General features: G+C 61.7%; 51 protein-coding genes and 1 pseudogene. 16 read left to right on the top strand and 36 right to left on the bottom strand.

Features of this window, described 5'->3' with window-relative positions; genetic code table 11:
- Nucleotides 1-471 precede the first annotated feature (471 nt).
- The 4 genes from NKH30_RS21870 to NKH30_RS21855 all read right to left on the bottom strand — a co-directional run bounded on the left by NKH30_RS21870 (nucleotide 472) and on the right by NKH30_RS21855 (nucleotide 4,666).
- The gene (locus NKH30_RS21870; protein ID WP_352613678.1) at nucleotides 472-1,509 is read right to left on the bottom strand and encodes a phosphatidylglycerol lysyltransferase domain-containing protein; all 1,038 of its coding nucleotides are present in this window, start codon (nucleotides 1,507-1,509) and stop codon (nucleotides 472-474) included.
- Between the two features lie 275 nt (nucleotides 1,510-1,784).
- A complete protein-coding gene (locus tag NKH30_RS21865) occupies nucleotides 1,785-2,507 on the bottom strand; it encodes a glycosyltransferase (RefSeq protein ID WP_352448862.1) in 723 nt (240 codons plus the stop codon).
- A 108-nt stretch (nucleotides 2,508-2,615) separates the two neighbouring features.
- Nucleotides 2,616-3,389 (bottom strand): glycosyltransferase family 2 protein, encoded by a 774-nt coding sequence (locus NKH30_RS21860; RefSeq protein WP_352997011.1) that lies wholly within the window; start codon nucleotides 3,387-3,389, stop codon nucleotides 2,616-2,618.
- A gap of 113 nt (nucleotides 3,390-3,502) precedes the next feature.
- Nucleotides 3,503-4,666, bottom strand: a complete 1,164-nt coding sequence (locus NKH30_RS21855) for a glycosyltransferase family 4 protein (protein ID WP_352997009.1) — start codon at nucleotides 4,664-4,666, stop codon at nucleotides 3,503-3,505.
- Between the two features lie 221 nt (nucleotides 4,667-4,887).
- Here NKH30_RS21855 and NKH30_RS21850 point away from each other — a divergent pair, with 221 nt between their 5' ends.
- The gene (locus NKH30_RS21850; RefSeq protein ID WP_352997007.1) at nucleotides 4,888-5,868 is read left to right on the top strand and encodes a glycosyltransferase family 2 protein; all 981 of its coding nucleotides are present in this window, start codon (nucleotides 4,888-4,890) and stop codon (nucleotides 5,866-5,868) included.
- A gap of 30 nt (nucleotides 5,869-5,898) precedes the next feature.
- On the opposite strand, the gene NKH30_RS21845 is transcribed toward NKH30_RS21850, so the two are convergent.
- From NKH30_RS21845 to NKH30_RS21795, 11 genes are all read right to left on the bottom strand, one after another.
- Entirely contained in the window at nucleotides 5,899-6,594 is a 696-nt protein-coding gene (locus tag NKH30_RS21845) for a sulfotransferase family protein (RefSeq protein ID WP_352471922.1), read from the bottom strand.
- 14 nt (nucleotides 6,595-6,608) lie between these two features.
- Nucleotides 6,609-7,388, bottom strand: a complete 780-nt coding sequence (locus NKH30_RS21840; protein ID WP_352997005.1) for a sulfotransferase domain-containing protein — start codon at nucleotides 7,386-7,388, stop codon at nucleotides 6,609-6,611.
- Nucleotides 7,389-7,689: 301 nt separating this feature from the next.
- Nucleotides 7,690-8,868 carry a glycosyltransferase family 9 protein gene (locus NKH30_RS21835; protein ID WP_352997003.1) on the bottom strand — a complete coding sequence of 393 codons (1,179 nt, stop codon included), beginning with the start codon at nucleotides 8,866-8,868 and terminating at the stop codon, nucleotides 7,690-7,692.
- The gene (locus NKH30_RS21830; protein WP_352613690.1) at nucleotides 8,858-10,042 is read right to left on the bottom strand and encodes a glycosyltransferase family 9 protein; all 1,185 of its coding nucleotides are present in this window, start codon (nucleotides 10,040-10,042) and stop codon (nucleotides 8,858-8,860) included. The genes NKH30_RS21835 and NKH30_RS21830 overlap by 11 nt, the downstream gene beginning before the upstream one ends.
- Nucleotides 10,043-10,051: 9 nt before the next feature.
- On the bottom strand, nucleotides 10,052-11,233 hold the full coding sequence (locus NKH30_RS21825) for a glycosyltransferase family 9 protein (RefSeq protein WP_352997001.1): 1,182 nt from the start codon (nucleotides 11,231-11,233) through the stop codon (nucleotides 10,052-10,054).
- Nucleotides 11,234-11,239: 6 nt separating this feature from the next.
- The gene (locus tag NKH30_RS21820; RefSeq protein WP_352471929.1) at nucleotides 11,240-13,027 is read right to left on the bottom strand and encodes an ABC transporter ATP-binding protein; all 1,788 of its coding nucleotides are present in this window, start codon (nucleotides 13,025-13,027) and stop codon (nucleotides 11,240-11,242) included.
- 237 nt (nucleotides 13,028-13,264) lie between these two features.
- Nucleotides 13,265-13,891 carry a class I SAM-dependent methyltransferase gene (locus tag NKH30_RS21815; protein WP_352815633.1) on the bottom strand — a complete coding sequence of 209 codons (627 nt, stop codon included), beginning with the start codon at nucleotides 13,889-13,891 and terminating at the stop codon, nucleotides 13,265-13,267.
- A 380-nt stretch (nucleotides 13,892-14,271) separates the two neighbouring features.
- Entirely contained in the window at nucleotides 14,272-14,526 is a 255-nt protein-coding gene (locus tag NKH30_RS33235; protein WP_352977186.1) for a DUF6894 family protein, read from the bottom strand.
- A gap of 215 nt (nucleotides 14,527-14,741) precedes the next feature.
- Nucleotides 14,742-14,966, bottom strand: a complete 225-nt coding sequence (locus tag NKH30_RS21805) for a hypothetical protein (RefSeq protein ID WP_352502409.1) — start codon at nucleotides 14,964-14,966, stop codon at nucleotides 14,742-14,744.
- 261 nt (nucleotides 14,967-15,227) lie between these two features.
- On the bottom strand, nucleotides 15,228-15,539 hold the full coding sequence (locus NKH30_RS21800; RefSeq protein WP_352502408.1) for a hypothetical protein: 312 nt from the start codon (nucleotides 15,537-15,539) through the stop codon (nucleotides 15,228-15,230).
- A gap of 239 nt (nucleotides 15,540-15,778) precedes the next feature.
- Complete coding sequence (locus NKH30_RS21795) at nucleotides 15,779-16,144, bottom strand: hypothetical protein (protein WP_352996999.1); 366 nt, start codon at nucleotides 16,142-16,144, stop codon at nucleotides 15,779-15,781.
- On the opposite strand from NKH30_RS21795, the gene NKH30_RS21790 reads away from it, so the two are divergent.
- Nucleotides 16,145-17,488, top strand: a complete 1,344-nt coding sequence (locus NKH30_RS21790) for a methyltransferase family protein (protein WP_352996997.1) — start codon at nucleotides 16,145-16,147, stop codon at nucleotides 17,486-17,488.
- A gap of 33 nt (nucleotides 17,489-17,521) precedes the next feature.
- Here the strand turns inward: NKH30_RS21790 and NKH30_RS33230 are convergent, their stop codons facing one another.
- On the bottom strand, nucleotides 17,522-18,094 hold the full coding sequence (locus NKH30_RS33230) for a DUF982 domain-containing protein (protein WP_502911498.1): 573 nt from the start codon (nucleotides 18,092-18,094) through the stop codon (nucleotides 17,522-17,524).
- On the opposite strand from NKH30_RS33230, the gene NKH30_RS21780 reads away from it, so the two are divergent.
- The 4 genes from NKH30_RS21780 to otsB all read left to right on the top strand — a co-directional run bounded on the left by NKH30_RS21780 (nucleotide 18,080) and on the right by otsB (nucleotide 24,070).
- A complete protein-coding gene (locus NKH30_RS21780) occupies nucleotides 18,080-19,141 on the top strand; it encodes a glycosyltransferase family 4 protein (protein ID WP_352996995.1) in 1,062 nt (353 codons plus the stop codon). The two genes, NKH30_RS33230 and NKH30_RS21780, sit on opposite strands and share 15 nt — an antisense overlap.
- A 47-nt stretch (nucleotides 19,142-19,188) precedes the next feature.
- The gene (locus tag NKH30_RS21775) at nucleotides 19,189-21,351 is read left to right on the top strand and encodes an amylo-alpha-1,6-glucosidase (protein WP_352540550.1); all 2,163 of its coding nucleotides are present in this window, start codon (nucleotides 19,189-19,191) and stop codon (nucleotides 21,349-21,351) included.
- A 179-nt stretch (nucleotides 21,352-21,530) separates the two neighbouring features.
- A complete protein-coding gene (locus NKH30_RS21770) occupies nucleotides 21,531-23,312 on the top strand; it encodes an alpha,alpha-trehalose-phosphate synthase (UDP-forming) (RefSeq protein ID WP_023674969.1) in 1,782 nt (593 codons plus the stop codon).
- The gene (gene otsB, locus NKH30_RS21765) at nucleotides 23,309-24,070 is read left to right on the top strand and encodes a trehalose-phosphatase (RefSeq protein ID WP_031211298.1); all 762 of its coding nucleotides are present in this window, start codon (nucleotides 23,309-23,311) and stop codon (nucleotides 24,068-24,070) included. The genes NKH30_RS21770 and otsB overlap by 4 nt, the downstream gene beginning before the upstream one ends.
- Before the next feature lie 17 nt (nucleotides 24,071-24,087).
- On the opposite strand, the pseudogene NKH30_RS21760 reads toward otsB, so the two are convergent.
- A pseudogene (locus NKH30_RS21760) lies at nucleotides 24,088-24,291 on the bottom strand (ABC transporter ATP-binding protein); the annotation flags it as partial.
- Between NKH30_RS21760 and NKH30_RS21755 the strand changes: the two are divergent.
- Together NKH30_RS21755 and NKH30_RS21750 are read left to right on the top strand one after the other, a co-directional pair.
- Nucleotides 24,287-24,679 carry an MmcQ/YjbR family DNA-binding protein gene (locus NKH30_RS21755; RefSeq protein ID WP_352474256.1) on the top strand — a complete coding sequence of 131 codons (393 nt, stop codon included), beginning with the start codon at nucleotides 24,287-24,289 and terminating at the stop codon, nucleotides 24,677-24,679. The pseudogene NKH30_RS21760 and the gene NKH30_RS21755 sit on opposite strands and share 5 nt — an antisense overlap.
- Nucleotides 24,680-24,872: 193 nt before the next feature.
- Entirely contained in the window at nucleotides 24,873-26,330 is a 1,458-nt protein-coding gene (locus NKH30_RS21750; protein ID WP_352474257.1) for an NCS1 family nucleobase:cation symporter-1, read from the top strand.
- Between the two features lie 29 nt (nucleotides 26,331-26,359).
- On the opposite strand, the gene NKH30_RS21745 is transcribed toward NKH30_RS21750, so the two are convergent.
- The 5 genes from NKH30_RS21745 to tpiA all read right to left on the bottom strand — a co-directional run bounded on the left by NKH30_RS21745 (nucleotide 26,360) and on the right by tpiA (nucleotide 31,390).
- On the bottom strand, nucleotides 26,360-26,899 hold the full coding sequence (locus NKH30_RS21745) for a DUF1697 domain-containing protein (protein ID WP_352474258.1): 540 nt from the start codon (nucleotides 26,897-26,899) through the stop codon (nucleotides 26,360-26,362).
- A gap of 10 nt (nucleotides 26,900-26,909) precedes the next feature.
- Nucleotides 26,910-28,538, bottom strand: coding sequence for a CTP synthase (gene pyrG, locus NKH30_RS21740; protein ID WP_352448839.1), 1,629 nt, complete (start codon nucleotides 28,536-28,538; stop codon nucleotides 26,910-26,912).
- 147 nt (nucleotides 28,539-28,685) lie between these two features.
- A complete protein-coding gene (locus NKH30_RS21735; protein WP_352815643.1) occupies nucleotides 28,686-29,807 on the bottom strand; it encodes a L,D-transpeptidase in 1,122 nt (373 codons plus the stop codon).
- Nucleotides 29,808-30,006: 199 nt separating this feature from the next.
- Nucleotides 30,007-30,459: a preprotein translocase subunit SecG gene (gene secG / locus NKH30_RS21730; RefSeq protein ID WP_352919642.1), complete on the bottom strand. Its 453-nt coding sequence runs from the start codon at nucleotides 30,457-30,459 to the stop codon at nucleotides 30,007-30,009.
- Nucleotides 30,460-30,622: 163 nt separating this feature from the next.
- Nucleotides 30,623-31,390, bottom strand: coding sequence for a triose-phosphate isomerase (gene tpiA / locus NKH30_RS21725; protein ID WP_352795442.1), 768 nt, complete (start codon nucleotides 31,388-31,390; stop codon nucleotides 30,623-30,625).
- Nucleotides 31,391-31,532: 142 nt separating this feature from the next.
- Here tpiA and NKH30_RS21720 point away from each other — a divergent pair, with 142 nt between their 5' ends.
- From NKH30_RS21720 to NKH30_RS21700, 5 genes are read left to right on the top strand one after another with little or no spacing between them, the layout of a single operon-like run.
- On the top strand, nucleotides 31,533-33,425 hold the full coding sequence (locus NKH30_RS21720) for a SurA N-terminal domain-containing protein (protein WP_352996993.1): 1,893 nt from the start codon (nucleotides 31,533-31,535) through the stop codon (nucleotides 33,423-33,425).
- A complete protein-coding gene (trpD, locus tag NKH30_RS21715) occupies nucleotides 33,422-34,432 on the top strand; it encodes an anthranilate phosphoribosyltransferase (protein WP_352616138.1) in 1,011 nt (336 codons plus the stop codon). Before NKH30_RS21720 ends, trpD begins: the two co-directional genes overlap by 4 nt.
- Nucleotides 34,433-34,435: 3 nt before the next feature.
- A complete protein-coding gene (trpC, locus tag NKH30_RS21710) occupies nucleotides 34,436-35,248 on the top strand; it encodes an indole-3-glycerol phosphate synthase TrpC (RefSeq protein ID WP_352996991.1) in 813 nt (270 codons plus the stop codon).
- Between the two features lie 2 nt (nucleotides 35,249-35,250).
- The gene (gene moaC, locus NKH30_RS21705; protein ID WP_352474267.1) at nucleotides 35,251-35,757 is read left to right on the top strand and encodes a cyclic pyranopterin monophosphate synthase MoaC; all 507 of its coding nucleotides are present in this window, start codon (nucleotides 35,251-35,253) and stop codon (nucleotides 35,755-35,757) included.
- Entirely contained in the window at nucleotides 35,757-36,962 is a 1,206-nt protein-coding gene (locus NKH30_RS21700) for a molybdopterin molybdotransferase MoeA (protein WP_352980046.1), read from the top strand. Before moaC ends, NKH30_RS21700 begins: the two co-directional genes overlap by 1 nt.
- A 7-nt stretch (nucleotides 36,963-36,969) precedes the next feature.
- Here NKH30_RS21700 and NKH30_RS21695 read toward each other — a convergent pair whose 3' ends face one another.
- The gene (locus NKH30_RS21695) at nucleotides 36,970-37,800 is read right to left on the bottom strand and encodes a hormone-sensitive lipase (RefSeq protein WP_352872420.1); all 831 of its coding nucleotides are present in this window, start codon (nucleotides 37,798-37,800) and stop codon (nucleotides 36,970-36,972) included.
- A gap of 95 nt (nucleotides 37,801-37,895) precedes the next feature.
- Nucleotides 37,896-39,143 (bottom strand): kynureninase, encoded by a 1,248-nt coding sequence (kynU, locus tag NKH30_RS21690; protein ID WP_352996989.1) that lies wholly within the window; start codon nucleotides 39,141-39,143, stop codon nucleotides 37,896-37,898.
- 447 nt (nucleotides 39,144-39,590) lie between these two features.
- On the opposite strand from kynU, the gene lexA reads away from it, so the two are divergent.
- Nucleotides 39,591-40,325, top strand: a complete 735-nt coding sequence (lexA, locus tag NKH30_RS21685) for a transcriptional repressor LexA (protein WP_023674949.1) — start codon at nucleotides 39,591-39,593, stop codon at nucleotides 40,323-40,325.
- Here lexA and NKH30_RS21680 read toward each other — a convergent pair.
- The gene (locus NKH30_RS21680) at nucleotides 40,319-42,772 is read right to left on the bottom strand and encodes a ComEC/Rec2 family competence protein (protein ID WP_352996987.1); all 2,454 of its coding nucleotides are present in this window, start codon (nucleotides 42,770-42,772) and stop codon (nucleotides 40,319-40,321) included. The two genes, lexA and NKH30_RS21680, sit on opposite strands and share 7 nt — an antisense overlap.
- Nucleotides 42,773-42,874: 102 nt before the next feature.
- Here NKH30_RS21680 and gltX point away from each other — a divergent pair, with 102 nt between their 5' ends.
- Both gltX and gltA read left to right on the top strand, forming a co-directional pair.
- Complete coding sequence (gene gltX / locus NKH30_RS21675; RefSeq protein WP_352815654.1) at nucleotides 42,875-44,296, top strand: glutamate--tRNA ligase; 1,422 nt, start codon at nucleotides 42,875-42,877, stop codon at nucleotides 44,294-44,296.
- Between the two features lie 179 nt (nucleotides 44,297-44,475).
- The gene (gene gltA / locus NKH30_RS21670) at nucleotides 44,476-45,804 is read left to right on the top strand and encodes a citrate synthase (protein WP_352699021.1); all 1,329 of its coding nucleotides are present in this window, start codon (nucleotides 44,476-44,478) and stop codon (nucleotides 45,802-45,804) included.
- A gap of 106 nt (nucleotides 45,805-45,910) precedes the next feature.
- Here the strand turns inward: gltA and lpxB are convergent, their stop codons facing one another.
- The 11 genes from lpxB to pyrH form a co-directional block, all read right to left on the bottom strand.
- Nucleotides 45,911-47,077 carry a lipid-A-disaccharide synthase gene (lpxB, locus tag NKH30_RS21665; RefSeq protein ID WP_352996985.1) on the bottom strand — a complete coding sequence of 389 codons (1,167 nt, stop codon included), beginning with the start codon at nucleotides 47,075-47,077 and terminating at the stop codon, nucleotides 45,911-45,913.
- Nucleotides 47,067-47,969, bottom strand: a complete 903-nt coding sequence (locus tag NKH30_RS21660) for an LpxI family protein (protein WP_352996983.1) — start codon at nucleotides 47,967-47,969, stop codon at nucleotides 47,067-47,069. The genes lpxB and NKH30_RS21660 overlap by 11 nt, the downstream gene beginning before the upstream one ends.
- Nucleotides 47,970-47,975: 6 nt before the next feature.
- Nucleotides 47,976-48,809, bottom strand: coding sequence for an acyl-ACP--UDP-N-acetylglucosamine O-acyltransferase (gene lpxA, locus NKH30_RS21655; RefSeq protein WP_352474276.1), 834 nt, complete (start codon nucleotides 48,807-48,809; stop codon nucleotides 47,976-47,978).
- 13 nt (nucleotides 48,810-48,822) lie between these two features.
- Nucleotides 48,823-49,287 (bottom strand): 3-hydroxyacyl-ACP dehydratase FabZ, encoded by a 465-nt coding sequence (gene fabZ / locus NKH30_RS21650; protein WP_023674942.1) that lies wholly within the window; start codon nucleotides 49,285-49,287, stop codon nucleotides 48,823-48,825.
- Nucleotides 49,280-50,338: a UDP-3-O-(3-hydroxymyristoyl)glucosamine N-acyltransferase gene (lpxD, locus tag NKH30_RS21645; protein ID WP_352474278.1), complete on the bottom strand. Its 1,059-nt coding sequence runs from the start codon at nucleotides 50,336-50,338 to the stop codon at nucleotides 49,280-49,282. Before lpxD ends, fabZ begins: the two co-directional genes overlap by 8 nt.
- A 179-nt stretch (nucleotides 50,339-50,517) precedes the next feature.
- Entirely contained in the window at nucleotides 50,518-52,881 is a 2,364-nt protein-coding gene (gene bamA, locus NKH30_RS21640) for an outer membrane protein assembly factor BamA (protein WP_352474279.1), read from the bottom strand.
- Between the two features lie 217 nt (nucleotides 52,882-53,098).
- Entirely contained in the window at nucleotides 53,099-54,241 is a 1,143-nt protein-coding gene (gene rseP / locus NKH30_RS21635; RefSeq protein ID WP_023674938.1) for an RIP metalloprotease RseP, read from the bottom strand.
- Between the two features lie 104 nt (nucleotides 54,242-54,345).
- Complete coding sequence (locus NKH30_RS21630) at nucleotides 54,346-55,179, bottom strand: phosphatidate cytidylyltransferase (protein WP_352996981.1); 834 nt, start codon at nucleotides 55,177-55,179, stop codon at nucleotides 54,346-54,348.
- A gap of 3 nt (nucleotides 55,180-55,182) precedes the next feature.
- Nucleotides 55,183-55,905, bottom strand: a complete 723-nt coding sequence (locus tag NKH30_RS21625) for an isoprenyl transferase (protein WP_352448819.1) — start codon at nucleotides 55,903-55,905, stop codon at nucleotides 55,183-55,185.
- 32 nt (nucleotides 55,906-55,937) lie between these two features.
- Nucleotides 55,938-56,492, bottom strand: a complete 555-nt coding sequence (gene frr / locus NKH30_RS21620; protein WP_084640965.1) for a ribosome recycling factor — start codon at nucleotides 56,490-56,492, stop codon at nucleotides 55,938-55,940.
- Between the two features lie 92 nt (nucleotides 56,493-56,584).
- Nucleotides 56,585-57,307, bottom strand: a complete 723-nt coding sequence (gene pyrH, locus NKH30_RS21615; RefSeq protein WP_023674934.1) for a UMP kinase — start codon at nucleotides 57,305-57,307, stop codon at nucleotides 56,585-56,587.
- Nucleotides 57,308-57,482 lie beyond the last annotated feature (175 nt).

The following is a 57,482-nucleotide window of genomic DNA, read 5'->3' as shown; positions in this document are numbered from 1 at the left end:
GCAGCTGATTGGATGGCGGGCGCAACTCCTGTACCCATTGACAGTCGTCATGCTCGGTTGGAAGATGAAGAAGGTCCGCGGCGATAGCCATACGGGAAGGCAATGGTCCAACCGCCAGATACCGGACACCATCCTGGCAGCGTCGTCGCGGTCATCGTCATTTGTTTGATCATCGTTGCTTTGTTCTTCATAGGCTTCAGATACTCAAGGCCAGGCCAGGGTACCCTCGTTATTCCCGGCGGTACGCTGCAGCAACCGTGAATCCGACCCCTTGGCGCTGACGCGAAGCCGTTCTCAGGCTGCCAAACGTGCCCCGGCGGGACTGGGGGACGCCGCAGAATGGGCCGACGGTTCGCAGCCGGTCTTTTGCCTCTCGCCGCGGCATTCCTTTCCCGCCTAAACTAAACAACCAAGCCTGACCGGTGTGAGGTCGACCATACCAGGAGACGACGAGCGCTCAGCCACCAGGCACTAGACGGCCCTGATCAGCCGGAGCAGAGAAAGCGCTTCGAAAAAGGTCCCCTTGCGAAAGGCAAGATAGGTCGGCTCTTCGACACCATGGAACCGGCGCTTGAAGGCCGCCTGCCCCTGCAGATTGAAGCGGGTGCGATTGACCCAGGGGGAGTCATAGGCACGCTGGAAGGCGTGCCGCCAGAAATCGCTTTCGGCAAACCCGCTAGGTCCGATTTCGACAAGCGGCGACAGGCCTAGGGTGACGACGGAAACACCTTCATCGCGAAAGCGGTCGACCGCGAATTTGGTCAGGCCGATCTCGGCATGCGCCGAGGCATCGATGTGCTTGCGCTTGAACGAGGTGGTGTAGCCGATGACCTTGCCGTCGCTGAACAGCGGATCGAAATCCAGCAAGGCCACGAGCTCCCCATCCGGACCGTGCAGGACGAAACGGCGCATATCGACGCCAAGGTGATCGGCAAACGGCCTGTTGAGAAATCTCATCTCCCAGCGCTTGACGATGCGGTCGCCCCGCCAATTCTGGGAGAGCCTGGCAATCTCGTCGAGGAAGACAGTCCCGTTGTCCTCCGCGAAGAAAAAACCCTTCTTCAAGAGCCAGCGTTCGGAATAGCGCACTGTCTCATTGCGCTTTCCGGAAAAGTCGTGTCTGGGCAGGACAAGCCTGGTGTCGACGCCGAGGCGGTTGACCTGATAGCCAAGCCCGGCAAGCACGCGCGCCGTCTGGTCGCCGATCTGCACGAACCACGGGCTGCCGGCAACCTCGATGAAACGTCTGATATAGTCGCGCCGATCGGCCGGGGCAGCCACTGGATCACCGAGCGCGAAATGATGTCGCGTTTTGCTGCCGTAAGCGATGTAGCCCTGGGCATCGCCGAAGTAGTGAAGCCCCTTCTGCACGGCGGTCGAATAGGCAAGGGAAAAATCACCATGGCGACGGACCAGCGCCAGGCGCTCGACATGGTTCAGCTGCAGCCGCGGTATTTTAGGCCCGCGGTTCTCCAGGAAACGATCGAGGCGTCTTCGCAGTGACGGCATGGTCGACTTTCGCGTGCCGGCTAGGCCGATGAAAGAGCTGACGGACCCAAAAAACCGATCATATTGCCGCGAGCTGATCCTTATCTCAGCGCGGCATGTTTACCCGGCCGGAGCCGCCAGATTCGTAGGCGCAATCTGCCCCGGTCCCGCCCCCAGGCGGCAACACGCATTGTTGTCGACGCCCCGCGCCTGACGGCTGGTTGCTGCGCCCTTGGCGACACGAAAATCAATGCCACTTTCGGAAGCGCCCAGGTCACCTGCCAAACACGATGTTCTTATCGAACGGCGCTCTGAGAAGATTCCGCTTGATCGGAAGCCAGGAACTCGTCGCGTTCTGCTATCCACAAATCGGCGTAGTCGACATTCTGCCATTCGGCAAACCACGGGCCGCCGCTGGTATAGTGGACCGCCTTAGGTGTGCCGACCGCAGGCTTTTCATTCCAACCTTCGAGCCAATTCCACTCTACCGGCAATGAGCCCAAATCTTTGTCGGCAACCCACTGCATTCGGTGAAGATAGGCGCCACTTTCCTGATTCACGACCTCTGGCGTGAGCGATCTGACCGAAGGATGCGCGCAATTGAACAGCATCAGCGACGACCAGTTTTTCCGAGGATAGGACGTCTGGACCACACCATCCATCTTGGTTGTGGCCTTCGGCGTATAGTCATGCTGGACGCAATAGACCGCCTTGTCCGAGTCCGTATATTTCAGCAGGCCTGCGACGTCACCAAGCCACAGGAAATCACAATCGCAAAACAGGGCCCAACCCGTGTAGTCGGCGAGAAAGGGCGTGAGGAAGCGCGTGTAGGTGAACTCCGTTGAGGCGAGCGGATCTTTTTCCCGCCAATAGAGCCCGCGGGCACGCATCTCGTCCTGTTTGATCGGAATGACGGAGACAGGCGCCGACGCATGTTTGAGCAGCGAGTGTCGCGCGACGTCGTACGCGATCGGCTCACGGCTGTCCCATCCGATAAATACCCTAAACGCATCAGTCATATTCACTACCCTGGCTTTCGATTTTTACGGTCGTACACTAACTAGTTGGCGATGGCTCGGCAACAATTGCGGTCAACCAAGCCGGTTTCTCACAGATTTGTCCTGGCCTCAGCCTTGCGTTTTTGGGTGGACCTGGCCTCGCATTCCCAATGCGACACGGGCCCATTTCTGATAGGTGTAGCTGGCCGAATACGCGGCCACCATCGCACCAATGGAACCGTCCAGAAACCCCAGCCGGAAAATATAGCTGCGCACATAGGCCCAGACCGAGCGCAAAACCGCCTTGCCTATCGAGCTTTTTTTGCCCTCGGCAAGCAGTTGCACGGCGGACGCTTCTGCGTACCGGCCGATCTTGTCGTGGGCATCTGCCAAGTCGGTAATGGAATCGTGCTCGATCGGCTGGGACAATCGGCTGACCTTCCCGTTCACCAATACCTTCTCGTGCACGGTGTCGTCGCTGAACCGCCCGGAGCGGCGACGGAAGAGCCTGAGCACCAGATCGGGCGACCAGCCGCTATGGCGGACAATGTGCCCGCAAAAGCGCGATCTTCTCGGTATTTCGAAGCCGTCATTGGCTTTTGGGTCGGCGATTGCGGCCCTTATTTCCGCGCCGAGCGGCGCCTCCACCCACTCATCGGCATCCAGCGAGAGGATCCAATCCCCCGTTGCCGCGGCCAGCGCACGGTTTTTTTGCGCGCCGAAACCGGGCCAATCAACGGTCATCAGGACCTTGGCCCCCAGAGCACCGGCAATCTCCCTGGTCCTGTCGCTGCTGTTGTTGTCGAGAACGACGATCTCATCGGCAAAATGGACCGACCGAAGGCATTGCGCGATGGATGCCTCCTCGTTGCGGGTGATGATAATGACCGAGAGCGCCGGCACGGTCAGAATGCTCCGGCATCAAAGCTGCCACTGTCATTCGAATGCATCTGCAGCATCGGCTCCCGGCCCGTTAGCACACTGAGGGTACTAACCTAATTCAACAAAGTCGAAAATCATTTCAGATCAAGGCTTTCATAAAGCGCCATCATTCGCTTGATCATGACATTGAAATCATAGTGTTCGGCCGCCGCTCTCACCCGGGCCGCGGTGTCAGGTCGTGACGACAACCGCAGCGCGTGCGCGAGCGCTGCAGCGAGATCGCTTTCGCTGGCCGCATCGCAAACGAGCGTCGGCTCGAACCGCTCGACAAGCTCGCGCGCTCCACAGCCGGTGCTTACCACGGCGGGCAAGCCGCTGGCCATCGCTTCGATGACCACTGTGCCGAAAGGATCATAGATGGAAGGCAGCACGGCAATATCGGCCGCGCCGTACCACGGCAGCATGTCTTTCTGCGGCCCTAGCATCTTGAGCCGTGCGCCGAGACCGAGCCTGTCACCGGCCTGCCTGAAAGCGTTGGCGCGCGAATCATGGCCGATGACCCACAATTCAGGCTCGCCATCGCGCCTGGCGGCCGCCTTCATCAGTGCAAGCAGTCCTTTTCGCGCAAAGCCCGAGCCGACAAACAGGACGACCGGCCTGTTTTCGTCGACGTCGAGCCGCGCGCGGATTGTCGCCCGATGCTGTTGGCGCAGCTGCAGGTTGAAACGGTCGAGATCCACCCCGTTGGGAATATGGTGCACATTTTCCGCCGGATAATCGTAGTGACGGACAATGTCCTCGGCGACCATCTTCGAAATCGCTATGACAGCTTTGAGCCGTGGGCTGGCATAGGTTGCGCGCTCGAGGCGCAGCGTCTGGCGGTGAAAGGGGCTCAGCGCCATTGCCGCCCTGCCAAGCCGCGTCTCGAAACGCCGCCGCTCGGCAAGATAGGCGGCATGAACGCCCTCCCCGGCCCGGAAGACATCGCAGCACGGGAGGCGATCGTTGCTCTGCACCAGCGCCGGCGGCATTTCGGCGATCTTGCGGCAGGCGGCTTGAGCAAAGGACGTCGCCCGCAGCGAACGCGGAAACCGGCGTCCGGCACAATGGATGAACTCGATGCCTTCATAACGCGGCCAGTCGCCGGACAGCACGGCCACCCGCCGCTGACGCGCGGCGAATGCGGCCATGATGTTTTCCAACATGATCTCGCCGCCACCGAAGGGCGCATAACGCTGGCGCACGAACAGGATCGGCCTGTCGAATTGAATTTCGGTGCCACGGATGCCGGCGTGCATGGGGTCTGGGCTCCGGCCTTGTTGCCATCTGACGATGTCTATAGAGGCCAGCTCGCATCGGCAACAGTTGGAAAGCTCCCCCGCCGGAACTCAGAACAGGCCTGTGTCCATTGTCCGCAACTGCTTGCGATTTGCCTAACGGTGCTGCATGTAGAAATTAACTGCAAACAGCGGATCAGCGCCAGCTCCAGCCGGTGACCGCCATGAGGGGAATCGATGGCTTGAGCAAAGCAACCTGGCCCGCCATTGTCCGCCGGACGATTACCGACACCGCCATATATCGGCTGAGACACACCTTCGGAAGACGGGCAGAAGTGTCATCGCTGCGGCCGATAACGCCCCTTAACGCGAATGACCTGCCTTTGATCCTCGTCATCCGCAACGAGGCGGACAGGCTACCCCCGTTCCTGAAGCACTATCGCGAACTCGGCGTCACCAGATTCGCCGTCCTCGATGATCGCTCGACAGACGGCACAGCTGAGCTTCTGGCCGAGCAGCCAGATGTCGATCTATTCAGCTCGCCGATCACCTATTCGCAGTCGGACCTGGGAAACCTTTGGCGGCAGCGGATTGTGCAGATCTATGGTCAGCCTCGCTGGTATCTGACCGTGGATGCGGACGAATATCTTGTCTATGACGGCATGGATCAGCATCCGCTCGGTGCGATGGCCGACTGGCTGAAGCGGCGCGGAATGACACGCCTGCTGGCGCCGATGATCGACATGTATCCGAGCGGAAGCATCTGGGACGTACCCTTCGATCCCATCGTGCCGCCATGGCAAGTTGCAGACCATTTCGACGGCAGCGGCTATGAGGTGACGAGGAGCCCCCGGCATCTCAAGATCACAGGCGGCCCGAGAACCCGGCTTTTCGCCAGGCAGCACAAGTTGACCAAGTTTCCTCTGATATATGTTGATCGCCAGACGATTTTTACGTCGATTCACTCACCGCTGCCCTACTGGCGAAACTATATAAAGGGATTGGCTGGCCTGCTTCATTTCAAGTTCTTCGCCGATTTCAACGACAAGGCGCAGGTCGCGGTGGCGGAAGGTCAGTATTGGAACGGCGCTTCCAAATATCGCCAGTATCATGAGGTATCGAGCGGTAAAGCCGCTCTCAGCGCGATGAGCGAACAGTCAATGCTGTACGAAGGAGCTCACAGCCTGTTCAAAACGGGTTTGATCGACAAAATTGATTGGTAGACGGCAGTTCAAGCAGATGCCGAGCCGAGATCATGCATAACCGAATGCTTTCATAAGCTGGGCACCTCGTCCCTGTACCAGGTCCTGTAGCTCGGCGTTTCCAAGTTCGGAGCGCCATCTTCCGCTCCCGTCATAGATCGGCTGATTGACCTGTTGGTTCCGGAGCACCGCATGTGGCGTCTCGCCGCTGGCGTCGGTCGGCTTGAACCACTGCTGCGGGTTCTTGTGATAGTCGAGGAGATCCGGCCTGAAGGTTACATCGAGAAAGCCGCATATCTGCTCGACGACTTTGGCCGGATTCTCGACCAGGTCCTCATAGCGATAGATCAGCACATCCGGCTTTCCCCGTTCCGCAAGAACCAGCGCATTGTCGTTGATCCAGCGGTCGAGAGCCTCCGTTGGGTCGCCAAGTCGTTTGATCAGGGACGCTACGACGTCGCGCCCATCTCGCACCGGCATGACGAAACGCGCGCCGGGGACGAGCCGGCGAATGCGGGCGACACGGCGGATATGCCGCGGTGTCTTTTCAAGCAGCACGTTCTTTCCAGCATCGAGCGCCGCCCGCTTCAGTTTCCAGAAGCGGAACATGGCCAGTGGCGTCCACTTGAAGAAAATGTTGGTTTCCTGGAGCGGCAGGTAGACGTCGGGATGCGACGCAAGGATCGTCGCAATCAACGTCGTCCCGCTATGGCCGCAGCCGCAAATGAATCCGGTCCGCATCACCATGTCGGCAATGCTCCCTAACCCAAGGCGACCCGGGCGCGGTTATCGACGCGAAAGTAGCACAAGCCGTTCGTGCTAAAGACCTTGTCCAGCTTCTCCCAATATTCGAACTTAGCCAACTGCTCGTCACAATAGGCCACGTCGTCCTCGGAAAGATATTCGCCGTAACCGCCTATCTTGCCCTTGCGCACCTTGAAGCTTTCGGGATCATTCGCATCGCGCGGCTGTAATATCTTGCCGTATCGATCGGACAGATCACCAGTCGATTCACTCACTTTCATCTTGTCGAACGTTCGGTTGTTCGCCACCTCGACAAGCGTCCGATCGTCAGCCTGCTGGTTCAGGAATCCAAGGATCGCGCGAAGGACACCAGCGGTATCCCGATGCATATCTTCATATTGAAGATACCGGATTTCGCGCATCCGGGGCATGGCCGCGAACCAATGCAGATTGAATCTGATGATCTTTTCAATCCCATGATTGTCGCTTCTGATAAAATCACTGAACGATCCCGCTGGAAGCATGTGGCGCTTCTGAACCTGAAAGTACCCTGAGACCACCGTATCTCTTGGATCGCGAACAAGCATTATTGTTCTTCTCTTTTTATACCGAGATTTATTCTCCTTGAGGCTCGATTTCGGTCGAAGTAACTTGTGGTCGGTTCCGTCGTGAATGTATTGAACTTCAACTCCGAGATCGTCCAGCATGACACGTAGCCACGTGCGCCCCGATTTTGGAAAGGATACGATAAGAGGAAGAGGCGGCGCTTTGGCCTGGAAAAATTTTAGAAAGGACATGGGAGAGACCTCCTTTAGATTATCAGAGCTGGCGCCCGAACCGCTGCCGGCCAGACCAACCCCATTACTGGGCGCCTAAGCCTACGGCTAATTCGAACACAAGGCAGAAATGCCAGCAAGAATTGCGATCCTCTGCGGGGCGAATTGGCCTTTACTATATCCCGGTTCGGAATGCCTTATGTTTTTTGGCCTGTTGCGACGACTGTTCGACACGGGCGCTCCATTCCGCGATCCGTCGGCCGACCCCTTAATGCGGATCGCGTCGAAGCGTCTTCAGTGACACCCTTTCGGACGACAGGCATTAGCCACTCACTTTTGTGAGCCATGGCGCCAGGATGGCCTCAGCCTCGCCCATCACCACGGACCAGGGGCGTTCCCGTTTCGAGACCAGCACGGCCGATGGATAGTAGGGCGTGCGGTCGCCCTCGACCGGCCAGGAGCGCTTGAAGCCGTCGCCCAGAATGAAAATCGAGGGGATGCCGAGCGCGCCCGCCAGATGCGCTCCGGTATTGCTGATGGTCACCACGGCGTCCATCGCGGCAACCTGCGCGGCGAAAAGGTCCATGTCGACGAGCTGATCGACCGATCTGTCATGAAGAATGCGCTCCGGCTCACCGTCGGTCAGGACCTTCAGATCGGTCTCGATCTGGCCGTACTGCAGCGAGACGAACCGGAGGTCCGGTCGGCCGATCAGGTTTCGCCAGGCGGCTAGCGGCGGCAGGTCTTTGCCGGGATTGGAGCTGCCCCATGCGATACCGACCAACGGCCGTCGTTCATGCCGGTAGCGGGCGCGAAGTTCAGCGACCCGGGCCGGATCCGGCTTAAGGGGCACGAAATGCTCGCGGATCGTCGCCTCGTCGGTCTCGAAAACGGCAGTCAGATGCTGGACGCCGGCGAAGGCCTGCGCCTCGCCATAGGCAGCCTTGCCGTCAGCGCCGACCGGCCGCACATCGGCGGTCGGAAAAGTGCGCTGAAAGAGCGGTACCAGGCGGCGCTCGACCAGGACGATCGAACGGGCGGCGCGCCCCAACGCACAGCCGACGGAACTCGCATGATGGATCGCGGTGGCCAGACCCTGCTTTTCGGTTTCCATCAGATCGACCAGCAGTGTCTGGCCCGAAATATCCTGGCCCAGCCACTCGCCATCGACGCGGCCGTTGACGATGTGGCGTCGGGCGATCCTGAGTTCGGCGGCTGCGCCATAGGCGCCCATCCGCATCAGCGCCTTGCTGAGCTCGTCGATCAGGTGGACCTCGCCCCTCGACTTCGCAATGGATCCAAGAGCCAGGGCTTTCGGCAGTGCCGCTGGCCAATCGCGGGACTCGACGCTTCGCCGATAATCCGCCATCTGATCGGCAATGTCGCCGTCGCGCCAGCGAAGGAAGAGCTGCCGCCGGTGACGTCGGAACCAGACCTTGTATCTGTAGCCTGCAAGCGCGACAGCGCGGCGCAACCGGCCGAGAAGTTGGCTACCCTCCATCGCCAGCTCCGCCGATGATTTGCATGACCCGTCCGCCTGCTTCCTGGACTGCCGACGCCCAGGCTCGGCCGCCTTTTCGGACCAGTCGAACGCTCGGATATGCGGCGACGGTCTCACCGAAAGCAGGCCAGGACAGCCGAAATCCATCGTCGAGCATGACAATCGTCGGCACGCCGAGCGCTCCGGCGAGGTTGGCGCCGGTATTGCTGATCGTGACCACCGCGTCGAGCGCCGCAATTTGGGCGGCAAAGCGGTCCATGTCCGTCAATTGGTCGACTGAAGCGTCATGGATGATGCGCCCCGGAGCGTGGCGCTCGAACTCGGAGAGGGCCGGCCCGACATCGCCATATTGCAAGCTGACCAGGCGCCCCGGCAGGCTGCTGAACAGCGTCCGCCAATCGTCCAGAGCCGGCAGATCCTTGCTCTTGTTCAGGCTTCCCCAGGCAAATCCGATCAGGGGACCTGGGCCGCCATCGAGATAGGTGCCGCGCAGCTCGGCAACCAGTCGGCGGTCCGGCTCCAGCGGAACGAAGGGCGCGCGTGCCGCCGGGTCGTCCGGCCAGAAATGCTTTGCGAGTGTCTCGAAACCGGCAACGACATCGGCGTCCACTGCCGCCATGTCCTCTTCCCCTTCAATCCTGACATCAAGCGCAGGATATGTTCTGCGATAAAGCGGTGCCAGTCGCGGCTCGACGAAGACAATGCATCGACCGGCAGCCGCGACCACTGGACCAAGCAGCGACGCGAACTGGAAAAAGATCGCCAGGTCGCCTTCGCGACGATCGACCAGAAGCGTGCGATCCGCAAGATCACTGCCATCCCAATCGGGTCTGCCGCGCTGCTTGCTCGCCGCCATCAACTGCCAGATGCGATTTCCTCCGTCGAGACGCCTCAGTCCGCGCCCCGCTTTCTTGATCAGGCCGAGATCGCCAAGCTGCTCACCAAGCGCGCCAAGCGCCAGTGCATGGTCGCGAGCAGTTTGCCAGTCACCACGCTGCACGCTTTCCTCCATCAGCCTCATATGCCTTTCGGCGCTTTCGTCGGCGTGGCGCGAGGGACGTCTAAGAAGTTCCTTTGCCCGCTCGAGAACCTTCTGCAGCCGCTTGCCGACAGCGCCTTGCGGGCGCAGATCGGCGGTTTTTGCCTTCTGAAGGATGGTTCGTCTGTTCTGCACGGCGATGTTCTATCGTCCTCGGGGGGCGTCGGAAAGCGTCGTCAGGATCGACGAGAGCCGCCGGCCGGCCTCGTCGAGCACCAGCGACCAAGGGCGTCCCTCCTTGCGAATGACAATGCCCTTCGGATACCAGGGTGTCCGGTCGCCGATCACCGGCCATGCCGTCTGAAAATTATCGTCGATGAGGAAAACACTCGGCACGCCAATGGCTCCGGCAAGATGGGCCGCCGTATTGCTGATCGTCACGACAGCATCGAGTGCGGCGACCTGTGCGGCGAAACGGTCCATGTCGACCATCTGGTCGACGCTGTCGTCAAAGATCAGACGCGCGTCGTTGCCGTTGCGAAGGCGCCGCAACGCCGGCTTGACCTGCCCGTACTGGAGCGAAACGAATGTCGCTGGCGTCTGGGCGATGAACCGTGCCCATTCAGGAAAATCAGGCACGTCCTTGGTATGGGACTTGCTGCCCCAGGAGAGACCGACCAGCGGCAGATCCGTCATCGAGCGATAGCGCTTGCGGAATGTCTCGACGAGTTCAGGATCTGCCCGCAGCGGCACGAAGTCGGCAGCAAGTTTTTCGGCATCGCGTCCGAACACCCAGGCGAGATCTTCGAAAGTCGCGTGTTTGTCGCCGACCACATCCCGCTGCGCCGGGACCACGGTCGCCTTCGGGAACGTTCGCTGCAGAATTGATACCAGGCGCGGCTCGACCCGGATTGTTGCGCTTTGCGCATAGGCAGCGGCAGCGCCGGCCAGTCGCGCGTGGCGGATAACCCGGCCAAGGCTGCGCGGGTCATCCTCCACAAGATCGATCAGCAGTGTATCCGATCCGAGATTCTCGCCGGTCCACTCGTTGGCGCCTTTCCCTTTCCGCAGCCGGCGAGCGGAAAGCCGAAGCTCAGCTGCCCGCGCAAAGTTGCCAAGGCGTTCGAACGCCTGGCCCGCCTTCTGCATCAGCTCGGGGTCGCGATTATGATCGGCCGTGACAGCCATCTCATTGGTACCGGCTTCAAGGCCTTTCCAGTCCCTGCGCACAATCAGGGCCGCAACCTTGGCCTGCAGCTCAAGAATGGAACGAGGCTGCTTGCGACCGGAAAACAACCCGCGCACCGCCTTTTTGTACCGGCGCACCTGAAGGCCCAGTCCACCAATCACATACCGGACATAGGAACCGTGATAAAAGCTGGTCATCGGCCTTCAGCGCAATACGCTCTGCCGCAGCTTTTTGCCGCTTTCGACCATCGGATCGGCCGTCTCCAGGTGGAATATCGAACGATATATCTCGCTGTGCTTGGAAAGCTGGTCATGCGTTCCAGCATCGACAAGCTGTCCGGCGTCAAACACGAGAATACGATCGGCCGCCTTGATTGTAGACAGCCTGTGCGCAATGCAGATCACTGTGCGCTGAAATGTGTTGTCGAAGGCTGCCTCCATGACTGCCCGTTCGTTTTCACCGTCAAGCGCCGATGTCGCTTCATCATAGACGATTACCGCAGCATTCTTGAGCAGGGCGCGTGCGATGGCAACGCGTTGTTTCTGCCCGCCGGACAGGTTGGTGCCGCTTGGCCCGACAAGCGTGTCGAGCCCGTTTTCGAGCGCCGAAGCAAAGCTGGTGACCCGGGCGAGGTTCGCAGCGGATTCGATTTCCTGATCCGTGGCATTCGGGCGGCCGTCGCGAATGTTGTCGCGGATCGAGCCTTCAAACAGGAAGACGTCCTGTGACACAAGTGCGATGTTATCGCGGACGTCGGCCAGGCTGATCTTCGAAATGTCCTTTCCGTCGATCAGGATCCTGCCCTTGTCCGGCTCCATCAGACGCAGGATTAGATTGACGATGGTGGTCTTGCCGGCGCCGGAGCGGCCGACGATCGCCAGCTTCTCACGAGGTCGGACATCGAAGGAAACACCCTCGAGCGCGGGGCTGTTGCCGTCATAGGAAAAGGCCACATCTTCAAAGCGGATACCACCATCGACGTCGGTCAGACGCTCGCCCGCGATCGCGAGTCGCCGCTGCTCGGGCGTGTCGATCAAATCATACATCTGCTCGACGGCGACCATTTGCTTCTGAATGTCGACATTGACCCGGGCCAACCGCTTGGCAGGCTCATAGGCAAGCAGGAACGCGGTAATGAAGGCCATGAATTCGCCGGGCGTCTTGCCGTTGCCGAGGGTCTGCCAGCTGGCGTACATAACGAAAAGCCCGATGATCACGCCGCCGCCGGTCTCCATCAATGGGCTCATCAATGCTGACGTCCGGTTGATCTGGATGCCACGTCTTTCCATCTTGCGGACGGCCTTTGCAAAGCTGGCGACGGCCTTGTCCTCGAGCTGGAAGGACTTGATGGTGCGGATGCCTTCGACGGCTTCCGTGCCGATCGACTGGACCTGCGCGGCCAATTCCGTCTCGCCCCTCGCCAGCGCCTTGAGCTTCCTGGTTATCGCGCCGACTGACAGGAACAGCATCGGCAGAACCGCCACGGATATCAGCGACATCACCGGGTCCTGCTTGACCATGACGCTGGCCAAGGCAATCAGGGTCAGCAGATCAGAGACGGCGCTGCTCGTGAGGGTGAGAATAACGGTCGCCCCGGCGCGCGCGTTGAACATGATTTTGGAGATGAATTTTGCCGGATGCTGGTTCGCGAAACGGCTGATGTCGAAACGCACCATTCGAGAAAATTGCCGGTTTTGCAGGTCCGAAACGATAGCCCGGCGAATCTTTCCCGTTGTGACGGTCTGGCAGTAGGCAGCTATGCCCTTGACCAGGAAAATGCCGATGATGACGACGCTGATACCCGATACAGCGGCAGCATCTCGCTCGACATAGATGGTGTTGATCATGACTTTCATGATCCAGGCCGTCGCGCCGACCGCGGCAGCAGCAGCGATCGAGCACAGCAAACCTGTCACATACAGCATCTTGTGCGGCGGCAGATTTTCGCCAATCAGACGCTTGATCAGCGGATATGCCGGGACCGTTGACACTCGTTTCTTTGCAATCATCTTGTCGCCGCCCGTTGCGATCCCGTCCGGTCTTCGTGTTGTCTTGAAGCACGAGACGGTTTCGATCACCTGTCTGTGGCTTCGTTCCCGACCGCAGTCAATGCCGAACCGGATCCTTGCACGTCATCGGCTTATGACTGTCGGTTCCTCGCATCCGAGCATAGCGGATCCCAGCCACGCGGCTCTTGCGCCATTCGCCGTCGGCCGCGCTATGCCCGGTCAGTGTTTCGCGAGGACCATGAGATGGCTTCCAAGAGGCGATGTGTGATTGCTTTTGATTGAAAAGCCCACATCCGAAAGCACCGCGATCATCTCCTTATCCTTGCCAGGAGGGACGCGGGCAACGATCGTTTGAGCACGCCCGGCGATATCGCACAGCACGCGTCGCGCCTTGTCCGCGCCGAGGCTCCACTGCATGTGATGGTAGACCGCCAGCAGCATGACGATGTCGTACTGCGGTTTGAGAACATTTTGCAGCTTCCGGCTGCCGAGATCGAGACAATCGAACTGGCTTTGGACCGGACAACCCAGGAAGATCATCCTGGCCGTCTCGATATGCGGCTTGAGAATGTCGATCCCATGGATCGAACTCGGTCCTAGCTTGGATATCTCATAGGCGACAATACCCATGTTGCAGCCAACATCGAGAATGGATTTCCCGGCGTAGTCGACCTCTGCTGAGAATAGGCCGTCCAGTCGGTCGTCCCACGTTCCCTTGAATCTCTTTTGCTTATTTGACCACCACAAATCATTGTTCTCCAAAAACGGCGCCGGATTGGTTTCCTTGACGGAGGGGGACTGTGCGCCCGGCCTAACTCGGTCCAGTTGCCGGCGCGCAAACGACACTGTCCTGAGCGTCCTGTAAACGCAACCGCGGGAGAAAGGAACTCCTGATCACAGCATCCTGCGAAGACGTTTCGGTAAGTTGACGAACACCCGGCCCGACAAATCGACATACTGGTTGGAAATGGCAACGTCGCTTGGCGCCCCCTACCCGTGCCTGCCCTCGAGTTCCTGAAACGCACGATAGCCCGGGCCGGCACACGCAGGGACATAAGTAATGCCCCGTAGGCAAGGCAAGCCATATTTGTTCTTGCTTTGTGCCGGCAGCTATGCTACTAATTTGGCTATGGTGCTGATTTGCACCCACGACCGTCTTGCCGCGACATGCGGTTTTTCAGCCAGGCTCGATCAAAGCTCGCCCGCATCGCGGGGCTTTTGGCCAATCACGGCCGAGTGCCGGCCTTTTCGGCAGCTTCCGAGAATGGAAATCGGAAAAGCAGCTTCCGGTTCTCGTCGCAGATTTCGAAGGAAAGACCTGTCAGGACCGGGCTGCCGCTGAGCAGGCCCTCGGCCAGGATTTCCTTGGCCGAGGCCATTGCGTTATCCTGAGCCGCGGACAAACCGTCCAACTCCTGACCCTCGAAATCTTCCGTCAAGCGGCCCTCATTGTTTCGGAAATGGAAAAAATATCTCGGCATGGCTGCTCCGGTCGGTCGGTTTCTCTAATGCATGTCGCGCAAAACTGTGCAGCGGTTTTGCGGCAACGACATGCACAAAAACAGGCACTTACAGCGCATCGCATGAGGCCGATCGACGCGATGCGCTTTAGTGGCGAGCGCCTCAGGAACAGCGTCGGATTTGTGCACGACAGCACCGTGCGATTTTGGCGTTGGGATTCATGGCGTTTAGGCCTTCATGCGTCAGGTCGATCGAACAGCACCCCCAGCCCGTGTTCGAACGCACATGCCGCAATCATGTCGTCCAGGACTTTTCCGGAGGCCGGGCAATTCGGCATGACAGCCCTGATCGCGATCTCAGCCGCTGCGGTGGAAACCGCATCGTGGCGCCTCTTCCTGGTCTCCATGTATTGCTCGAGCAGAATTTTCAGGCGCCGCGCGGCAATCTCGTCAACGACCATCGTTCTCCCTCGATTCGGCACAATCCGTCTTCCGGGTCTGTCCTCCGGATGAAGGTCCGCTGCCATTGGGTAGCAGCGGACCACTCGGCTGGGTGAGCCAATGACCCGAGGCGGGGGTGTCTCGGACCGACACCACAATAGCTTCGGCAGGCCACTCGTTCCACAGACCGCTGTCGTTGGTAATTTTCGTACACTGAGCATTGCCGCAGACAGTCTGCGACGGTGGGATTTTTGCGTTATGCCCGTAGCCTGATAACCGGATCAGCTTCGGCTTCGATCGACATAGCTGTAGATGCCCGCGCCGATCGCGACCGCTCCTACAGTGATCAGAATCGATGGCACACCCAACAACGTGGCGATGATCCCCCAGACAATGGCGACGGCAATTGCGCCGGCCGTTCCCAGCACCAGTCTAAGCCGTTTCGACATTTTCCGTTTCCCCCAAAGTGCATCTTCCTTTTTCTGGTCGAAATACCGCAATGCGGCAGCATTGTCTGCGCTTTGTTCAACTTTTTTCGCCGCCCTGAGCCCGACTGCTGAGGCGTAAGCGATCCGTATGCGGCCTTGTTGCAAATACCCACTCGACAATCAGGAAGCTTGGGCGCGAGCCCGAGAAGCGAGGCGTCAGAAAGCGAGGTATCTATGCAAAATTTTCGGAATTTACTCCGGTTCTCGATCGTGGCCATGGCGGCCACGACAACCGCAATAGTGATCACCGGCCTTACCCCCGAGACAACCGAAGCGAATTTGATTTGCCATAGGTTGGTCTGCAAGAAGGCGAGCAATGAACACAGTGCTTTCGGCACCAAATATCAGCGCAAATGCACCTGCGAAAATATACACGAGGGCGCGAACAACCATCGCTCCCCACACAACCTCAACAACAGGCCCATCGGCGGCTCAAGCAGCAGCAGTGGTTCGAGCGGCACCAGCAGTTCGAGCGGCAGCAGCGGATCCAGCGGCAGCAGCGGCTCGAGCGGCAGCAGCGGTTCCAGCGGCACCAGCGGTTCGAGCGGTAGCAGCGGTTCGAGTGGCACCAGCAGTTCAAGCGGCGGCAATGACGGAACAAGCAGCGGCGGCTCAAGCGGATCGAGCAGTAGCTGCGGATCCAGCGGCGGCAACGACGGGACAAGCAGCAGCGGATCCAACGGCAGCGGTGGAGTGTAGCAGCTGCTCAAGTGGCACCGCGGCGGCGGGTGGGCACACTACGTGACCCGTGGCGGCCGCCGACGACGATCAACCCTCATGACAACGGGAGTAGCAGCTTGACGCTCCAACCGAAATCCGCGACCGCGCCCCTAACCGGCCTTGCAGGACTGTTTGGTCTTGCGCTGGCCGTCGGAGTGCTCGTCAACAGAAGCTGGCCTGTGCATTTGCAGGCCATGACTGTCATTGCAGCTACCGCGGCAGCGATGATCGCGGTCGACACGGCCTATTTCCAGACGTTCCGGAGGCGTTCGACGGGATTGCAGGCGAAGCCGATGCGAGCGCTTGAAGTCGAGCGCGTCGTGCGCAAGCTCATCGGCTTCATCGTCACGCTCACGACCATTGCCGCAGTCTACTGGATAGTGCCGGAATACCGGCGTGGGTTTTACGCCCCCTACTGGGCAGCGCTTTACGACACCTTGCCGGCGCTGCTCGTCGCCGCGCCGTTTTATGTTGCCTATGTCGACCGCCGGCAGACCGATCCGGAAGATTCATATGCCGAAATCGGTGCATTCGTCCTCAGCGGCGCCGTGCCGCAAAGGACCGAGCAGATACGCCAGCACGTGCGGAGCTGGATCGTCAAAGGCTTCTTCCTGCCGCTGATGTTCGTCTATCTGTGCTCCACACTGGGTTCGATCCTTGCCGGGCTGGAACAACCGTATCGATTCGACATCATGCGCTGGCACGCTTTTGCAATCGATCTCCTGTTCATGGTGGATGTTCTTGTCGCGGTCGTCGGCTACGTCTTCACGCTGCGCGTCCTCGACAATCATATCCGCACCGTCGAGCCCACCGTATTCGGCTGGCTGGTCTGTCTTGCCTGTTATGAACCCATCAACGCCGCCACCCGTGCCTACCTGAACTACGAAACGGGCGCCAACTGGACGGCGGTGATGCCCTCACCGGCGCTCCAGGTTTTCTGGGGATCGGCGATCCTCTTCTGCATCTTGATTTTTGTCTGGTCCACCGTGAGCTTTGGCCTGAGATTTTCCAATCTCACCAATCGCGGAATCATCACCTGCGGACCGTATCGCTGGATCAAGCATCCGGCCTATGTTTCGAAAAACCTGTCGTGGTGGCTGGTCTCCCTACCTTTCCTCACCGCCGCAGGACCCGCTGAAGCGCTGCGGCACTCCGCCATCCTGCTCGCGCTCAATGCCATCTACGCACTCCGCGCCATCACCGAGGAATGCCATCTGTCACGCGACCCCGATTACGTCGCCTATCGCGATTACATCAGCGAAAACGGCGCCGTTGCTCAGCTCAAACGACTGTTCGCGAAAGCGAGTCGGTCGCCGATCAGGCGCTCAGGCTGAATGCCCTTGCTCGGACCATCTGCGGCAGCTTGCCTATCGCCTCAAGGCGTGATCGCGATGCCGATCCTCGCCGCTCATCGGCAACGGCCGATCGCCCTCGAGCAGGCGGGTGATCCGGGCGAAGCCGGCAAAAGCCTTTCTCGCTTCCTCGGCCGACATCCGGCCGGCCATGGCCGCAGCGCAGCAATTCACGGCGCACTGGTAAACCGGCCCGCGCCGCCCGGCCGGCCATTTTCGCAAGAATGCCATCGCTTCGGCAACGCTGTCGATCTCCTCCACGGGCTGTCCCTGTCCGCGCAAAATCCGCACGGGCGAAAAGAATTGCAAGCGGTCCATCATTTCCTCCCCGTCGACCGGATGCGTGCGATCGAACCCCACTAAACTCGCGAACCCGACTTTGGTTCCCGGCAAAACATGGCTTGGCCTGAAAAATGTTTGCTGGACGAGACGAGCAACGGTCGACGCGCCCGGCAGCTCCAATTGGGTGACATCTTGCCCCAATTGGGTGGCATCTTGCCATTGTACGGGAACGTTAGCGCGGCTGATGCATTTCGATGCCACGAACAGTCTTTTTGAGGGAAATGCCAAAACATGAGAATAGCCCATGTGGCGCCGCTCCATGAATCCGTGCCACCCCGGTTCTATGGAGGGACGGAGCGCATCGTCTCCTATCTGACCGAAGGATTGGTCGAGCTTGGCCATGACGTGACCCTGTTCGCCAGCGGCGATACCAAGACGTCGGCGAAATTGGTGGCGTGTCGCGAGCGCGCGCTCCGTCTCGATCCGCGCCCGCACAAATCCGAAACCGCGGCGCATCTCTCGATGCTCGCCGAGGTGAGGAGCCGTGCGCAACAGTTCGACATCATCCATTTCCATCTCAGCCACTTCCTGCATTTTCCTTTCTTCGAATACATGCCCGACCGGACGGTGACGACACCGCATGGCAGGCTCGACTATGTCGACCTGGCCCCGGCCTACGATCATTTTCCGCGCTTTCCGATGATCTCGATTTCGCGCAGCCAGAGAACCGGGCTACCCAGGGCAAATTGGCTGGCGACCATCCATCACGGGCTACCGATCAATATGTACGAGCCGACTTTCGAGACGGAGGTGGACGAGCCGTATCTGGCCTTTCTGGGCCGGCTGTCGCGCGACAAGCGCCCGGACCGTGCCATTGAGATCGCCTTGCGCTCCGGGCTGAAACTGAAGCTTGCGGCAAAGATCGGCGACGACGACCGCCCTTTTTTCCACGACACGATCGAGCCGCTGATCGACGGCGACCGTGTCGACTATATCGGCGAGATCGAAGAGGACAGAAAAGCGGAATTCCTCGGCAAGGCGGCCGGCCTGCTGTTTCCGATCGATTGGCCGGAGCCGTTCGGTCTTGCCGCGATAGAGGCTATGGCCTGTGGCACGCCGGTGATCGCCTGGAAATGCGGTGCCCTGCCGGAGATCATCGACCACGGCGTGACCGGTTTCCTTGTCGATACGGTCAATGCTGCGGTCGCCTCGATACCGGAATTGCTGCGCCTCGACAGGCGACAGGTGAGAGCCGTGTTCGAAAACCGTTTTTCTGCCACGAGAATGGCCCACGACTATGTGGCTGCCTATGTGCGCCTGATCGGTACTCCCGGTGAAGCGAGAGCGTCCTGATCGGCGTCATTGTGGACGTTGGAACGAAACGACAGAGCTTGTGACGTATGAATCAACTCGACGAGCGTAAGCTTGATCCCGCCGTAGCCCTTGCCTCCCTCGACGAGGTTGCGCCCCGGGAGCCGCACCGGCTGTTCGCCCTCAAGCAAGCCGACTGCTTCGCGGTGGCCGACGCCTATGGCGACATCCGCGGCGCCGGCGATGGCTTTTTCCGAGACGACACGCGTGTGCTTTCGGAATTCCGGCTGACGGTCGGTGGCCGGCAAATGTCGTTGCTCGGCGCCTCGCTCAGCCAGGACAATGTGCTTTTCACCTCGAACCTGACCAATCTGCCGATCCAGAGTGTCGGTGGTCGCGACATTCCGCAGGGCGCGATCCACATAGAACGCGTCAGGCTGCTTTGGCAGGACCGGCTGTTCGAGCGCATCACCCTTTCCAACTACAGCCAGGAATCGTCGGCCATTCGGGTTTCCTTGCATTTCGCAGCAGATTTCCGCGACATGTTCGAGGTGCGCGGTTCGACCCGGCTCAAGCGCGGAATAGCCCACGCCGCCGAGACCAGTCCGACATCCGTGGTGCTTCGATATGACGGGCTGGACCAACTCGTGCGCCTGTCGGCGATCTCGTTCTCGCAGGCGCCGGACAATTTGACCGCCAGCCGCGCGGATTTCCTGGTTGCGGTGACGAAGCGCAGCAGCGAGGTCCTCTATATCGAGGTCGGCCCGGAAGTGGCGGAGACACCCGACCGCGACCGTTTTCGGGCTGCAGCCGCCCGCGCTCGCTTCGGCATGCGCGCCAAACGCCGCCACGGCGCGACGGTGCACAGTTCTGGCCGCGTCTTCAACGACTGGATCGAACGCGCGCGCGCGGACGTGGCGCTGCTGACCACCGAGCTTGCAACCGGACCTTACCCCTATGCCGGCATACCCTGGTTCTCGACGGCATTTGGCCGTGACGGGGTGATTTCCGCATTGCAGATGCTGTGGTTGAATCCTGGGCTGGCGCGCGGCGTACTCGCCTTTCTCGCCCAGCATCAGGCGACCGAAACGTCGCCGTTCAGCGATTCGCAGCCCGGCAAGATCATGCACGAGACCCGCAAGGGCGAGATGGCGGCACTGCGGGAGCTCCCGTTCGGCCGCTATTACGGCGGCGTCGATACCACGCCGCTCTATATTCATCTCGCTTGCGCCTATGCGGATCGTACCGGCGACATGGCGTTCGTCGACAGCCTGTGGCCATCGCTCTGTGCAGCGGCCGAATGGACGGAGGAGACAAGCCGCGCGACCGGCTTCGTTACCTACCAGCGCGGCGCCGAGACCGGCCTTGCCAACCAGGGCTGGAAGGACAGTTTCGATTCCGTCTTCCATGCCGATGGCCGCATGCCCAAGGGGCCGATCGCCCTGGTCGAGGTGCAAGGCTACGTCTTTGCCGCGTTCCGTGGGCTGGCGGCGCTCGCCCGCCGCCGCGGCGAGGACGACAAGGCCGATCATTGGGAGGAACGCGCCGAAACCATGCGCGCCGCGGTGGAACGCCATTTCTGGATGGACGATCTCAATTTCTATGCACTGGCGATCGATGGTGCAGGCGAGCTCTGCAAGGTACGGACGTCGAATGCCGGCCATCTTCTCTTTGTCGGGCTGCCCGAGCCGGAACGGGCGCAGATGGTCGCCGATCAGCTGCTCTCCGCGTCGTTCCACTCTGGTTGGGGCGTGAGGACGCTGGCCGACGATGCGATATTCTTCAATCCGATGTCCTACCACAATGGTTCGATCTGGCCGCACGACACCGCCATGTGCGGTGCAGGCCTGGCACGTTATGGCGTGCGCGACAGCGTGGTTCGGCTGATGAGCGGCACGTTCGAATCGGCTGTCCATTTCAACATGCGGCTGCCGGAACTGTTCTGCGGCTTTACCCGGTCGCCGGGCGAAGCGCCCATCGCCTATCCCGTCGCGTGCCTGCCGCAAGCCTGGTCAGCGGGATCGGCCTTCATGCTGATGCAGGCCTGCCTTGGGCTCGAAATCGACGGCTGGAACAGCGAAATCCGGGTCACCCGCCCAAGGCTGCCGATCGGCATCGACACGCTGACATTGCGGCATCTGGGTGTCGGCTCGACAGTGGTCGACCTCACATTCCAGCGTGTCGGCGACCGGGTCGTCGCCTTTCTTGCCGACCGGTATGAGGGGATGGTGCCGCTCATCGTGCGCACTTGATGCCGCCGCGCTGCGGCGCATCGAAAATGACGCGCGCGTTGCAATCGTCCGGAACCGATAGCCTCTTTGTGCGTTGCAAAAATGGGCGGGGTGGGGACGCTGTCGTTGTCATACGGCGGCGAACCAGAAAACAAATAAAAAAAACGGCTATCGGCCGGCCGGAGGCGAGATCACATTCCATGTCAGATTATACTGTAAACCTGCTCTGGGTTTTGCTGATTGCAAGTTTTGGCTTTTCCGCTTTTGCCATTCTCCTGTCGATATCCCGCCAGCGCCGCGGTCGCGCAACGGCCGCCGCATACACGCCGAGCGAGGATGTCGCCTCGGAAGCGGCACGCAAGGTGCTGCGCGAGTTCGAAAAGAACGGCCAGTCCGCCGATGCGGCACTGGTCACGTGGTCGCCCGACACGTTGCGCAAGATCCTGGCCGACGACCTGCCGGACGCACAGGTCATCGTGGTGTCCAACCGCGAACCCTACATCCACAACATCAAGGACGACGGGGTCCAACTTTTGGTGCCGGCCAGCGGCCTGGTTTCGGCACTCGAGCCCATCACCCGCGCCTGTGCCGGCACCTGGATCGCCTATGGCGGCGGCACGGCAGACCGTCTCACCGTCGACAAGGACGACCGGGTGCAGGTGCCGCCAGGCAATCCGTCCTACACGCTGCGCAGGGTCTGGCTGACGGAGGAGGAATATCAGGGCTACTATCTGGGCTTCGCTAATGAGGGCCTATGGCCGCTTTGCCATATCGCCTTCACCCGCCCCGTGTTTCGCGCCTCGGACTGGGACGCCTACGAGGCCGTCAACCGCAAATTCGCCGATACGGTGGTTGCCGAAGCCCGCAACGAACGGCCGATCGTGCTGGTGCAGGACTATCATTTCGCGCTGCTGCCGCGCATGATCCGCCAGCGCCTGCCGGACGCGATAGTCATCACCTTCTGGCATATCCCGTGGCCTAATTCGGAAGTATTCAGCATCTGTCCGTGGCGTGAGCGGATCCTGGAAGGACTGCTCGGCAGTTCGATCATCGGCTTTCATACCCAATTCCATGCCAACAACTTCACCGAAAGTGTCGACCGCTTTCTGGAGAGCCGGATCGAACGGGCAGACGCGGCAATCTCCTATGGTGGGCAGACCACATTGGTCCACGCCTATCCCATTTCCATAGAATGGCCGGCCCAATTGCTGGCAAAACTGCCGTCTGTGGAGGAGTGCCGCGCCAGCGTGCGCGACAGATTCGGCCTGTCTGCGGATACCAAACTATGCGTTGGCGTCGAGCGCCTCGACTACACGAAAGGCATTCTCGATCGCTTCCATGCCTTGGACGAATTGTTCACGAGATATCCCGAATGGATAGGCAAGGTGGTTTTCCTGCAGATCGCCGCGCCGAGCCGGGGGACATTGCCCGCCTACCAGCAACTCCACGACGAATGCCGCCGCTGTGCCGAGGAGCTCAACCGGCGCTATGGCAGCGAGACATACAGCCCTATCCTGATGGTCGCCGAACATCATCGGCAGGAGCAGGTCTACGAGGTCTATCGTGCCGCCGACATCTGTATGGTCACCAGTCTGCATGACGGCATGAACCTTGTCGCCAAGGAATTCGTCGCAGCGCGCGACGACGAACAGGGCGTGCTTTTGCTCAGCACCTTCGCCGGTGCCTCGCGCGAATTGCTGGAAGCACTGATCGTCAACCCCTACGATGCGGCCATGATGAGCGAGGCGCTGTTGCAGGCGCTGACGATGACGCCGGAAGAGCAGCGCGAACGTTTGCGGCCGATGCGCGAGATGGTCCGCGACAACAATGTCTACCGCTGGGCCGGCAGCATGCTGCTGGACGCCGCGCGCCTGCGCAAACGCGGCGATCTCGACAGGGTGACCGGAACCGGCGAGCGCCCGCCATCGAACACCAACAACGTCATCTCGATGTTCGAGCGGGCTCGGAAGGCAGCGTCGTGAAAAGCTTTGAACAACCACCGGCGTTGAACCTGTCGGAAGGGCAATGGGCGCTCTTCCTCGACATCGACGGAACCCTGCTGGAACACGCTGCCCATCCCGACGCGGTGTTCGTCGGCGAGGAATTGCGCAATCTGCTCGAACGCATCGAGCGGCGGCTGGATGGTGCGGTCGCCTTCATCACCGGCCGATCGATTCCCGCCGTGGACAAGCTGTTCCACCCGCTGAAGCTGCGGATTGCCGGACTGTATGGGCTGGAGCACCGGCTGACGCCGAGCGGTCCGATCGATGCCGCCGACGCGCCGGCCGACATCGCCGCCCTTGCGGACGAGATCGAGGCCGAACTGGGCAGCGGCAAGGTCTATGTCGAGCGCAAGGGGCCGGTCCTTGCCGTTCATACAAGAGCAGCACCGCAACTGCTTGCACCCGCAATCCAGCTCGTCGAACAGGCATTGGCCCGGCTTCCGAAGGGTTATCGGGTGCTTCCGGGAAACGCCGGCGTCGAGCTCATGCCTTTGGAAGCCGTCAAAGGTGCTGCCATCCGGCGTTTCATGGACATTCCGCCCTTTGTTGGCCGGCGGCCGATATTCCTCGGAGACGATACATCGGACGAACACGGTTTCGAGGCGATCAATGAAATTGGCGGCATCTCCATCCGCGTGAAGCCGAACGGACCGACGGCCGCAACCTATGTCCTCGACGACGTGACGGGCGCAATAGCCTGGCTCGAGGCCAGTTTCGAGACGTCGGCGGTGGCCTGATCGCGCCGTGGCCCGGTTCAGCTGATCTTCCCGTCCACTATGTGAATGCGGCGATCCATGCGTGCGGCCATGTCGAGGTCATGCGTGACTGCCACGACCGTCTTGCCGCGTTCGCGCACCTGCAGGATTGTGAACACCTGCTCCGAGCTCTTGCTGTCGAGGCTCCCCGTCGGCTCGTCTGCCAGGATAGCCACCGACAGCGATGGAGGAGAGTTGATGAGTAGGAAATCGCGCGCTTCGACCGATGCCGTTCTCAAGGAACTACGCGCCTTCGGCCTCACCTATCCAGGCGCCGAGACAAAGAGTCCGTGGCCTGGTCACGACGATCTCGCGGTGAAAGGCAAGACCTTTGCTTATTTGAGCCTTGAAGGCGAACCGTTCAGCATCTCCCTCAAACTCCCCTACAGCGGCGACGAGGCGAGAAAGCTCCACTATGCGTCGCCGACGGAGTACGGCCTTGGCAAGAGCGGATGGGTGACGTTCGAACCAGCACCGGACGAACTGCCACCGATGGGACAACTGAAGTCATGGCTCGATGAGAGTTATCGCGCACAAGCGCCCAAAAAGCTTGCCGCCCTGATCACGCACAAGGTGGACTCTGGAGCTTAGGTCGAGCGATTGGTGTCACCCCACGAATCGCCGGCGCTAGAAGCTCAACGACGCCACGCCGATAAGCGCGTTTCTCATTGAATGACTTTAAGCCCAAAGCCGGCAAATCGTCTGCTTGCCGGTTCCCCTGCGTCAGGCTTAACCTGCGTGCCATGCGTGGAGGCGCGTGCGGTTGCAAGGGGAGGACATAGCAATGACAATACAAGGCGCATCACCGGACCTGTACAATGAGGATCTCGCTCCGGCGAAGGTTCGAAACTGGGGACCGTTCTCGATCTTCAACGTCTGGACGTCGGACGTCCACAGCCTGTGGGGCTACTATCTCGCTGCCAGCCTGTTCCTGTTCTGCGGCGGCTTCGTCAACTTCATCATCGCCATCGGTATCGGTTCGCTGATCATCTATGCGTTGATGAACATGGTCGGCTATGCCGGCGTGAAGACCGGGGTGCCCTACCCGGTCCTGGCGCGTGCCTCCTTCGGCATCTGGGGCGCCAACATACCGGCGCTGGTGCGCGCCATCGTCGCCTGCTTCTGGTACGGCGCGCAGACGGCGGCCGCCTCCGGGGCGATCGTAGCCCTGCTGATCCGCTCGCAATGGTTCGCCGACTTCAACCAGAGCACACATTTCCTCGGCCATTCCGGGCTCGAGGTGATCTGCTTCGCCGTCATCTGGGCGCTGCAACTCCTGATCATCCAGAAAGGCATGGAAACGGTGCGCCGCTTCCAGGATTGGGCCGGACCGGCGGTGTGGGTGATGATGCTGATCCTGGCGATCTATCTTTGCATCAAGGCAGGCACCTTCGCTTTCACCAGCGACATCCCGATGGATGTGCTGCTGGAAAAGACAAAGGACGCGGGCGTGCCGGGCACGCCGGGCTCCTGGACCTCGCTGTTTGCGGTGGCCGCGATCTGGGTGACCTATTTCTCCGCGCTCTATCTCAACTTCTGCGATTTCGCGCGCTACGCCCCCGACAAGGCATCGCTGCGCAAGGGCAACATCTGGGGCCTGCCGGTCAATCTTATCCTGTTCTCGCTGGTCGCCGGCGTTACGACGATCGCCGCCTTCGACGTCTATGGCGAGGTGCTGCTGCATCCCGACCAGATTTCGGCGAAATTCGACAGCTGGTTCCTGGCGGCGCTCGCAGCCCTGACCTTTGCGGTGGCGACGCTCGGCATCAATGTGGTGGCGAACTTCGTGTCGCCGGCCTTCGACTTCTCCAATGTCTTTCCACGCCAGATCGACTTCAAGAAGGGCGGCTACATCGCGGCGCTGATCGCGCTGGTGCTCTATCCATTCGCGCCCTGGGAAGGCAGTGCCGCCTCCTTCGTCAACATCATTGGCGCAACGATGGGGCCGATCTTCGGCGTGATGATGGTCGACTACTATCTGATCCGGAAGGGCGAGGTCGACGTCGAGGCGCTCTACAGGGAGAATGGCGAATTCCGCTTTCAGGGCGGCTGGCATGTCAATGCCTTCATCGCCGCCGGTATCGGCGCGGTCTTCTCCTCGATCCTGCCCAACTTCACCAGCCTGCTGCCGTCATGGTGGGGCGTCTATGGCTGGTTCTTCGGCGTGGCAATTGCCGGCGTCATCTACTACGTGCTGCGCACCATGGCACTCGGTGCCGGAGCCAGGATAGCCAAGGCCTGAGCGATTTGGGGCGGCGCGAGCCGCCCCGTTTATTCTGCGACCATCTCGGCCAGGCGGCGCACCGTATTCCAGTTGCGCGAGGTGCCGATGCCGAGACGTTTGTGACTGACCGCCGCAAGCAGCCGCGAACTCGGCGTCTCGCGGGAAAAGACGATCCAGATGTCGCCGCCGACAATCCGCAGCTTCTCGTCCTTGCCGGCATACGCCTCAAGCGCCGCGGCGGTCTCGGCGGGAACGGGCGCCCGCATCACGCGCACCGCCACCTGGTCCGCGGCCTCAGCCGATTCGGCTGGGAACGGATTGCTGGCCGCCATCCTCAGCCAGCCGTCGGCGCGGCGCACGATGATGTCGACGTGGCGGCCGAAAGTCTTTGCGAACGTCACCTCCAGCCGCTGCTCCAACGCCGCAAGTTCTGTTTCTTGCGCCTCGAAAACCAGATTGCCGGTCGCCACCAGCGTGCGCGGGTTATTCAGACCCAGGCCTTCGGCCATCGCCTTCAGATCGGACATGACGACCCGCCGCCCCTCGCCCAGGACAATGCTGTAGAGCAGCGCGACGTAAGTTTGCATGGGCGGCTAGTTAGACCAGCCGCGACTGCTCTACCGCCGCCTCGATGAAGCTGGCAAACAGCGGGTGCGGATCGAGCGGCCGGCTTTTCAACTCGGGATGGTACTGCACGCCGATGAACCAGGGGTGGTCGGGATATTCGACCGTTTCCGGTAGCACGCCGTCCGGCGACATGCCGGCAAACACCAGGCCGCAATCCTCGAGCCGCTCCTTATAGTCGACATTGACCTCGTAGCGGTGGCGATGGCGTTCGGAAATCTGGGTATCGCCATAGATCTCGGCGATCTTCGATCCCTTGGCGAGGTCGGCCTGGTAGGCACCGAGCCGCATGGTACCACCAAGGTCGCCGGTTTCCCTGCGCTTTTCCAGCATGTTGCCCTTCAGCCATTCGGTCATCAAGCCGACAACCGGCTCCTCGGTTGGACCAAACTCGGTCGATGATGCGTGCTCGACGCCGGCCAGCGAACGCGCCGCCTCGATGCAGGCCATCTGCATGCCGAAGCAGATGCCGAAATACGGCACCTTGCGTTCGCGCGCGAACTTCGCCGCCAGGATCTTGCCCTCCGAGCCGCGCTCGCCAAAACCGCCGGGGACGAGAATGCCATGGACCTTCTCCAGCCACGGCGCCGGGTCTTCCTTCTCGAATATCTCGCTTTCGATCCAGTCGAGCTTGACCTTGACCCGGTTGGCGAGGCCGCCATGCGACAGCGCCTCGATCAGCGATTTGTAGGCGTCCTTGAGGCCGGTATATTTGCCGACGACGGCAATGGTCACTTCGCCTTCCGGATTGTGGATGCGGTTGGACACCGCTTGCCACCGTTCCATGCGCGGCTTCGGCGCCGGATCGATGCCGAAGGCCGCCAGCACTTCCGAATCCAGCCCTTCATTGTGATAGGCCATCGGCACGTCGTAGATATGCGGGACGTCGAGCGCCTGGATGACGGCGCTTTCGCGGACATTGCAGAACAGCGACAGCTTTCTGCGCTCTTCCTTGGGGATCGGCCGGTCGGCGCGGACCAGCAGTATGTCGGGTGCGATGCCGATGCCGCGCAACTCCTTGACCGAATGCTGCGTCGGCTTGGTCTTCAGTTCGCCTGCCGTCGGAATGTAAGGCATCAAGGTCAGGTGGACGTAGACGGCGTTGTTGCGCGGCAGGTCGTTGCCGAGCTGGCGGATCGCCTCCAGGAACGGCATCGCTTCGATGTCGCCGACGGTGCCGCCGATCTCGCACAGCACGAAATCGTAGTCGTCATTGCCGTTGAGGACGAAATTCTTGATCTCGTCGGTGACGTGCGGAATGACCTGCACGGTAGCGCCGAGATAGTCGCCGCGCCGCTCGCGCTCGATGATGTTCTTATAGATGCGGCCGGTGGTGATGTTGTCCTGCTGGTTGGCCGAGCGGCCGGTGAAGCGCTCATAATGGCCAAGATCGAGATCGGTCTCGGCCCCGTCATCGGTCACGAAGACTTCGCCGTGCTGATAGGGCGACATCGTGCCGGGATCGACATTGAGATAGGGATCGAGCTTTTTGATGCGTGCGCGATAGCCCCGCGCCTGCAAGAGAGCCCCAAGGGCCGCTGCAGCAATGCCTTTTCCAAGTGAGGAAACCACGCCGCCTGTGATGAATACATATCGCGCCATGGGAGTCATCGCTTAACGCGGCCGAATTGATTCCGCCAGAGAAAAAACCGCCGCGAAGGCTTTTTCCCAAGAAGGCGCTCTGGTCGTTGGCGTATCAAAACAAAAGGGCCGGCGAGGCCGGCCCTTTTGGCACGATCTGTCAAAGCGTCAGATGATGACGACTTTGGTGCCTACTTTCACCCGGCGGTAAAGGTCCATGACGTGCTCGTTGATCATACGGAAGCAGCCATTGGAGGCGCTGGTTCCGATTGACTGCGGCGCGATGGTGCCGTGAATGCGCAGGTGGGTATCTTTCTTGCCGTCGTAAAGATAGATGGCGCGCGCACCGAGCGGATTGTCGCCGCCGCCGGGCATGCCGTCCTTGTACTGGCCATAGTGCTTGGGTTCGCGCTTTTGCATATCCAGCGTCGGAATCCAGCGCGGCCATTCCTGCTTGTCGCCGACGGCAACCGTACCCTTGAACTGCAGGCCTTCCCGGCCGACCGCGATGGCATAACGGCGGGCGGTTGACGATGATTCGACGAGGTAGAGACGACGGGCGCTGGTATCGATGACGATGGTGCCGGGGTTGTAGCCGGTGAATTCGACCTCCTGCGGCACGAATTCCGGCTTGACCTTGAACTGCCGCTTGGCCTGCTTCCTTTCGAGCGCGGCGTCGAGCGCGCGTGTTTCCGGAAGCAGCGACATCGACGAAGAGGATGTGCCGCCGAACAGTCCCGCGAACAGCCCGACGCTCTGCGGCTTCTGCCCGACCGGTTCGCTGCGCAACTCGCCATTGTTGCCGGTCAGCGCAACGTTCATGGCCTCGGCCGGGATCGGCTCGGCCGACTGGATCGGCGCAATGGGCGTAATCGGTTCGATGATGTTGACGGTCTTCTTCTTGGCCGGCGTGGCGTCAGCCACCTTGGCCGTTGCGAGCGGCTGGCTCTTCTTGGCAAGGAACGCCTGCCGTTCCGCATCGGCTTTGGCTTTCGCCGCCTCGCGCATCGCCAGCTTCCTGGCTTCGAGTGCCTTGGCGCGAGCGGCGTCCTTGTCGGCTGCGATCTTGGCTTCGATCTTGCGGATCTGCGCAAGGTCGTCCGGCGTCGGATCTTTCTTCTTCTTGAGAAGCTTCAATTGCGCTGCATCGCTTTTGGCAGCGACCTTGACGACGTCGGTTGTTGTTGCGGCTTTGTGGGCCGAGTTTGCCGTCGGCATGGCCGCGTAAGCGGGCGCACCTAGGCTGAGCACGGCACAAAGGCCGGCAAAAATGAAGCTGCGAAGCTGCATGGGGAAGATCCGATCGTTCAATGCTTGTTGCCCACGGCGTCGCCCGGCGCCCCCCAAGGACGCCGAGAATGCCGCGTGCAACGTATAATCGATTAGCCGGAAGCGCCTCAAGCGTGAGGCGCAGTCGAATCTTCATGATCGTGCGGCATTTGCCGCGACTGTGTTCAAACGACAACAGATCGCGGCATAAGTTGCCCTATTACTGGTTGGGGACCTGCGGCGTAGCCGGCGCGGTGGCGCCGTTTGTCGCTGGCGGCGTCGCCGGAGCGGTTGCCGGCGGCGTTGCTGCCGCGCCATTGCCGGACGGCGGGGTCGGCGCCGTGGTGCCTGAAGGCGGCGTCGGCGTCGTGGTTCCAGGCAATTGGTTGAGTACGCCCTTGCCTGCTCCGTCCGAGGTCGCCGGCACGCGATCGAGAATGTCGATCGGCTTCTCGCCATAGCGCGCAACGATCGACAGTGTCAGCGAGGTGACGAAGAAAGCGGCAGCCAGGATCGCCGTCGCCCGCGTCAGCGCATTGGCGGCGCCACGCGCGGTCATGAAGCCCGATCCGCCGCCGATGCCGAGGCCGCCGCCTTCGGAGCGCTGCAGCAGCACCACGCCGACAAGCGCGAGCACGACCATGAGGTGGACGACGATCAGTACGGTTTCCATAATTTACCCTGGCAAGGCCTTGTGCGGCCGCTGATTTGGAGGCGGCTCAATACAATGCTTTGACGGCATTTCCAAGCCCGTGGCCGGAATATGGGAAGCAATGCGTCCTTTGCAACGATTTCGACGTCGGCCGTCCGCTCAAATGCAGCAACCAGCCCTTGTATCAAGCGATGTTTCGATAGGCTTCCGCGATGCCGAGGAAGTCCGCCGCCTTTAGGCTGGCGCCGCCGACCAGCGCGCCATCGACATTCCTGACGCCGAGCAACTCGATGGCGTTGGACGGCTTGACCGAGCCGCCGTAGAGAATGCGCATCTTGGCCGCCGTATTGCCGAGCTTCCGTGCCAGTTCTTCGCGGATATGCGCATGTGCCTCGGCGACGTCGGCGGCGGTCGGGGTCAAGCCGGTCCCAATCGCCCATATTGGCTCATAGGCAATGACGGTGTTGGAAGCCGTGGCGTTTGGCGGGACCGAGCCAGCGACCTGGCGCGACAGCACGTCGAGCGTGGCTCCTGCTTCTCGTTCGGCTCTTGTCTCACCAATGCAGATGATGGCCACCAGCCCGGCGCGCCATGCGGCGGAGGCCTTGGCCTGGACCAAGGCATCGTCCTCCTTGCGATCGGCGCGGCATTCGGAATGGCCGACGATGACATGGCTGGCACCTGCATCTTTCAGCATCTCGGCCGAAATGCAGCCGGTATAGGCGCCGCTTTCCTTGGTGTGGCAATCCTCTCCGCCGGCCCGCACCGGCGTGCGCGACAGAATCTCGGCGGCGTGCGCAAGCAAGGTCGCCGGCACGCAGACCACCGCTTCGGTCTCGGCGTCGAGCCCACTCATGAAGCCGTTGCCGATCATCCTGAGCTCGTTGAGCGAGGCGCTGGTGCCGTTCATTTTCCAGTTGCCGGCGACGAGCGGGCGGATTCCAGTGGTCATGGGATTTGTTTCTCCGGGCAATTTCCAGCTGGCCCTCACTATCAAAATCAGGCCACAAAGCAATCGACAGTGGGCAGGAAGGGCGCTATTGCGCTTGTTTCAGACTCGGCGCATGCGAAATGCGCAAAAATCGGAAGTACTCATGCTTGGTATGTTGAGAAGCGCGGCGGGGACCTGGGTCGCGAAACTGCTGCTGTCATTGTTGGTGTTGAGCTTCGCCATCTGGGGCATCTCGGGGCGGCTGATGGGCGGTCTTGCCGGCCATGACGCCGTGATTACGGCCGGAGGCACCAAGGTCTCGATCAACGAATACCGCCTCGCCTACGATCGCCAGCTCAGCGTCATGTCGCAGCAATTCGGCCAGCGCATCAGCCGTGAGCAAGCGACGGCGCTCGGCATCGACAACCAGGTGCTGGCGCAACTCGTGTCGGGTGCCGTCCTCGACGAGCAGGCCCGCAAGCTCGGCCTCGGCCTGTCCAAGGACCGGCTCGCCGAACTGACGCGTGAAGACCCGGCGTTCAAAGGGCCTGCCGGAACCTTCGACAGGAGAACCTTCGAGTACCTGCTTCGGCAGGTCGGCATGCGGCCGGAAGACTATTTGAAGAACCGCGCCCAGGTCGCGGTCCGCCAGCAGATCGTCGAGGCGGTTTCGGACGGCCTCAAGGCCCCGGATACATTCTTCAAGGCGGTCGCGCTCTATCGCGGCGAAGATCGCACCATCGACTACCTGACCTTGCCGAAATCGCTGGTCGAACCGATAGAAGCGCCGTCCGACAGCGCGCTTTCGGCCTATTTCGAGGAAAACAAGAAAACCTACGCCGCTCCCGAATACCGTAAGTTCTCCTATGTCAGGCTCGAACCGGAAGACATCATGGATTTGAGCGCGGTGACCGACCAACAGGTCAGCGACGACTACAATAAGAACAAGGCGCGCTACACCACGCCGGAGATGCGCACCATCGAGCAGCTTGTGTTCAAGACACCTGATGCCGCAAAGGCGGCGCTCGATTCGCTCAGGACCGGCGCGACCTTCGACAAGATCGTCGCTGCCGAAGGCAAGACGCCGGCAGACACGCTGCTCGGCACGCTGGCCAAGGACAAGATCGCCGACAAGGCGGTCGCCGATGCTGCCTTCAAACTAAACGTCAATGAGGTCAGCCCGGTCGTACAGGGCGCCTTTGGTCCCGTTCTGCTGCGCGTCACCGAGATCAAGCCCGAAGTGGTGAAGCCGCTGGCCGAAGTGTCCGAGCAGATCCGCAAGGACCTGGCACTGGGCGAGGCAAGCCGCATCTTGCTGGACGTGCACGACAATTACGAGGATACGCGCGCCTCGGGCAGTTCGCTCGCCGAGGCTGCCGCCAAATTGAAGCTGAAGGTCGTCACCATCGATGCCATCGACCGCACCGGCCAACGGCCGGATGGAAGCATCGTCAAAGACCTGCCGGAATCGCCGGCACTGATCAAGGCGGTGTTCGAATCCGAACCCGGAACCGACAATGAAGGCCTCACCACCGCCGATAACGGCTTCGTCTTCTACGACGTGAGCGCGATCACGCCTGCCCGCGACCGCACATTGGACGAAGTCCGCCAGAAGGTCGTGGCCGACTGGACCGCGGCGGAGACCACCAAACGGCTCACCGCAAAAGCACAGGAGCTCGAGAAGCGTCTCAAGGCTGGCGTCACGCTCGAGGTGATCGCCGGTGAGCTCAAGCTCGAAAAGCAGACCAAGCGCGGCGTCAAGCGCGATGCGGACGACGTCGATTTCGGCAAGGAAGGCGCCGCCGCGATGTTCGGCGTCGGCGAAGGCGGCACCGGGCTGATCCCCTCGCCCGCGGGCGACGGACAGATCCTGTTCAAGGTTGCCGAGGTGTTCGAGCCTGCCGGGGCCGATGCCAGCTCAGTGCCCCAGGACGCACAGAAGTCCTTCACCTCCGGCATGTCCGACGACCTGCTCGACCAGTTGGTGGCGCAGTTGCAGACGCAATATGACGTCCGCATCGATCAGGCGGCCGTAACCCAAGCCCTGGCCAGATGAGCGCGCTGAAGATCCACATCGCCAAGGTCGCCGCCGGCAGCGCTCTTTCCTTCGAGGAGGCACGCGAGGCCTTCGACATCATCATGTCCGGCGATGCTACCCCCGGCCAGATCGGCGGCTTCCTGATGGCATTGCGCGTGCGCGGTGAGACCGTCAGCGAGATCGCCGGCGCCGTCGCCACCATGCGCGCCAAGATGCTGCGTGTCGAAGCTCCCGAGGGTGCCATCGACATTGTCGGCACCGGCGGCGACAATTCGCACAGCGTCAACATTTCGACCGCATCCGCTTTCGTCATCGCCGGCAGCGGCGTGCCCGTCGCCAAGCACGGCAATCGCGGACTGTCCTCGCTGACCGGCGCCGCCGATGTGCTAATCGCATTGGGCGTCAAGATCGACATCCCTCCGGAGACGATCGGCCGCTGCATCCACGAGGCCGGCGTTGGCTTCATGTTCGCGCCGGCGCATCACCCGGCGATGAAGCATGTCGGCCCGACCCGGGTCGAGCTCGGAACCCGCACCATCTTCAACCTGCTGGGCCCGCTTTCCAATCCGGCGAGTGTCAGACGGCAGATGGTCGGCGTGTTCCTGCCCGAATGGATCATGCCGGTGGCAGAAACGTTGAAGGAACTTGGTGCCGACCATGCCTGGATCGTCCATGGCGACGGCTATGACGAGATCACCACCACCGGCGAGACACTTGTCGCCGAACTGGCCGGCGGCGAGATCCGCAGCTTTACGCTGACCCCGGAAGCCGTCGGACTGAAGCGGCACACCAAGGACGAGTTGCGCGGCGGCGACGCCGCCCACAACGCCCAGGCACTGCGCGACATGCTGGGCGGCGCCGCCGGCGCCTTTCGCGATACGGTGCTGATGAATGCCGGCGCCGGGCTGGTGGTGGCCGGCAAAGCGACGACCCTCGCCGACGGCATGGTAACGGCGGCGCAGGCCATCGACAGCGGCCGCGCGCTGAAAGTGCTCGACAGGCTGATCGAGATTTCGAACGGTTAAACCATGTCCGACATCCTGCGCAAGATCGAGGCTTACAAGCGCGACGAGATCACGGCGGCCAAGGCACGCGTGTCATTGGCCGAGATCAAGGCACGGGCGACGGATGCCGACGCGCCGCGCGGCTTTCTTTCCGCCCTTGAAGCAAAGCGCAAATCCGACAGGTTCGCGCTGATTGCCGAAATCAAGAAGGCTAGCCCATCCAAAGGCCTGATCCGCGCCGATTTTGATCCGCCGGCGCTGGCCAGGGCCTATGCGAAGGGCGGTGCCGCCTGCCTTTCGGTGCTGACCGACGCACCCTCCTTCCAAGGCGCGCCCGAATTCCTCACCACTGCGCGCGCTGCCGTCGAACTGCCTGCCTTGCGCAAGGATTTCCTGTTCGACCCCTACCAGGTCTACGAGGCCCGGGCATGGGGCGCCGATGCCATCCTGATCATCATGGCCAGCGTCGACGACGCGTTGGCAAGAGAACTCGAAGCGACAGCGTTCGGGCTCGGCATGGACGCGCTGGTCGAAGTGCATGACGAGGCTGAAATGGAACGCGCGCTGCAGCTGTCGTCGCGGCTGATCGGAATCAACAACCGCAATCTCCGGACCTTCGAAACCAGCCTGCAGACCTCGGAGCGGCTGGCAGCGATGGTGCCGGCCGACCGCCATCTGGTCAGCGAGAGCGGTATCTTTTCGCACGACGATTGCCGCCGGCTGGAGCAGAGCGGCATTGCGACTTTCCTGGTCGGCGAGAGCCTGATGCGCCAGCAGGACGTGGCCGCGGCAACGCGCCTGCTGTTGACGGGCAAGGCGCCGGCAGAGGCCGTTTGAGGATGGCGGCCACCCTCACCCATCTTGGCGCGCAGGGCGAAGCCAACATGGTCGATGTCGGCGACAAGGCTGTGACGGTGCGCACGGCAGTCGCAGAAGGCTTTGTCGCGATGCGGCCCGAGACGCTGGACATGATCCTCGCCGGCGACGCCAAGAAGGGCGACGTGCTGGGCACCGCGCGCATTGCCGGCATCATGGCGGCCAAGAAGACGCATGAACTGATCCCGCTTTGCCATCCGCTGCTGCTGACCAGGATATCTGTCGATATCGAGGCGGACGCCGCGCTGCCCGGCCTGAAGGTGACAGCATTGACCCGCGTCACCGGCAAGACCGGCGTTGAGATGGAGGCTCTGAGTGCCGTCTCGGTCGCTTGCCTGACCATCTACGACATGGCCAAGGCGGTCGACCGCGCCATGGTCATCTCCGGCATAAGGCTGGTTGAAAAGACCGGCGGCAAATCCGGCGACTACAAGATCACCGGAGACGGGGCCACCGAGGCAGGCCGATAATGGTGCTGGTCCCAGTTGCCGAGGCGCTCGAGCGCCTGCTGGACGGCGCAGCAGCGCTGCCGGGCGAACGCGTCGCACTGCTGGATGCCGCCGACCGCGTGCTGGCGGAGCCGGTTGTGGCGCTCCGCACCCAGCCGCCGTTCAACGCCTCCGCCATGGACGGCTATGCCGTGCGGGCGGCCGATATCGCGTCCGTACCGGCAAGGCTTTCGGTGGTCGGCATGGCGCCGGCCGGACGCGGCTTTGCCGGAACGGTGCAGCAGCGGCAGGCCGTGCGCATCTTTACCGGCGCGCCGCTTCCCGAAGGCGCCGACACTATCGTCATCCAGGAGAACGTCCGCGATCTCGGTGGCGGCAGCGTCGAAGTGACGGAACGGACGGTGCAGGGGCGCAACATCCGCCGCCTCGGGCTCGATTTCGCCAAGGGCGATGTCCTGCTGCCCAAAGGCCGCCTGCTCGACCCGGCGGCCTTGTCGCTGGCGGCATCGGCCAATCACCCCGAGGTGCGCGTGGTCAAACGGCCGCTGGTCGCCATCATCGCCACCGGCGACGAATTACTGCCGCCGGGCAGCGATCTTGGCCCCGACCAGATCATCTCCTCCAACGCCTATGGTGTCGCCGCTGCCGCACAGTCGGTCGGTGCGCGCGCGCTCGACCTTGGCATCGCGCCGGACCGCAGGGAGGCGATCGCTGCGCTGGTTGAAAAGGCCGTGAAGGCTGGCGCGAACGTCATCGTCACGCTGGGCGGTGCCTCGGTCGGTGACCACGACTTCGTCCATGACGTGCTGACCGGGCAAGGCATGACGCTCGATTTCTGGAAGATCGCCATGCGGCCGGGCAAGCCACTGATGTTCGGGCGGCTGGGAGACATTCGCTGCATCGGCCTGCCCGGCAATCCGGTGGCAAGCCTGGTCTGCACTCAGCTCTTCCTGAAGCCGCTGCTGGCGCGGCTCGGCGGCCGCGCCTTTCAGCAGGATATACGTCGGGCACGGCTCGGTGCCGCCATGCCGGCCAACGATCTCAGGCAAGATTATCTGCGGGCTGTTGTCATAGATGACGCCGGTACGCTCGTGGCGACGCCGTTCGGCATCCAGGACTCCTCGATGCTGAAAATGCTGGCCGATGCCGACGGGCTGATCGTTCGCGCGCCGTTCGCGCCTGCCGCGGCGGCGGGCTCCCCCTGCGACGTACTGATGCTACGCTGAACCTGCCTCACTCCGAAATCAAGGTCCGGGTCAGCGGATGGTCTGGATCGGCCAAACCGTCGATGATGTTGAAATGATGCCGGTCAGGCTCGACCACCGAGCTGGTCGCGGTACCCAGGCCGATCCAGATGTTGGCCAGCAACGCGCTCTGACGCAGGAATTCGGCGCGCTCGCCGCCGCCGGCCCAGCAGGTCAGGCGGGCCTTGTCCATCGGGCGCAGCAGCACCGGACTTTCGGCCTGCGCCTCGGCCTCATCGATCGCCAGCGTCTCGTTCATGCCGGTGCGCATGATCGGGCGCAAATCGTGCACCCCCGAGATCGACACCACATGACGAACGCGCCGGACCACTTCGGTCGCCAGCGGCGTCGTCGCCGTAACCATCCGGCTAACAAGATGGCCGCCGGCCGAGTGCCCGGTCAGCATCAGCGGCCCTGCAACCATCGCCGCCGCCTTGCCGATCGCCGCGCCGACTTCCTTGACGATGCCGCCAATGCGTATCTGCGGACAGAGCGTGTAGGACGGCATCGCCACCGCATAGCCGCGATCAACAGGGCCAGCGGCAAGATGCGACCAGAAATTCTTGTCGAATTCCATCCAGTAGCCGCCATGAACGAACACCACGAGTCCCTTGGGCTTGATGGCCGGCAGGAAAAGATCGAGCCGGTTGCGTGGGTTGTCGCCATAGGCCATGTCGAGCCGCGCCCTGCCCTCGGTCGAAAGCACGTCGCGGAAAACCCGCGCGGGCTCGATCCAGGCCGCCGGCCAGCGATCGCTGCCGGCTATGTTGGCGCCGTTGGCATAGGCGTTGTCCCAATCGGCAATGTGACGTTCGAACACCCTGCGCCCTCCCTGGCATATGGCCTTGCAACGTAGCCGTAAGCATCGCGCGGCGCGTCGTCGCCAGCCTCACGATTCCAGCTCTCGCATCAATCTCAAGTGACAGCTGCTTTGATGGCGAAGCGCGCATCCTTCCACGCACCGGTGTGCAGGATGTCCTCAAGCACTTTGACGGCCTGCCAGACATCGGCATAGCCGATATAGAGCGGGGTGAAGCCGAAGCGCATGGTCGATGGCGCGCGAAAATCGCCGATCACGCCACGTTCGATCAGCGCGCGCATGACCTGGTAGCCATGCTCATGCATGAATGAAATCTGGCTGCCGCGTTTTTCCCCATCGCGCGTGCTTTCGAGCGTGAGCCCGTACGTGCCGCACTTTGCCTCGACAAGCTCGATGAACAGATCCGCCAGCGCGATGCTCTTCTTGCGCACCGCCGTCATGTCGACATCGTTCCAGATGTCGAGCGCGCCCTTCAGCGTGCGCATCGACAAGACCGGCTGCGTGCCGCACAGAAACCGGCGGATGCCGGTGCCGGCCGCATAGCCTGGCTCGAATGCGAAGGGCCGTGCATGGCCCCACCAGCCGGTGAGCGGCTGCTGGATGTCGGAAAGATGCCGCTCAGCCGCATAGATGAAGGCAGGCGCGCCCGGGCCGCCATTCAGATATTTGTAGGTGCAGCCAACGGCAAAATCGGCGTTTGCCTTGTCGAGTTCGACTGGCATCGCGCCGGCGGTGTGGCAGAGATCCCAGACGATCATCGCCCCGGCTTCCTGAGCCCTGCGCGTCAGCGCCGGCATGTCGCGCAGTTCGCCCGACTTATAGTTGACGTGGTTGACCAGCACCACAGCGGTGCGTTCGTCGATCAGCTCTTCGATGGTCGGCGCGTCGACTCCCGAGAGGCGCAGCAGCGTATCTTTTCGCGTCGAAACCACACCCTCGGCCATGTAGAGGTCCGTCGGAAAACTATCGCCCTCGGCGACGATGACCTGCCGCTCCGGTCGCATGGCCATGGCGGCGTGCAGCAGCTTGTAGATATTGACCGATGTCGTGTCGCAGACCACTGTCTGGCCGGCCGCGGCCCCGATCAGGCGCCCGAGCTGGTCGCCAAGTTCAAGCGGCATGTTGAACCAGCCGGCCGTGTTCCATGCGCGGATGAGATCATGCGACCATTCTTCGGTCGCGGCTTTGTGCAGTTCATCGAAAGCGGCACGTGAAGCAGCTCCTAGCGAATTGCCGTCGAGATAGATCACTCCTTGCGGCAACACAAAGCGGTCGCGCATCGCGCGCAGCGGATCCGCGGCATCCATCGCCTTTATGGCCACGAGATCGGGAATTCCTGTCATGATTTGTCTGCTCCCCCAAGATCCAACGCAACGCCGGACACGCATCGACTGTTCTTCCATTACCTGGTTGCGCGCAGCAAGGCTCCACCGGCGAGAAGCAGCCTGACCAGGCGGTGGAAACCGGGACTTAACCCGAGGTTGGCGTTTTGAGTTCGTTTCGTTCACGGTGCATTGACCAAACCGCACAGTCGATACGGGTTCAATTCCGTGCCTTTTGCCGACCGACGGCCGATGCCAGTGCCGCCTTCTAGGAGGCCAGAAGGGCGCAAACGAAAGCAGAATCAAGGCGATGAGGCTCGCGGCGGTGAAAATGCGGTACGCCGGTAGGGGACGTCGTTTGTTTCCCGAGCCTTAACGCATTCATTAAACTTTAAACAGTTGCGGAACACAACTGGAACAGATAGTGTTTGTTCTGGGTTTGTTTTTCTGATTCTGTTGGGGGTCGCTATGCTGACACGCAAACAACACGAACTGCTTATGTTCATCCACGAAAGGTTGAAGGAAAGCGGTATCCCGCCTTCATTCGACGAGATGAAGGAAGCGCTCGACCTGGCTTCCAAATCCGGAATCCACCGGCTGATTACGGCGCTGGAGGAGCGCGGCTTCATTCGCCGTTTGCCCAACCGGGCCCGTGCGCTGGAGGTGCTACGCCTGCCTGACTCGATCGCCCCCGGCCTCAATGCGGCACGCAAGTTCTCGCCGAGTGTCATCCAGGGCAGTCTTGGGCAAGGCGCCCCTCGGCAAGGCAAGCCGACATCGTCGCGCGTGCCCGCAGCCGGAAATGACGACGATGTCGTCGCCGCCGTTTCGATCCCGGTGATGGGCCGCATCGCTGCCGGTGTGCCGATCGACGCCATCCAGCACCAGACGCATTCGATTTCGGTGCCGCCGGATATGATCATGGGCGGCGAGCATTATGCGCTTGAGGTCAAAGGCGATTCGATGATCGAGGCCGGCATTTTCGACGGCGACACGGTGATCATCCGCAATGCCGATACGGCGAGCCCCGGTGAGATCGTGGTGGCACTGGTCGACGAGGAGGAAGCGACGCTGAAGCGGTTCCGCCGCAAGGGCGCCTCGATCGCCCTGGAAGCCGCCAATCCGGCCTACGAGACGCGCATCTTCGGACCAGACAGGGTCAAGGTGCAGGGCAAGCTCGTCGGACTGATCCGCCGCTACTGAGCTCCGCCCTTGGCGCCGGCTTTGGGGTTGTCGGCCCGGCGGTATGGCGGCAGGCCCCGTGCCGCGCGTGAAAATTTCCGCTGCACGTGCCAGGGCCGGTATGATTTTTCGACGGCGAAGCGGATCTCGGCGCGTGTTGCCGCTTGTGGATCGAAATAGACGGCGGCACTTCCCGCGCGCGCCAGTTGCCGTTTGGTGACGACGAGGACCAGCCGGTCGTAGTAGCAGGGGTTATGGGCGGTGGCGTCGTCGATGACGATCAAGCTGGCAAAGGCGCAGGCTGGCCGCGCAGTATCGCGGTCCTTGGCTTGCGCGATGATCGCGCCGGATGGATGCCTGGCAAGGCAGAGGCCGTCCGTGCAAATGAACGGCATGCCCGGCGGTAGGTCGGCCGGATCGGCAATGTCGAATTGCGGGTCGTTCTTTCCAGGTGTTTCCGGCGCGACGATAGCCTCTGATGTGAGCGCGCGTTTCCAGTTGTCGATGGTGAACTCATTCGGGCGTGCCCGGTTGACCGCGAGTTCACCGCTGCCGATCGGCAGCGCGACCAGCCGTGCGTCCTCCGAGACCAATACGTCGGGTATGCGTGTCTGCGTTGTCGTCAGCAAGCCGGCGAGCGCAAAAGGAAGTGCCGCCAGCCGCAACCACGTCGTCGCCATGCTGGCAATGACGAGGGCGATCGTCACCAGAAGGACGGATCTCAGCGAAATCAGCCCGACCGCATCGATCGGCGAGCGCTCCGAGATCCACCCGGACAGGGCGATCATCGCCGTCAGCCCCTTGCCCATGACATAGAGAAAAGGGCCATCCGCACCGAACGGCATCGCCAGCGCGCTGAGAACGGCGAAGGGCATGACGACCAGTGACACGATGGGCATGATGGCCAGATTGGCGAACAGGCTGAGCGGCGCCACGCGCTGGAAATGCCATATGGCGAAAAGCGCCGTGGCGCTCCCTGCAATGATCGAGGTCATCGCCAGACCGCACATGCCCAGCAGGACCTTTCGAGTGGCAAAGCGTAGCGGCGACTGCCGCGGCGGCGGCGTGGTGGCCCTGCCGGCGCGGTAATCGGACCAGCCTGCGTAGGCGCCGACAAGGGCCGCCGTCGCGGCGAAGGACATCTGGAAACTCGGACCGACCACCTCGTGCGGCGACACCAGGATGACCGCGATGGCCGAGATCGCCAGGTTGCGCATGGTGAGCGCGGCCCGGTCGAACAGCACGGCGATAAGCATCACCGCCAGCATGATGCGTTCGGCCGCCACGACAATGCCGGAAAAGACGAGGTAGGCCGTAATCGAGAAAAGCGCAGCGGCCGCGGCATACTTCTTGACCGGCCGTCGCGATGAGAAATCGGGAAACAGCGCAAAGGCACCCCGCAGCAGCGCCATGATGGTGCCGGCGACCAACGCCATATGCAGCCCCGAGATAGAGATGATGTGGTAGATGCCGGTGCGCCGCATCGCTTCGTTGATCTCCTCGGGAATGCCGGCGCGCACGCCGACGATCAGCGCAGCAGCAATCTCGCCCTCGGCACCGCCGATGCGGCTGCGGATATGGTCGGCGATGGATTCGCGCGCGTCTTCGATCGCGGAAGAAAGCTGCGCGGCAAGCGGCATGCTGCCCGACGACACGACTTTCGGATTGCCGAGAAAAAAGCCGCTGCCGCCGATACCGGCGAAATAGCTGTCGAACGAGAAATCATAGCTGTCGGGCCGCACCGGGCCGGTCGGCGGCAGCAGCCGCACATAGCCGGTGATCTCGGAACCGGCGGTCAGCTCAGCCGGTATCTTCATCGCCGAAACGCGGACCCGTTCCGGCATGTAGCGCAGTGTCGGCCTGGCCGTTGAGATCACATCGATTGTCAGCCTGATGCGGCCGCTCGCCATGGGCTCGTACGATACGACGCGACCCGTCAGCCGCGTCGAGATTTCGGAGCCGAGCATATGCGTTCCGACACGCCATGTTTCGAACTTGGCGGCAAGTACGCCAAGCGCGCAGAGCAGCGCCACCATGAAGCACAGGCGCGCCCTGGGCCATGACCGCGAGACGACGGCACAAAGGGTCGCGAGGAGCGCGATTGCGATCGGCTGTGGAAAGGCCGGCTCCACCGACAGCCCGAAATAAACGACCACCCCGCATGCGAGGAACACCGGCACCAGCAGGAAGGCGATGCCGCGGTCGAGTTCCAGACCGGCCGCTGTGGTTACGCTGTTGCGGATACGGGACGGTGACGGGAGGCGGAAACGCCTGCGCAGGCGTACGATAGGCTCGCCCGCGGGCACGAGAACCGTTGCTGGGTCGCTGGCCGGCAGCGACGGAGCATCGAAGCGCGGAGCAGGTAGCAATGCCGGTGCCGGCAGGACAGGCGGGGGAGCGGCAAACAGCAAGCGTTCGCTGACGTCGCTGCCAACGTCCTCGCCCTCGCCCGCACCACGGCCTCGCACAGCCGTCGGGTCTGCCCCTTGCGCCCTCGACCTCCTATGCTACATGAACGCGCAACGCGCGAAAGTCCGCAAACCCACTTCCTTCGCCCGCCTGAGAGTTCCATGCCCGATAAGGTCGTCACCCGTTTTGCCCCCTCGCCCACCGGCTATCTGCACATTGGCGGCGCGCGCACGGCGCTGTTCAACTGGCTGTACGCCAAGCACACGGGCGGCACGATGCTGCTGCGTATAGAGGATACCGACCGTGAGCGGTCGACGGATGCGGCGACGGCAGCCATTCTCGACGGGCTTTCCTGGCTCGGACTCACCTGGGACGGCGCGCCTGTCTCGCAGTTCGAGCGCGCGCCGCGCCATCGCGAGGTGGCCGAGGAGCTGGTGCGCGTGGGCAAGGCCTATTACTGCTACGCGACGCCGGCGGAGCTGGAGGCGATGCGCGAGGCAGCGCGAGCCAAGGGGCTTCCGCCCCGCTATGATGGGCGCTGGCGCGACCGCGACCCGTCGGAGGCGCCGCCCGGCGCCAAGGGGGCGATCCGCATCAAGGCGCCGACAGACGGCGAGACGGTGGTGCATGACCGCGTCCAGGGCGACGTGCGCTTTCCCAACAAGGATCTCGACGATTTCATTATTCTGCGCTCGGACGGCAATCCCACCTACATGCATGCCGTCGTCGTCGACGATCACGACATGGGCATCACCCACATCATCCGCGGCGACGATCATTTGACCAACGCCGCACGCCAGACCGTAATCTATCACGCCATGGGCTGGGAGGTGCCGTCGATGTCGCATATCCCGTTGATCCACGGTGCCGACGGCGCCAAGCTGTCGAAGCGGCACGGTGCGCTTGGCGTCGAAGCCTATCGCGCCATGGGCTACCTGCCGGAGGCGCTGCTCAACTATCTGGCGAGGCTTGGCTGGAGCCACGGCGACGATGAGATCATGTCGATCGCCGACATGATTACATGGTTCGACATTGGCGACGTCAACAAGGGCGCCGCCCGTTTCGACTTCGCCAAGCTCGAGGCGCTTAACGGCGTGCATATGCGCCGGATGAACGACGCGGCGCTGCTCGACATCTTCATCGCCACTCTGCCCTATCTAGAAGGCGGCCCGGCAATCGCCGCTCGCCTCGACGACAGACGCAGGGCGCAACTGCTTGCCGCGTTGCCGGGCCTGAAGGAGCGCGCCAAAACGCTGGTCGAACTTGTCGAAGGGGCTGCATTCCTTTTCGTCGAACGGCCGCTGCCGGTCGACGAGAAGGCGGCGGCGCTGCTCAGCGGTGAGGCACGCGCGATCCTGCGGGGCGCTCATGCGGCACTAGCCACGGTTTCGGGGTGGTCTGCCGCCTCAGCCGAAGCCGCGATCCGCGACTATGCGCAGGCCGCCGGCTACAAACTCGGCGCCGTGGCCCAACCTTTGCGCGCCGCGCTCACCGGCAAAAGTACCTCGCCAGGTGTCTTTGATGTGCTTGCCGTGCTTGGCCGCGAGGAAAGCCTGGCGCGGATCGCTGATCAAATCGATTAGCAAACTGGCCCAAGAAGATTGGCATTGAAAGGTGTGTTTCGCAGTGCAACATTGGGTCTTGGCCTAATCTGCCGCGCAGATTCAATTGCGGGCGCAAATGTGCGTATTCCGATGCTTTTGACGTGTTGGGTTCAGATATTTTGCCTTTGCCGGCCTGAGGAAACAAAAAGGAGTTTGCTATGACCGAACCTGCGACAAAAATGGAATTTGGCGGCAAAACCCAGGCATCGACGGCCAAGCTGGAATTCGGCGGCAAAACCCATGAATTCAAGATACGAAGTGGTTCGGTAGGACCTGACGTCATCGACATCGGTTCGCTCTACAACACCGCCGGCGTCTTTACCTACGATCCCGGTTTTACGTCGACGGCGAGCTGCGAATCGGAAATCACCTTCATCGATGGCGATGCCGGCATTCTTTTGCACCGCGGCTACCCGATCGACCAATTGGCCGAGCACGGCGACTTCCTCGAAGTCTGCTATCTCTTGCTCTATGGTGAACTCCCGACCAAGGCGCAGAAGGACGATTTCGACTACCGGGTGACGCGCCACACCATGGTGCATGAGCAGATGTCGCGCTTTTTCACCGGCTTCCGCCGTGATGCGCATCCGATGGCGGTGATGTGCGGCGTGGTCGGCGCGCTGTCGGCCTTCTATCACGATTCCACCGATATCTCGGACCCCTATCAACGCATGGTCGCGTCAATGCGGCTGATCGCCAAGATGCCGACGATCGCGGCGATGGCCTATAAATACCACATCGGCCAGCCATTCATTTACCCGAAGAACGAGCTGAATTTCGCAGCCAATTTCCTGCATATGTGCTTCGCCGTGCCTTGCGAGGAATACAAGATCAATCCGGTGCTGGCCCGCGCGATGGAGCGCATCTTCATCCTGCACGCCGATCACGAACAGAACGCCTCGACTTCGACCGTCCGCCTGGCCGGCTCGTCGGGCGCCAATCCTTTTGCCTGTATCGCTGCCGGCATCGCCTGCCTGTGGGGTCCCGCACATGGCGGCGCCAACGAGGCAGCCCTGAACATGCTGGGCGAGATCGGGCATGTCGATCACATCCCGGAATTCATTGCGCGCGCCAAGGATAAGAACGATCCGTTCCGATTGATGGGATTTGGCCACCGCGTTTACAAGAATTACGACCCGCGCGCCAAGATCATGCAGAAGACCGCGCACGAGGTCCTGGGCGAGCTCGGCATCAAGGACGATCCACTGCTCGACATCGCCATGGAGCTGGAAAGGATCGCACTGACCGATTCCTATTTCATCGAGAAGAAGCTCTATCCGAACGTCGATTTCTATTCCGGCATCACGCTGAAGGCGCTGGGCTTTCCCACCACCATGTTCACCGTGCTGTTCGCGGTCGCCCGCACCGTCGGCTGGATCGCGCAGTGGAAGGAGATGATCGAGGACCCGCACCAGAAGATCGGTCGCCCGCGCCAGCTCTATACCGGCGCGCCGGAACGGGACTACGTGCCAATCGCGAAGCGGTGAAGGTGGTGAATGGTGAATGGTGAATGGTGAATGGTGAATGGGAGTAGCGAAGCGTCGCTCCCTGTCCACAGAAACCACTATTCACAATTCACTATTCACAATTCACTCACTTCCTCACCATCCCCATCACCACACCCGCGGCAATCTCGCCTGACGGCTTGGCGGTTGCCATACGCCCGGCAATGTCGGCAAAACCGTGCTTCTGCCAGGTGCGGTAGGCGGTATCGGAGAACAGCGCTTCCAACTGCCGCGCCAGATAATGCGGCCGCACATATTGATTGTAGTGTTCCGGCACAACCGGCCGGTCGGCAATGAGATTGGGCAAGGCTGCGCTCCATACTTTGATCAGCGGCTGCGCCATGCGCATGACCGGATCGAGCCGGTAGCAGGAGATCATCGGCACACTCGCCAGTGCCAGTTCCAGCGATACTGTCCCCGATGCGATCAGCGCCGCATCGGCCTTGCCGAAGGCCTGCCATTTGCGTTCGGCATCAAGTATGATCTCCGGCTTCTCGTCCCAGCTCGCGACCGAGGTCCTGACCAGGTCGGCGACGTGCGGCACCGTCGGCAACAGCAGGCGCAAGCGGTGCCCGCGCGCCCGCAGGATCGACACCGTCTCGCCGAACGGCCCGACCATGCGTCGCACCTCACCACGACGCGAACCAGGCAGTACAAGCAACGTTTTGACGTGATCTGCGGACAGGTCACGCGGCTGCGCCTGCGCCCTGGCGGCACTGATTATGCCCGGATCGTGTGCAAGGCGATGCCCGACATAGGTGCCGGGCGGCCCGCCCAGGCGAGCGAGTTCCTTCACCTCGAACGGCAGGATGCAAAGAATGTGATCGACATATGGCTTCATCGCCGCCGCCCTGCCCGGCCGCCAAGCCCACACGCTCGGGCAGACATAGTGGACGATCGGGATAGTCGGATCGGCGGCACGCACCTTCTTGGCGACGCGCAGCGAGAAATCCGGACTGTCGATGGTGATAAGGCAATCGGGCTTTTCACCGGCAATCGCGTTTTCCGTCTGGCCGATCCGCCGCATCAGGCGCGGCAGGTCGCGCAGGATGGCGCTAAGCCCCATCAGTGCGATCTCGCTGCCGTCGAACAATGGCGCCAGGTCGAGCGCCTGCAAATGGCGGCCGCCGATGCCGACAAGCCGAACTTCGCGCCCGGTCATGCGCTTGAGCGCCTGCACAAGGTCGGCGCCAAGCAGGTCGCCGGACTCCTCGCCGGCGACGACGGCTATCTTCAACGGCCGCTCATTCGCCATGCGCCGGCTCCGCAGCAGGCAGGCCGATTACGAACAGGCCGAGCGCATTGGCACGTCCGATGGTGGCGGGACCTTCGAGCACTAGCGAGCGACCGGCTTCGACGGCAATGCCGGCCAGTCCGGCGGCATGCGCCGCCTCGACGGTCAGCGGGCCGATGGAGGGCAGATCGGCACGCAGTTCCTGACCGGGCTTGGCGCATTTGACCAGAACACCGCGGCTCCCGCCGGCCAGCCTGCCGTGCCCGCGCAACTCCCTTGTCCGCTCGAGCAGCCCGTCGGTGCCTTCGACGCCTTCCAACGCAATGGCGCGGCCGCCGACCGCAACAGCCGCTTGGCCGATATCCAGCGCGCCGATGGCTTTTGCCGCCGCGTGCGCCGCCTCGATGTCGCGCCAGTCGGATTTGCGTGGCGCCGCCTTGGTCAGCAGGCCTTCGGCGGCGACCAGCTCCGGCACGATCTCGTGAGCGCCGACGACCTTGATGCCGCTGCTCTCGATCCTGCGCACGAACAGTTTCAGCACCGTATCGTCCCCCCGGGTTACACCGACGAAGAGGCTGGGTAGCCACGCGAGCAGGCCCAAATTGAGGCGCATGGCGCTCAACCTGGGGCGGCGCGTGATATGACCCGCGGTTACGAGATGCGTAACGTGATGCCGCTTAAGGATCGGCAGCAGCGAGCCGACGTCTTCCAGCCTCAAGGTTGTCTGCTCATAGGGCTCGAAATCGGCTATGCGATCGACCTCGCCGGCCGCCATCACGACGAAGGGCAATTTGCCTTGCCGGGCGAGCGCTCGGGCAATTTCGACCGGGAGACTGCCGCCGCCGGCGATGATGCCGACCTTGGCATCTGGCGCGAGATCAAGGCCCTTTCCGGCAGCCTCAATCTTCGTCATCTGCCCTCAGTCTTCATCATCGGTATCGTCGCCGTCGCTACCCTTGAGCGACGGCACGGCGTAGTGCCGCTTGCCGCGACCAGCGATGAAGTCGACGATTTTCATGGCAGTCGGCGACGAGGCGAATTCCGCCTTGGCGAATTCGATGTTCTCGCCGACGGTCCGGGAGCGATCGAAGATCGTCTTGTAGGCTTTGCGCAGCAAGTGGATCTCCGAACGCGGCAGGCCGGCGCGCTTCAGGCCAATGATGTTGAGGCCGCGAAGGCTGGCACGGTTGCCAACGGCGATGGCGTAAGGAATGACGTCGCCGACGATCGCCGAGCAACCGCCGAGAAAGGCGTTATCGCCGATGCGGACAAACTGATGAACCGCGGTAAGGCCGCCGATGTAGACATTGTCACCGACTTCGCAATGCCCGCCTAACGTCGCTTGATTGGCGAAGGTGGCGTTCTTGCCGACCACGCAGTCATGGGCAATATGGGCATAGGCAAGGAAATTGCCGTTGTCGCCGATCGTCGTCTCGCCGCGGCTGGAATCGGTGCCGACATGCATGGTGACACCTTCGCGGATCGTGCAGTTCTCGCCGATCACCAGCGTGGTACGGCCGCCCTTGTGCTTGGTGTTCTGCGGCGGCCCGCCCAGTATCGCCATCGGATAGACCTTGGTCGATGCACCGATGGTGGTCGCGCCAATCACCGAGACATGGCTGACCAGTTCGACGCGGTCGCCGATCACGGCGTCGGGGCCGACGTGACAGAAGGGCCCGATGCGGGCGCCTTCGCCGATTTGGGCGCCTGCCTCGATGACCGACGATGGATGGATGACTGTCTGGATTTTCATTAGCATTCGTTTGTCAGCCGCTTGCGACCATCATCGCCGAGATCTCGGCTTCCGCCGCCTTGGCGCCATCGACGAGGGCCTCGCAAGCGAATTTGAGAAGATTGCCGCGTTTCTTGATTTTCTTCACATGAATTTTCAGCTGGTCGCCTGGAACGACCGGCTTGCGGAACTTGGCATTGTCGATGGTCAGGAAATAAACCAGCGACGGCTTTTCCGTACCAAGGCTGCGGATGCAGATGGCGCCGGCCGTCTGCGCCATCGCCTCGATGATCAGCACGCCGGGCATGACCGGCTGGTCGGGGAAATGACCTTGGAAATGCGGCTCGTTTATGGTGACGTTCTTGATGCCGATGGCGGATTCGTCGCCATCTATGTCGACAATACGGTCGATCATCAAGAACGGATAGCGGTGCGGCAGGAGCTTCATCAGCCGCATTATGTCAACCGCTTCGAGCGTCGCCGCTGCGATGTCAGCCATTTCCCCCCTCACCCTGTTTGCGCGTCCGTGCAAGTCTGCGCAAGGCCGCTATCTCGCGCATGGCTTCCGCCATCGGCTGCGCCGGATATCCTCCCCAAATCTCACCGGCAGGCACATTGCTCATAAACCCGCTTCTTGCCGCAAGCTTGGCCCCGGACCCGATGGTCAAATGATCCGCAAGGCCGACACCGCCACCCATGGTGACGTTGTCGCCTACCGTCACGGAACCGGAAATACCCGAAAGCCCGGCTATAATGCAATTGCGGCCGATGCGAACGTTGTGCGCGATCTGCACCAGATTGTCGATCTTGGTGCCCTGGCCGATGATCGTGTCGGACATGGCGCCGCGATCGACGGTCGTATTCGACCCGATCTCGACGTCGTCCTGGATGATGACGCGGCCGATCTGCGGAACCCGCTCCGGACCCTTGGCGCCGGCCACGAAACCGAAGCCATCCTGGCCGATCCTGGCACCGCCATGGATGATGACGCGATTGCCAATCAACGCATATTGCACGCTGGCACCTGGACCGACATAGCCGTCACGGCCAATCTGCGAGGACGGACCGATGACCGCATGCGGGGCAATGACGGTCCCGCTGCCGATGGCAGCGCGAGGTCCGATGATCGCACCCGCTTCGATGATCGCACCGGCCTCGACATGGGCGGTCGCATCGATATGGGCGTGCGGCGAGATACCGGTTTCGCCGGTCATCGGTCCAGGCGTTGCAGCGGCCGGAAAAAGCAGACGCCCGACCATTGCGAAGGCCTGCTGCGGGCGCGGATGCACCAGCACCGCGATGCCCGCCGGCGCCTTGCCGGCAAATTCGGCAGGGCAGAGAACCGCCGCCGCCCGCAGTGACTGCATCAGGGCGAAATTGCGCCTGCCATCGACGAAGACAAGGGCGTTCTCGCCGCCTTCGTTGGCGGGCGCCAGAGCCTCGATCGATACATCGAAGAGACCGGAATCAACAAGCGTCGAGCCGGTCAGATTCGCGACTTCGCCGGCCGTATACCGGCGTGAGGGCGCGAAGAACACCGGATCGGTCATTCCAGAAGCAATATCCAGCTAGCGCATGACCCCGAAATCGGAAATCGACCCTCGGAAAGGATCATGCGCAAATCAAAATGCTACAACGTCCTTTGCGCGTCCGATAGGACGCGCTGCGCTGTAGTGTCGGATCACTGCCATCCGGATCCAAACGAGCCGGAAGCATCATTGCCCGCACATCAGAAGCGGGTCGATATGCCGAAGTTGAATTCCTGCACGTCGTCGGTCTTTTCCTTCTTGACCGGGATCGCATAGTCGATGCGGATCGGGCCGAAAGGCGATGCCCACATCAAACCGACACCGACGGAAGCGCGCCATTCCATGCCGGTTGTCGAAGAATTGACAAGGCCACTTGCGATTTTGCTGCCGTAGAGCGTTGCCGCATCGGCGAACACAGCGCCACGCAAACCGAAGCTTTCGGGGATGACCGGCAGCGGGAACTGAGCTTCCGCCGAGGCATTGAAGTAGGTGGTGCCGCCGAGATGGTCATTGCTGTTGTCCGAAGCAACCGGGCCGATGCCGCCGTATTCGAAACCGCGGATCATACGGTCGCTGCTCTGGAAATGGTCGAAGACGCGCAGATCGCCGTTGCCATAGCCTTGGACATGGCCGGCGCCGCCCGAAATGAGGCCCACCAGGTCCAATTGTTCGGACAGCGTCTGATAAATGCTGCCGCGCGCCGTGACCTTGATGAACTTGGCATCGCCGCCGACGCCAGCCACTTCGGTGCCGACATTGGCATAAATACCGTCATGCGGGTTCTTCATGTCGTCGATGGTATTGTAGATCAGGCCGAGGCTGACCGAGGACTTGAGCCATGGGCTCTCTTCAACGCCGTTTACGATCGCCTGGGAGACGTCGCAGGTGCCACCATTGATAACGGGAACGCAGCCCTCGTCGAACTCGTACTTCTCTTGCGCAATATTATAAGCCAGCTGCGTTGAGATATTGTCGGTGATCGGCAGACCGAAGCGGACGGTCGCGCCTGTCGTGTCGCTGTCGTAATGGTCGTAGTTTCGGCTCTGCTTGTAGATGTCGAAGCCGGCCGCGATCCGGCGGCCGAGGAAATAGGGTTCGGTGAAAGAGAAGCTGTAGTCGCGCGAGTTCTTGCCACCGCCCGCCGCCACCTTGATGAATTGGCCGCGACCGAGGAAGTTGCGCTCACTGACGGAACCTTCGACGGACGGACCTGACGTTTCACCGCCGCTCGAATAACCGGCGCCGACCGTGAACTCACCGGTCGATTTCTCGACCACATCTACCACCAGCACAACCTGGTCCGGCTCAGAACCCGGAACGGTGGAAATTTCGACTTTTTCAAAATAATCGAGCGCTTCCAGCCGCCTCTTCGCGCGCTGGATGAGCACCTGATTGAAAGCATCGCCTTCGCTGACATCGAACTCGCGGCGAATGACGTAGTCGCGCGTCCGATCGTTGCCGCGAATCTCGATGCGCTCGATATAGGCCTTGGTCCCCTGATCGACCGTATAGACGACCGAGATCGTGTGGTTCTCGAAGTTGCGGTCGCCGCGCGGCGTCACCTGGGCGAAGGCATAGCCGGATCCAGCGACCTTTTCGGTCAAGGCGATGATCGTGTCCTCGACGTTCTTGGCGTTGTAGACATCGCCCTTGTGGGTCTCGACCACCGATTCAAGTGACTTGGCGTCGACCTCGGGGATCGTGCTTTCGACGCTGACATCCCCGAACGTATAACGCTCGCCCTCCTGTACCGTGATGGTGACGGTGTATTTGTTGGTGGTGTCGTCGAGTTCGCCGACAGCCGAGACGACCTGGAAGTCGGCATAGCCGTGATTATAATAGAAGCGGCGCAGCAGCTCCTGGTCGGCGCGCAGCTTGTCCTCGTCATAAACGTCGTCGCGCAGCACGAACGACAGGAAGGACGAACGCTTGGTGGAGATGATGTCCGACAGCCGGCGGCTCGAATAGGCGCTGTTGCCGACGAAATTGATCGCTGCGATCTGGGTGCGGCCGCCTTCGTTGATGTTGAAGACCACGTTTACCCGGTTGTCGCCGAGATCCATGATCTGGGTGGTCACGGCGGCATCGTCGCGGCCGATACGCCGGTATGCGGCCTTGACCGCCTCGACATCGGCATCGAGCTGCTGTTGCGAGAAGGTGCCGCGCGGCTTCAATTGCACCGCAGCCTCAAGCGCGTTGTCCTTGAGCTTCTTGTTGCCCTGGAACAGCACCTGGTTGACGACCTGGTATTCGGACACCTTGATGACCAGCGTCGATCCGACCTGGTTGATCTGCACATCCGAAAACAGCCCGGTGCCAAACAGCGCCTTGACCGCATCGTCGATATCCGAACTGGAAAACGCCTTGCCGGGCTTGATCGTCACGTAATTGCGGATGGTGTCCGCGTCGACACGCTGATTGCCGGTGACTTCGACTCTGGAGACGACAGCCGCCTCGGCGGCCGATGTGGCAACGAACTGCACTGCGAGCGCGCCTGGTACAACCAGAGCGGCGGACATAGCCACCGCGGACGCGGCGCTCAGAAACTTGGATGCTGCCTTCATCGGGCTTTTGTACCTTTTCTCGAAGTCCCCACGGCGAGAAAACCGGACGTGCGGTAATTTCCCCTACCGTATTAACCGGATTTTCCCTACACGCAAGGCTTCTGGTTAATTTGTATTTACTTAACCCTGCGGCGTGGCTTTCGCGTCACGCATATCCCCACGCATGGTAAACGGCGTCTCAACATTGCTCGTGCCGAAGCCAAATTCCTTCATGATTTCAGCACCCAAACAGATCGTTCCAGAAAACAAAGCCCATGAACCCGAGCACCAATATGAGGCCGCTTCGGTAAGCCATTTCCATCATGCGTTCGGACACCGGCCGCCGGATGACAGCCTCCACGCCGTAGAACAGAAGATGCCCTCCGTCGAGGGGGGGAATCGGCAAAAGGTTGAGAATCCCTATCCCGACTGACAGGAATGCAACAAGCTGCACGAGCCATTCAAAGCCGAGCTTTGCCGCCTGACCCGACATCTTGGCGATCTTGATGGGGCCGCCCAGCTGGCACTTGTCCTCGCGACCGACAACGAAACGTTGCAGGAACTGGCCGGTACGCTGGATGACGTGTCCGGTTTCCTGGACCGCTGCCCCGACCGCCCCGGCCGGACTATAGGTGATCAGCCGCGGCTGGCCGAGTTCCTTGTTGTTGACGACGCCGATCACGGCCACCTGGACCTTGTTGCCCAGTGCGTCTTGTTGTTCCATCAAGCGCGGCGTCGCCGTGACGGTAATTTCCTTGCCGGCGCGTAGCATGACGAAGGTGATGCTGTCGCCGGCGCGGCCAGAGACCAGACGCTGGACGTCGGCGAAGGTCTCGACCTTGCTGCCGTCGACGCTGACGAATCGGTCGCCGGGCATGATGCCGGCCGCGGCGGCCGGACTGCCGACAGTGACCTCAGCCACCATCGGCTCCAGCACGGGCCGGCCATGGACGGAAAACAGCACGGCAAAGACGGCGATCGTCAGCAGGAAGTTGAACAGCGGCCCCGCCACGACGGTCGCCGCCCGCTTCCAGATCGGCTGCGTGTGGAAGGCGACCTTGCGTTCCTCGTCGCTCAGCGCCTCGATCTCCTCGGAGCTGGGCTGGCTCGACGTCGCGTTCATGTCGCCGACGAACTTGACGTAGCCCCCGAGCGGTATGGCGCAAAGCTTCCAGCGCGTGCCGCGGCTATCGTTGAAGCCGATGATCTCTGGGCCGAAACCGATCGAAAAGGCTTTTGCGCCGATACCGCACCAGCGCCCGACGAGGTAATGGCCCATTTCGTGGACAAAAACGACCACGGTCAGCACGAACAGGAAAGGCACCAGCGTGCCGAGGACAAAGCCCTCTGTGCTGAAAACCGCGTGAAAAATCTCGTTCAATTCATGCCCTCAAATTCATCCACGGCACAGATCACGCCGCGACTGTGACATCAATCCAGGCGAATCCATGACGCAGCCCCGCGCCGGCCCACCGACGATGCCGTTCAAACCGGAAACAGACCCTGTGCCGGATGGTCGGCGGTCGCGGAAATCCAGCCGATGACGTATAGGGCGAAAGCCGCCGCGACAAGCCCATCTACCCGATCCATGATGCCGCCATGGCCGGGTATCAGCGTGCCGGAATCTTTACGGCCGTGGCGTCGCTTGACCCATGATTCGAACAGGTCGCCGGCCTGCGCGACAATCGAAAGCACCAGTGCGACCACGCCAAGCACGACGAGGTTGCCCGTTCCGGCCACGGCGGCCAGAAGCAGCCCGGCCACTACGCCGCCGACCACCCCACCGAGCGCCCCGCTCCGCGTCTTGCCCGGCGAGATCGACGGCGCCAGCCTTGGACCACCGATGGAGCGGCCGACGAAATAGGCAAAGATATCGGTCGCCCAAACCACGGCGAATAGGAACAGAATGGCCAGCAGCCCTGAATGGTCGCCGTCACGCAGGAAGGCCAGCGACAAGCCGGACACGGCCGCATAGGCAAGGCCGGATGCTTCCCACGGTCCTGCCCTGCGCATGGAAGAAGCGACCGCAGTGACAGTAATCAGGGCCGCGACGAGCGGCAGCAGCAAAGACGCAGGCAGGCCGGCGACGAGGGCACCAATAAAGACCCCGATCAGCGCCTCGGGCAGAAAGCCGAGACCTGCCGTAGCACCAGCACCTGCCGGGGCAACGGGGCGGCTCATCCGCGTCCATTCGTAGAAGATCACCGCCGCCATGGCAGCGCAAAGCAACCGGAAGGACAGTCCGCCGAGCCAGGTCAGGGCAAGCGTGACGATGGCAAGCACGACGGCCGAAATGACCCGGAGTTGGAGGTTGCTCATTCCTCAGCCTGAGGCGACATCTTGGGCGGCAAGTCCGCCGAAGCGGCGCTCGCGGCCGGCGAAATCGCGCAGTGCATCGGACAGGTGCTCGCGACTGAAGTCGGGCCAGTAGCAAGGCAGGAAAACGAGTTCGCTATAGGCGGCCTGCCATAACAGGAAGTTGGACAGCCGAAGCTCGCCGCTGGTGCGGATGACCAGTTCCGGGTCCGGAATGCCCTCTGTATCGAGCGAGCTGGCAAAGGAATCGGCCGTGATCGCCTCGCTCTCGATCTCACCGCGCGCCACCGCCGCTGCGAGCTTGCGCGCGGTGCGCACGATCTCGTCGCGCCCGCCGTAATTGAAGGCAATGACCAGTGTCAGCGCCTCGTTGCCGAGAGTGAGCGTTTCGGCTTCCTCGAGCAGCCCCCTTATGTCGGGCTGCAGCCCTGCCCTGTCACCGATGACCCTGATCCGCACCCCACTCTGGTGCAGCTCGGCGAGGTCACGTCGGATGAAAAGCTTAAGCAGGCCCATGAGGTCGCTGACTTCGGATTTCGGCCGTGACCAGTTTTCCGACGAAAAAGCGTAGACGGTCAGGAAGGAGATGCCGAGGCCGGGGGCGGCGCGCACTGTCTTGCGCAGCGCCTCGACGCCGGCGCGGTGACCAGCCAGCCGCGGCAAGCCGCGCGCCTTGGCCCAGCGTCCGTTTCCGTCCATGATGATCGCGACATGCGCGGGCGTTGCCATATTCTCGCTTCCGGGCCAGGCGTGGCCAGACCCTAGACCTGCATGATTTCCGCTTCCTTGTCGGAAAGCAGGTGGTCGATGGTGCTGATTGTCTCGTCGGTCAGTTTCTGAACCTGGTCGGCCCGTTTGCGGTGGTCGTCCTCACTGATGTCGCCGTCCTTTTCCGCCTTTTTCAGAAAGTCCATGCCGTCCCGGCGAACGTGGCGTGCGGCGACGCGGGCATTCTCGGCATAACCGTGCGAGATCTTGACCAGCTCCTTGCGGCGCTGTTCGTTGAGCTCGGGCAGCGGAATCCTGAGATTGGTACCGTCGACGATAGGATTGAAGCCGAGATTGGCTTCACGGATGGCGCGGTCCACTGCGCTGACCATCGACTTGTCCCAGACCGAAACCGAAATCATGCGCGGTTCCGGCACCGACACTGTTGCCACCTGGTTGATCGGCATGGTGGTGCCATAGGCCTGCACCTGGACGGCATCGAGCAGGTTGCTCGACGCGCGGCCGGTGCGCAGCGAAGCCAGATCATGCTTGAACGCGGCGATCGCCCCGTCCATGCGCCGTTTGAGATCGTCGTACTCGCCACTCATCATCGTCTCCTCGACCCGTTAACCCGGGTTCACTGCTTAGGCCCCTGTTCGAGCCTCATCCGCAACCGGTCCCTTTCGGGTTCATGGTCCGGTCAATCGTCTGCGACAACCGTGCAACGGCCGCCGCCCCTCAGGATATCGCCGAAGCCACCCTTCTCGTGGATCGAATAGACGATTATCGGAATGTTGTTTTCGCGCGCAAGTGCAATCGCCGCCGTATCCATGATCGAAAGCCCGCGTTTGATGACTTCGTCATGGCTGATCCGCTCGAAACGTGTCGCATGCGGGTCCTTCTTGGGATCAGCCGAATAGACACCATCGACCTGGGTGCCCTTGAACAGAGCATCGGCGCCGATCTCGGCGGCGCGAAGGGCTGCAGCCGAATCGGTGGTGAAGAACGGATTGCCGGTGCCGCCGGCGAAGATGACGACCTTGCCCTGGTTCATGTAGGCGGTCGCCTGACGCTGCGAAAAACTTTCGCAAAGCTCGGGCATGGCGATCGCCGACAGCACCACGGCGTCGACGCCGATCTTGTTGAGCGAGGTGCGCAGCGCCAGCGAATTGATAACCGTGGCAAGCATGCCCATATGGTCGCCGGTGACGCGGTCTCCGCCTTTTGACGCAACCGCGACGCCACGGAAGATGTTGCCGCCGCCTATGACGACACCGACTTCGATGCCCAATGCGCGGGCCTCGGCGATGTCGGCGGCGATGCGGTCGACCACCGATACGTCGATGCCGAAATGCTGCTCGCCCATCAACGCTTCGCCCGACGCTTTCAGCAAGACACGTCGGTAGAGGGGCTTCACCGTCATCTGGTCCTCGTCATCGTGCGTGTGACGCGTTTCGGTGCGCCCCGAAACACTGGGCGTTCCGATACACGAAGGGCGCCCCGCTGTAACCCGGGGCCCGGGCCGGAAAATTGGGATCGGGGGCCGGGGTAGCCGGCAGCTCACGCCGGCAAAAGTTGCTCGCATGTGCCCATCCGGC

Source organism: Mesorhizobium sp. M1273 (assembly GCF_040318195.1).
GTDB lineage: Bacteria > Pseudomonadota > Alphaproteobacteria > Rhizobiales > Rhizobiaceae > Mesorhizobium.
Note: the sequence above shows the minus strand (reverse complement) of the source record. Positions and strands in the feature narration are given on the sequence as shown.

What these genes read in the sequence shown, in the direction of transcription:
- NKH30_RS21855 (WP_352997009.1), bottom strand. Translation starts at nt 4,666, where the DNA reads ATGCACGCCGGCATCCGTGGCACCGAAATTCAATTCGACAGGCCGATC.
- NKH30_RS21755 (WP_352474256.1), top strand. Translation starts at nt 24,287, where the DNA reads ATGAGTAGGAAATCGCGCGCTTCGACCGATGCCGTTCTCAAGGAACTA.
- gltA (WP_352699021.1), top strand. Translation starts at nt 44,476, where the DNA reads ATGACCGAACCTGCGACAAAAATGGAATTTGGCGGCAAAACCCAGGCA.
- NKH30_RS33230 (WP_502911498.1), bottom strand. Translation starts at nt 18,094, where the DNA reads ATGGGCTATTCTCATGTTTTGGCATTTCCCTCAAAAAGACTGTTCGTG.
- lexA (WP_023674949.1), top strand. Translation starts at nt 39,591, where the DNA reads ATGCTGACACGCAAACAACACGAACTGCTTATGTTCATCCACGAAAGG.
- NKH30_RS21660 (WP_352996983.1), bottom strand. Translation starts at nt 47,969, where the DNA reads ATGACGAAGATTGAGGCTGCCGGAAAGGGCCTTGATCTCGCGCCAGAT.
- trpD (WP_352616138.1), top strand. Translation starts at nt 33,422, where the DNA reads ATGAGCGCGCTGAAGATCCACATCGCCAAGGTCGCCGCCGGCAGCGCT.
- lpxA (WP_352474276.1), bottom strand. Translation starts at nt 48,809, where the DNA reads ATGAAAATCCAGACAGTCATCCATCCATCGTCGGTCATCGAGGCAGGC.
- bamA (WP_352474279.1), bottom strand. Translation starts at nt 52,881, where the DNA reads ATGAAGGCAGCATCCAAGTTTCTGAGCGCCGCGTCCGCGGTGGCTATG.
- NKH30_RS21720 (WP_352996993.1), top strand. Translation starts at nt 31,533, where the DNA reads ATGCTTGGTATGTTGAGAAGCGCGGCGGGGACCTGGGTCGCGAAACTG.
- NKH30_RS21865 (WP_352448862.1), bottom strand. Translation starts at nt 2,507, where the DNA reads ATGACTGATGCGTTTAGGGTATTTATCGGATGGGACAGCCGTGAGCCG.
- moaC (WP_352474267.1), top strand. Translation starts at nt 35,251, where the DNA reads ATGGCGGCCACCCTCACCCATCTTGGCGCGCAGGGCGAAGCCAACATG.
- pyrH (WP_023674934.1), bottom strand. Translation starts at nt 57,307, where the DNA reads ATGACGGTGAAGCCCCTCTACCGACGTGTCTTGCTGAAAGCGTCGGGC.
- NKH30_RS21630 (WP_352996981.1), bottom strand. Translation starts at nt 55,179, where the DNA reads ATGAGCAACCTCCAACTCCGGGTCATTTCGGCCGTCGTGCTTGCCATC.
- NKH30_RS33235 (WP_352977186.1), bottom strand. Translation starts at nt 14,526, where the DNA reads ATGCCGAGATATTTTTTCCATTTCCGAAACAATGAGGGCCGCTTGACG.
- NKH30_RS21845 (WP_352471922.1), bottom strand. Translation starts at nt 6,594, where the DNA reads ATGGTGATGCGGACCGGATTCATTTGCGGCTGCGGCCATAGCGGGACG.
- NKH30_RS21735 (WP_352815643.1), bottom strand. Translation starts at nt 29,807, where the DNA reads ATGCAGCTTCGCAGCTTCATTTTTGCCGGCCTTTGTGCCGTGCTCAGC.
- pyrG (WP_352448839.1), bottom strand. Translation starts at nt 28,538, where the DNA reads ATGGCGCGATATGTATTCATCACAGGCGGCGTGGTTTCCTCACTTGGA.
- NKH30_RS21825 (WP_352997001.1), bottom strand. Translation starts at nt 11,233, where the DNA reads ATGACCAGCTTTTATCACGGTTCCTATGTCCGGTATGTGATTGGTGGA.
- secG (WP_352919642.1), bottom strand. Translation starts at nt 30,459, where the DNA reads ATGGAAACCGTACTGATCGTCGTCCACCTCATGGTCGTGCTCGCGCTT.
- NKH30_RS21780 (WP_352996995.1), top strand. Translation starts at nt 18,080, where the DNA reads ATGAGAATAGCCCATGTGGCGCCGCTCCATGAATCCGTGCCACCCCGG.
- gltX (WP_352815654.1), top strand. Translation starts at nt 42,875, where the DNA reads ATGCCCGATAAGGTCGTCACCCGTTTTGCCCCCTCGCCCACCGGCTAT.
- frr (WP_084640965.1), bottom strand. Translation starts at nt 56,492, where the DNA reads ATGAGTGGCGAGTACGACGATCTCAAACGGCGCATGGACGGGGCGATC.
- NKH30_RS21775 (WP_352540550.1), top strand. Translation starts at nt 19,189, where the DNA reads ATGAATCAACTCGACGAGCGTAAGCTTGATCCCGCCGTAGCCCTTGCC.
- NKH30_RS21745 (WP_352474258.1), bottom strand. Translation starts at nt 26,899, where the DNA reads ATGCAAACTTACGTCGCGCTGCTCTACAGCATTGTCCTGGGCGAGGGG.
- NKH30_RS21835 (WP_352997003.1), bottom strand. Translation starts at nt 8,868, where the DNA reads ATGGAGGGTAGCCAACTTCTCGGCCGGTTGCGCCGCGCTGTCGCGCTT.
- NKH30_RS21840 (WP_352997005.1), bottom strand. Translation starts at nt 7,388, where the DNA reads ATGTCCTTTCTAAAATTTTTCCAGGCCAAAGCGCCGCCTCTTCCTCTT.
- NKH30_RS21750 (WP_352474257.1), top strand. Translation starts at nt 24,873, where the DNA reads ATGACAATACAAGGCGCATCACCGGACCTGTACAATGAGGATCTCGCT.
- NKH30_RS21870 (WP_352613678.1), bottom strand. Translation starts at nt 1,509, where the DNA reads ATGCCGTCACTGCGAAGACGCCTCGATCGTTTCCTGGAGAACCGCGGG.
- NKH30_RS21805 (WP_352502409.1), bottom strand. Translation starts at nt 14,966, where the DNA reads ATGGTCGTTGACGAGATTGCCGCGCGGCGCCTGAAAATTCTGCTCGAG.
- fabZ (WP_023674942.1), bottom strand. Translation starts at nt 49,287, where the DNA reads ATGGCTGACATCGCAGCGGCGACGCTCGAAGCGGTTGACATAATGCGG.
- trpC (WP_352996991.1), top strand. Translation starts at nt 34,436, where the DNA reads ATGTCCGACATCCTGCGCAAGATCGAGGCTTACAAGCGCGACGAGATC.
- tpiA (WP_352795442.1), bottom strand. Translation starts at nt 31,390, where the DNA reads ATGACCACTGGAATCCGCCCGCTCGTCGCCGGCAACTGGAAAATGAAC.
- NKH30_RS21700 (WP_352980046.1), top strand. Translation starts at nt 35,757, where the DNA reads ATGGTGCTGGTCCCAGTTGCCGAGGCGCTCGAGCGCCTGCTGGACGGC.
- NKH30_RS21770 (WP_023674969.1), top strand. Translation starts at nt 21,531, where the DNA reads ATGTCAGATTATACTGTAAACCTGCTCTGGGTTTTGCTGATTGCAAGT.
- NKH30_RS21625 (WP_352448819.1), bottom strand. Translation starts at nt 55,905, where the DNA reads ATGGCAACGCCCGCGCATGTCGCGATCATCATGGACGGAAACGGACGC.
- lpxD (WP_352474278.1), bottom strand. Translation starts at nt 50,338, where the DNA reads ATGACCGATCCGGTGTTCTTCGCGCCCTCACGCCGGTATACGGCCGGC.
- kynU (WP_352996989.1), bottom strand. Translation starts at nt 39,143, where the DNA reads ATGACAGGAATTCCCGATCTCGTGGCCATAAAGGCGATGGATGCCGCG.
- lpxB (WP_352996985.1), bottom strand. Translation starts at nt 47,077, where the DNA reads ATGGCGAATGAGCGGCCGTTGAAGATAGCCGTCGTCGCCGGCGAGGAG.